The following is a 57671-nucleotide window of genomic DNA, read 5'->3' as shown; positions in this document are numbered from 1 at the left end:
GGACACGAGGACTCCATCCTCGACGGAGTTCCGACCGCCAGCCTCGGCGACTTCGGTTTGATCCCCTCTTCCCTTGGGGGGAGAGGGCTAGGGTGAGGGGTGGGTAACGGCATTGCCTGGTGAATGCCGCCCCACGCCTCAATAGCACGGCTTCGCCGTGCAGGACACGAGGGCGCTGCCCTCGATGGGGTTTCGCCCGCCAGCCTCAGCGACTTCGGTTTGATCCCCTCTCCCCTTGGGGGAGAGGGTCAGGGTGAGGGGTGGGTAACGGCATTGCCTGGCGAATGCTGCCCCACGCCTCAATGGCACGGCTTCGCCGCGCAGGACGCGAGGACTCCGTCCTCTATGGGGTTTCGGCTTTGTCCCCTCTCCCCTTGCGGGAGAGGGCTAGGGTGAGGGGTGGGTAACGGCATTGCCTGGCGAATGCTGCCCCACGCCTCAATGGCACGGCTTCGCCGCGCAGGACACGAGGACTCCGTCCTCGATGGGGTTTCGCCGCCGCTACGCGGCTTGGCGAGTGACTTTTCTTTGCGTGGCCAAAGAAAAGTCACCAAAAGAAAGGCCACCCCCACTTGTTCGCCCTCCTGCGTCGGGTTCCCTCGGTTCGCCCGTTTGTCCCACGGCACGCGCCGATGGGCCATCCATGGCCCAGCGCCGCTCGCTCGGCGTCCTGCCTCGCGGCCTGGACAAACGGGCTCACCTCGGCGAACAACAGGGGGCAAAAACCCGAATCCTCAACTCCGAGGCCAGTTAATAGTTCCTTGTTTATTCGTGGAATAGCCTGACATTAAAGGTTTGATAATAGCTCCAAGCCTTAATTAATATTAATCGCAGAGCATTAAGCAATTCCAATAAAATAATTGAGCTCATATCGCTATATATTTCAACCTGATGGCAAATCATATTTACCTTAAATAAACACTAAGTTTCACACAATCCACCAACATCTCTCCCTAATAAAAAGGAATTATACATGGCCAGTAATAAATACCCTCGTGGTTCTGAGTGGCGAAAATGGGACTTGCATATTCATACGCCCGCATCATTTCATTGGGATGGGAAAAAATTCAATTCAGATGAAAACTCACCTGATAATATTAAACTTATCGACGAAATGATAAATGCCTTAAATTCAGCTGAGCCATCCGTTTTTGCTATCATGGACTATTGGACGTTTGATGGTTGGTTTGCCTTAAAAAAGCGGCTAGCCCAACCTGATGCTCCACGCCTTAATAAGACAGTTTTCCCAGGAATTGAATTACGTTTGGTTGCACCGATGGAGGGGAGATTGAATGCTCATGTTTTATTTTCCAACGAAGTTGACGACCAAGTTTTACTTGACTTTCGCGCAGAACTTAAGATTGCACTAATTAACCGTTCCTTATCAGATCATTCTTTAAAGTATTTAGCTCGTTATGTCGGAGAGGATTTACTTAAAACAAAAGGTTTCAAAAAAAATGATATAGACACAGATGATAAAAAGGCACTTGAAGCCGGTTCAACAATAGCTGAAATAACTTGTGACAGCTACAAAACTGCAATCCGTAAAGTACCTGACAATATGGCATTAGGCTTCATGCCATTTAATACAAATGATGGTTTAGCCAATGTAAAATGGCAAGAGCATTACTCTTATGTCCTAGAGCTATTTGATACATCTCCAATATTCGAGACTCGCTCACCTGATCTTTGGGCTGCATTTGCTGGTGTAGTAACAGACACAAACAAGGGATGGATTCGTGACTTCCAGCGCGCACTAGGAAACGTCCCTAGGCTGGCAGTTTCAGGTAGTGATGCCCATAGATTTACCAGTACATCTGTCAGCAATGATCATAGGGGGTATGGTGACTATCCATCAGGGAAAGCTACATGGATAAAGGCAAATCCAACGTTTGAAGGATTAAGGCAAGCTATCAGGGAACTTGCAAAACGTTCTTTTATAGGAACAACCCCTCCCAAACGACAACTGGTAAGTGATAACAGAAGTTTATTCATTGAAAAACTAGTAGTAAACAAGACACCTTCCTCGCCAAATACAGATAGCTGGCTTGACAATACAGAGCTACACCTCAACCACGACTTGGTCGCAATCATTGGAAATAAAGGAAGTGGTAAGAGTGCACTGGCAGACATTATTGCATTATTAGGCAATTCTAAACAAAGCCACCATTTCTCTTTCTTAAAAGAGAATAGATTTAGAGGAAAAACAGGTGAACCCGCAAGCCACTTCAATGCAAAGGTAATATGGGGGGATGATAAAGAATTAACAAAAAATCTAAATGATAATCCAGCGACCGAAAATGTAGAACTGGTGAAATACATTCCCCAAGGGCATTTTGAAGAGTTGTGTAATGCACACGTCTCAGGCCAATCAAATGCATTCGAGAAAGAATTAAGAGCAGTAATATTCTCACATGCAGATGAATCTATACGTTTAGGTGCTCATGATTTCGAGGATCTCATCGAAAAACAAGAACGTTCTCTTCGTAGCCAACTTGAAAGTTATCGAAGCGAAATGCATAAGCTAAATGAACAAATTGCATTCGTTGAAAGTCAGATGACCGATGAAGCACGAAAAACATTAGATGAATTATTAGCCCAGAAACAAAGATTACTTGATGAGCTCATAAAAGCTAAACCAGAAGAGATTCCTGAGCCAGCAACTGAATTAACATCTGAACAGCAGCAAGTATCTGAACAACTGACAACCATCAACCAAGAACTCGAAGAGTTGCAACGACACCAAGAACTAACTCAAGAGGAATTAATAAGAATAGCAGCCACGAGGAAAGCGTGTGAGAAAATAAAAACTGGTTTTGAAATTATTGAACATGCTGTCAACCAATTCTCTGTTGAGTTTGCCGCAGATGCCAAACTTCTTGGTTTAGATATAGAAACACTACTAAGGTTGGAAATTAATCGCAAGGCGATTTCTGATTTCGAAGTAGTTAATTCTTCCCGTGAGATTGAACTAAAACAAAGTCAAGAGTCACTAAGCACTAGGAAAACATCTCTCATAGAGCAAAAGATTCCGTTGAGCAAACAATTAAATGCACCACAGCAAGCATACCAGTCTTATAAAGAAAATCTTAAACTATGGGAAGAGAAGAAATATACTTTGGTAGGTTCTAAAGATGAGCCAGATAGCCTTGATGGCGTTAAGCATAGAAAAACTAAGCTTGAGCAATTACCATACCAAAGAGACGAACTGCATAATAAACGACTATCTTTAACTAGACATATATTTGGGGTTTTATATAAACAAAAAAATAACCGAGAAGATCTATTTAAACCTGTACAATCGCTTATTCAGAATAATTCATTGATTCGTGATGAGTATAAATTACAATTTAAGGCTGAGTTAAACAGCACGACTGATCTAATTTCCAGCAAGTTATTCTCTATCGTCAAACAAGCATCGGGAGAGTTTAGAGGAGAGATTGAAAGCTTATCCGTCATTAAAGAGCTAATTGATCGACATGATCTTAACATCGAAGAGTCTTTAATCAGCTTTGTTCAAGAATTGCATAAAAAATTAGAGGATTCATCGAAGAACCCAGTTGGTATCACTTCATTATTGCGCAAAGACCGAACCTCCAATGAAGTTTATGATCTTATCTTTGGCTTAGAGTACCTTGAGCCGAGGTATACCTTAATGTTCCAAGATGCTCAAATAGGACAATTATCTCCTGGGCAAAGAGGGGCTCTTTTGTTAATTTTCTATCTGCTTGTAGATAAAGGAAACTCTCCGATTATTCTAGATCAACCAGAGGAAAACTTGGATAACGAAACAATTGTAAGTTTACTTGTTCCTGTGCTGACCGAAGCAAAGCAAAAGCGGCAAATTATTATGGTTACACACAATCCAAACCTTGCTGTCGTTTGTGATGCTGAACAGATTATTCACTGTGAGTTTGATCGCTCAAACGGGCATAAGATTACATACATCCCTGGTGCAATTGAATGCAACATAATAAAGAATAAAGTCGTTAATGTACTTGAAGGGACAATGCCCGCCTTCGATAACCGTCGGATGAAGTACATGTAAATCACCAAGCAGCGCAGCGGCGGCGAAATCCCTTCGAGGGCAAGGCCCTCGTGTCCTGCATGGCGAAGCCATGCCATTCAAGCGTTGGATGGCATTCCGCCAGAGGAATGACATTAGCCCCCCTCACCCTGACCCTCTCCCCCAAGGGGCGAGGGGATCAGACCGAAGGATGCCGAGGCTTAAGAGGTGTCGAGGGAAAAGCCACAAACAAAAACCGCAGCCCAATGGCTGCGGTTTTTTTATTGGCTCAACCTGTTGGCCTAGGCGCCAACAAGGCCACCGGCCTTAGGCACGGCGCCAGCTGGTCTTGCCGGCGCTGTCTTCCAGCACGATGCCCATCTCGGTAAGGCGGTTACGGGCGGCATCCGCCGCAGCCCAGTTCTTGTCGGCGCGGGCCTGATTGCGCTCGGCGATCAGGCGCTCGATCTCGGCAACCTCTTCATCCGCTTCGTCACCCTTCAAGAACGCATCCGGATCCTGTTGCAGGATGCCGAGCACGGCACCGAGCTCGCGCAGACGGGCACCGAGGCCGGCGGCGACAGCGATGTCTTCGGCCTTCTGGCGGTTGATCTCGCGCACCAGGTCGAACAGGGCGGAGTAGGCTTCCGGGGTGTTGAAGTCGTCGTCCATGGCATCAACGAAGCGAGCCACCTGCTCGTCGCCACCGGCAGCGGCCGTCGTCGGCAGATCGCGCAGGGCGGTGTACATGCGCTCCAGGGCGGCGCGGGCTTGCTTCAAGTTATCTTCCGAGTAGTTGAGCTGGCTGCGGTAGTGGCCAGACATCAGGAAGTAGCGCACGGTTTCGGCGTCGTAGTGGGCCAGCACGTCACGGATGGTGAAGAAGTTGCCAAGGGATTTGGACATCTTCTCTTTATCCACCATCACCATGCCGCTGTGCATCCAGGTGTTGACGTAGTCGCCACCGTGGGCGCAGCAGGACTGGGCAATCTCGTTCTCGTGGTGCGGGAACTGCAGATCCGAGCCACCGCCGTGGATGTCGAAATGGTTGCCAAGGTGCTTGGAGTTCATGGCGGAGCACTCGATGTGCCAGCCAGGACGGCCCGGGCCCCAGGGGCTGTCCCAGGTCGGCTCGCCGGGCTTGGACATCTTCCACAGCACGAAGTCGAGCGGATTGCGCTTGGCATCCACCACGTCGACCCGGGCGCCGGCCTGCAGCTGCTCCAGATCCTGGCCGGAGAGCTTGCCGTAGTCGGCGTAGGACTCGACGATGAACATCACATCGCCGTTGTCCGCCACGTAGGCGTGCCCTTTTTCCAGCAGGGTTTCAACCAGGGCGATGATCTCGCCGATGTGCTGGGTGGCGCGGGGTTCGATGTCCGGACGCACCATGCCGAGGGCGTCGAAATCCTGGTGCATGTCGCCGATGAGGCGCTCGGTGAGATCGTCACAGGTCACGTGCGTTTCGGCGGCACGCTTGATGATCTTGTCGTCCACGTCGGTGACGTTGCGCACATAGGTGAGGTCGTACCCTGCATAACGCAGGTAGCGAGCGACGACGTCGAAGGCGACGAAGGTACGGCCATGGCCGATATGACAGTGATCATAGATAGTGACGCCACACACATACATGCCCACCGTGCCCGGGTGGATAGGTTTGAATTCTTCTTTTTGACGAGTGAGTGTGTTGTATATCTTCAGCATCTTATGACCACTGCCTGTGAGTAAAATGGCCTGCCATTCTAACCGCATCCGGTATAGAAAACGAGGCAGAAAAAGCCCCCTCTCCCCCCTGCCATCTATGCCGCAGGGCCTTGATGGGCTAGAATTGCCACCACTTTATGCCATACACCTGCGGGCACCTTGCTGCCCGCGTCAAAATGAAAGGACAACTCATGGTTACTCTGCACACCAACCACGGCGACATCACCCTGACCCTGAACGCGGAAAAAGCCCCGGAGACCGTGGCCAACTTCCTGCAATACTGCCGTGACGGTCACTACGACAACACCATCTTCCACCGCGTCATCGACGGCTTCATGATCCAGGGCGGCGGCTATGCCCCGGGCTTCGAAGAGAAAGAGACCCGCGCTCCCATCAAGAACGAGGCGGCCAACGGTCTGTCCAACAAGGTCGGCACCATCGCCATGGCCCGCACCATGGAGCCGCACTCCGCCAGCGCCCAGTTCTTCATCAACGTGAACAACAACGACTTCCTGGACTTCAAGTCCGCCACCACCCAGGGCTTCGGCTACTGCGTGTTCGGTGAAGTGACCGCCGGCATGGACGTGGTCAACAAGATCAAGGGCGTCAAGACCGGCAACTACGGCCGCATGCACCAGGACGTTCCGACCGAAGACGTCGTCATCACCAAGGTGACCCTTGCCGAGTAATACCTGCCGGCCAGGCTCTGATACCACTGCGGCCCCGGCCGCAGTTTTTCCATCTGCCGCCCCCAACTGGCGCCGCCTCGACTATCTGGCCCAGGGCAACGAACGTCAGCGCTCGGCCCACGCCCTGCTGAGCGGCGGCCTGTGGGATGAGCTTGGCCCCCTGTGCAACGATCTGGCCCTGGTGAGCACGATCGCCATCGGGCTGGATAGGCCCGGCAGCGATCTCGACATCCTCTGCCAGCATCCGGACCCGGCCTTCCTTGCCGCGACACTGGCCGCACAAGGCTGGCAGGTGCGAAGCAAGGGCGAACAGGTCTGGATCGCCGAGCAGCAACGCCACGGGCCAGATGGCCAGTGCTGGCCAGTCGAGCTCTACCTCACCTCTGATCCCCTCGAGACATGTCATGGCTGGCGCCACCTCAGCCTGATGGCCGCCCTGCTTGAGCACTTTGGCGCCCCCTTCCACCGGGAGGTGCTGCGCCTGCGCGTTGATGAAAGGCTCAAGGGGGAAGCGGCCATGTGCCGCCTGCTGGGTCTGTCCGGCGACCCTTACGAGGCGTTGCTGACCCTTGAGGGCGTCAACCTTGCGGGGCTCTGCTGCCCTTCCCTCCCCCACCCGCTCGACGTGCAAGGTCACAGGCCTTGTCCGGCCCCAGGCGGGACTCTCTTACCATGATGCCCAGGAACTCATGAGCACCCTCTTTATCAGTGACATTCACCTCAGCCAAGGCAGGCCCGACATGACGGCGGCCCTGGTGCGCTTTCTGGCAGAAGACGCGCCCGGTGCCGACGCCCTCTATGTGCTGGGGGATCTGTTCGAATTCTGGATTGGGGACGACGACCCCAACCCGCTCCACCGCGAGGTGGCCGATGCCTTTCTCGCCCTGAGCCAGCAGGGGGTGCCCCTCTATTTCATTCACGGCAACCGCGACTTCCTCTTGGGGCGCCAGTTTGCCAAACGGGCCGGCATGACCCTGCTTGGCGACCCCTGTGTCATCGAGCTGTACGGCGAGCGGGTGCTGCTGAGCCACGGGGATCTGCTCTGCACCCGGGACGAGGGCTACCAGAAGTTTCGCCGCATCACACAACTCAAATGGCTACGCTGGCTCTTCCTGCGCCTGCCGCTCTCGCGCCGCCAGGCCATCGCCCACAAGATGCGCGGCCAGAGCCAGATGGAGAATGCCCAGAAGAGCCAGATCATCATGGACGTGACTCCGGAGGCGGTAGACGAGATGCTGCGCCAGCACGGCTGCCGCCTGATGATCCACGGCCACACTCACAGGCCCGCCATCCACGACTTCACCCTGGATGGGCGTGCGGCGCGGCGCATCGTGCTGGGAGACTGGTTCGAGCAGGGGTCGGTGCTGGTGTGCTCCCCCGCCGGGCAGCGCCTCGACACCCGCGCGCTCGGCTGAGGCCCTCTGCCTGCCATGGTCAGGAGCGAGTCTCATATGACCGTTTCTGACTCACGCCGTGCTGTGGCGGGATACAAGCTGGATCCCTGCATATACTCTGGTTCTCTGCACATAACGAGGAGATGACCATGGGATTTCTTACTTGGGTGGTACTGGGGCTGATCGTCGGCATCCTGGCCAAATGGATCATGCCGGGCAAGGATGGCGGCGGTTTCTTCATGACGGTGATCCTGGGGGTGGTCGGCGCCATGGTGGGGGGCTATGTCAGCACCTTGCTTGGGATGGGAACGGTCACCGGCTTCAACCTGCCGAGCATCATCATCGCCACCGTTGGCGCCCTGATCGTGCTGTTTGTCTACAACAAGCTGCGCAGCTGAGACCCAGCCACACATCGATGAGAGGGCGCCACTGGCGCCCTCGCTGTTTTCTGCCCCGCTGGCTCCATCTTGCCAAGACCACCCGCTCTCATCCCCCGTGCCTTAGCCCGGCGCCGGGCTTGCATCATTTCTAGTAGAGGCGTCTAATAACCCCCATGCCAACCAGCGACGCTCTGCCCCGCCGCCCTCGCGGCCGCCCTGCCCAGCACGGGCACACCTATGCCGATACCCGGGAGCTGTTGATCCGCCGGGGCATGGAGCTGCTGACCGAACAAGGCATCGCCGCCACCTCCATCGAGCGGGTGTTGCAGTCGACCGGGATCCCCAAGGGCTCCTTCTATCACTACTTCGCCACCAAGCACGACTTCACTCTGGCGGTCATGGATGCCTATCACCACTACTTCTGCCGCAAGCTGACGCGCTATCTGGAGGATGAGAGCCTGCCCCCCCTGGCCCGTCTTGTTGCCTTCGTCGACAGCGCCTGCCGGGGCATGACCCGGTTTGCGTTCCAGCGGGGCTGTCTCGTGGGTAACCTGGGTCAGGAGGTGGTGCAGCTCTCCCCCGAGCTGCGCCTGCGCCTCGAGCAGATCCTCCTAGACTGGGAGGCGCTGCTCACCCGCTGCCTGAGGGATGCGGTGACGGCGGGGGAGCTGCCCCCTGATTGTGACTGCCCTGCCCTCGCCCATCAGTTCTGGATCGGCTGGGAAGGCGCCGTACTGCGCGCACGCCTGGTGGGCGATACCGAGCCCATGCTCTCTTTTCTCAATTTTTTCATGAAGTTAGCAAAGTGATTTTTTTACGAAGATTAATAGTCAGTCAGTCCAATTAATGGGAGTAGACAAGATGTTCAACGGTATTCTGATCGAGAAAGACGAGGCGGGTTATCGCGCCAGCTACCAGAGCCTCTCCGAGGAGATATTGCCTGCCGGGGATGTGACCGTGGCGGTACAGTGGTCTTCCCTCAACTACAAGGATGGCCTGGCCCTCACCGGTGCCTCCCCTGTGGTACGCCGCTTCCCTCTGATCCCCGGCATCGACTTTGCCGGTACCGTGCTGGAGAGCCAGCATCCCGACTGGCACCCCGGCGACAAGGTGGTGCTCAACGGATGGGGCGTGGGCGAGACCCACAGTGGCGGGCTGGCAGAGCGGGCACGGGTCCGGGGCGACTGGCTGGTCGCCCTGCCTGAGCGCTTCCAGCCCCGGGACGCCATGGCCATCGGCACCGCAGGGTACACCGCCATGCTCTGCGTGATGGCGTTGGAGAAACACGGCATCACCCCCGGTGACGGTGACATTCTGGTGACGGGCGCCAACGGCGGTGTGGGCAGCGTGGCGATCACCCTCCTGGCCAAGCTGGGCTATCGAGTGGTGGCCGCCACCGGGCGGCTGCACGAGGCCGACTATCTGACGTCCCTCGGCGCCGCCGAGGTGATCGATCGCGCCGAACTGGCCGCGCCGGGACGCCCGCTGGGCAAGGAACGCTGGGCCGGCGTCATCGACACCGTCGGCAGCCACACCCTGGCCAATGCCTGCGCCACTACCCGCTACGGCGGCGCCGTGGCTGCCTGCGGTCTCGCGGGAGGGATAGACTTCCCCTCCACCGTCATGCCCTTCATCCTGCGCGGCGTCACCCTCTATGGCATCGACAGCGTGATGGCACCGCGCCCGCTGCGCCAGCAGGCCTGGGCCCGACTGGCCGAGGATCTCGACCTGACCCGCCTCCATCTCCTCACCCGGGAAGTGCCCCTCTCCCAGGTCGTGACCCTGGGGGATACCTTCCTGGCAGGCCAGGTGCGCGGCCGGATCCTGGTTAATGTCCAGGGGTGATGACTGACGCGATATGAGCCGGCNGGTCAGGCGAGCCTCTCCAGGGCATTTCGCAGCCACACGGAACGTCACCCCTCCTTCCCATCGTCCATGACAATGGGCAACAGATGCGTTCAAACACTCAAGTGCAGGTTTCCCGGACAGAGGGACCGAGACACCTCTATATGCCGCACCTTCCCGCTGCGCGCCCTCCCCCATCGATGCAGACGACCGTCACTCCTCACCGACAAGCCCCTGCCCTGGATACCCGTATTCGCCGAAATGAGGCCCTGTTCGCCCACGGCTGCGAACCATTGTCTTGCCCACTGACAGACCCCGTTAAACAATCGATGCATCGAACAAATAATTCAGAATAGGAATACGTTTTATTTATCACCGCATATAAAAAGGGCGCATCATCTTGTATTAAACCTGTTTTTTGTATGGAAAAGCCCGAATCAAATGACAGGGGTGCATTACACTCAAAAACGACCCTTCATACCCAGAAAGTGTGAAGAGTTCGTCAACGAAGAGATGTCGGATGATTCTATTTTCTTGGCTGGAGTGTGCTTATGTTCGACTCGAAACTTAAAAAAGAGCTGGCAGCAGAACGAGAGAGGGCCTTGAAAAGCGAGGCTCTGGATCATGCCATGCACGATCATCTTCCCATGATTGAATTCACCACCGATGGTTATATTCTCGATGCCAGCCCGCTTTTTCTTCATTCCGTCGGCTACTCCCTCAATGAGATCGTGCAGCAGCATCACGCCATGTTCTGCATGAAAGAAGATACCGACTCCCCCTCCTATCGGGAATTCTGGCGAGATCTGGCAAATGGGCACAGCCAGCATGGCACCTTCCACCGGGTTGGCAAACAAGGCAAGGAAATATGGCTGGAAGCCACCTATTTCCCCGTCAGCCAGGGCGGAAAAATAATCAAGATCATCAAAATAGCGTCAGATGTGACAGTGCAACATGATCTGCTCATGACTCAAAAAGCAATATTTGAGGCGCTGGATCGCTCCCTCGCCGTCATCGAGTTTGAACCGACTGGTGTTGTTATTTCCGCCAACCGTAATTTCCTGGATACCATGGGCTATCGACTCGATGAAATTAAAGGCCATCAACATCGCATGTTTTGTGATGAGCTGTTTTATCGGGAACATCCCGATTTCTGGCAGGAGCTGGCTCAGGGGACGTTCAAATCGGGGCGCTTTCAGCGATTTGATAAAAAAGGCCATGAAGTCTGGCTGGAGGCAACCTACAACGCTGTGCGGGGCAGCCATGGCAAGGTGATCAAGGTCATCAAGTTTGCTTCCAATATCACCCCGCAGATCAGCAAAGATCAGGCCGTACAACATGTGGCCAAGGTGGCAAATGAAACATCTGTCACAACCAAATCCTCCGTCATCAAAGGAGAGGAGATGTTGACCACCGTCGTCTCCACTTCGGACAATATTGTCAGGCAGATGGAACATGCCAGCACCTTGATGAGCAAGCTCCACGCTCAATCCCAGAATATCACCGCCATCGTATCCACCATCAGCAGCATTGCAGACCAGACCAACCTGCTCGCGCTCAATGCCGCCATCGAAGCGGCGAGAGCCGGCGAACAAGGCAGAGGCTTTGCCGTCGTGGCCGATGAAGTTCGTCAACTGGCGGCAAGAACCTCCCTATCGACCAACGAAATAGCCAATGTCGTCAGCCAGAATCAGCAGCTCACCAGGCAGGTCAGCGAGCAGATCCAGTCCGCGGCAGACGGCGCCATCCACGGGCAAAAGCAGATCGATGACGTTGCAAAAGTGATGGAGGAGATAAGACACGGAGCAGAAGAGGTATCGACCATCATCTCGGAACTCTAGATAAATCTGGGAAGCACTCAGGAGCCTGCCATCGAGCAGGCTCTTTGATGTTCACACCAGGGGTCGCAGCCTGGCACGTGCAGATTCAAGAGATGAACCGACTCTTCAGGTCGCTGCCATTCTGGCAGTCAATTGACTAGAAACAAAAAGGCCACTATTGCTAGTGGCCTTAGTAACTCTTTGATTTAAATGGTGCCTGAGGCCGGAATCGAACCGGCACGACGCGAACGTCGAGGGATTTTAAATCCCTTGTGTCTACCGATTTCACCACTCAGGCACCGCAATCGGTATCAAGTCCGCGGGCGGGCTTGTCAATATGGAGGCACGTTCCGGAGTCGAACCGGACTAAACGGATTTGCAATCCGCTGCATAACCGCTTTGCTAACGCGCCATGCAAAAGAGAGGAACTCTCTATTGTCTGAATTTGGAGCGGGAAACGAGACTCGAACTCGCGACCCCGACCTTGGCAAGGTCGTGCTCTACCAACTGAGCTATTCCCGCATCGGTCTGGCTGACTGCCTGACTGTGAGAACGCATTCTAGCGATGTTCCCCGCCCAGTCAACCAAAAACATTTAATACGCTGATCGTTCGGGTGTTTTTTACCCTTTTCCCACACTTTTGCAGCTCATGGCCGTTTCTCGGCGCCAGTGGCAGAGAAACGGCCATCTTCCCGTCGGGACTAGAACCGGGAGTGGTAGCTGAGATCGCCCCAGGCAGCCTTCATGTACTGGAACATGGACCAGAAGGTGAGCACGGTGGCCACGTAGAGCAGCACATAGGCGAGCCACACCATCCAGATGTCGTATTGCCAGATGAGGCCGGTGAGCGACACCATCTGGATCATGGTCTTCCATTTGCCAATCCAGCTGACCGCCACCGAGGAGCGCTTGCCAAGCTCGGCCATCCATTCACGCAGGGCGGAGATGATGATCTCCCGGCCAATCATGGTCATGGCGGGGATGGTGACCCAGACGGTGTTGTAGTGCTCGACGATGACCACCAGGGCCGCCGCCACCATGATCTTGTCGGCCACCGGATCGAGGAAGGCGCCAAAGGCGGTGGACTGGTTCAGCTTGCGGGCAAGATAGCCGTCAAACCAGTCGGTTGCGGCCGCCAGGATAAAGACGATGGCCGCCGCCATGTAGGACCACTGATAGGGAAGGTAGAACAGGATGACGAAGACGGGGATGAGCAAAATCCGAAAGAACGTCAGCAGGTTAGGAATATTTGTCATTATTTTCAGCCACTTCTTGTATGCCGCTACATGGTAGCCCCAAGCCGATCGCGGATGCAACCGAACTGGCGCCCGCCTTGGTCCATTAATCCATCAATAACCTCAGGATGCCGGTCATTATGGCATTTGGGAGCCCCCTGCGTCACGGCTCTTGTGCGCAGGCGGCACGCCCTGATGCCCCCTGGCGTGACCTCCTTCACACCAAAGGCAGCGCTAGAGCTAGTGCAATGCGTCGTGGATGGACTGGGCCAGCTCCTGGCTGATGCCGGGCACCTTGGCGAGCTCGTCCACCCCGGCCTTTTTCACCTCCTGCAAACCCCCCAGGTATTTGAGCAGCGCCTGTCGCCGTTTCGGCCCCACCCCGGGAATGTCTTCCAGGGTACTGGTGGTGCGGGCCTTTGCCCGCCTGGCCCGGTGGCCCGTGATGGCAAAGCGGTGGGATTCGTCGCGAATGTGCTGGATGAGGTGCAAGGCGGGCATGTCCGTCGGCAAATGCAGCTCTTCGTGGCTGTCCCCCAGGATCAGGGTCTCCAACCCCGCCTTGCGGGTCACCCCCTTGGCGATGCCCACCAGCAGCGGGTATTTGCCGCCGAGAAACTCCAGCTGGCGCGCCAGGATCTCCTCCGCGCGGCGCAACTGGCCGAGACCGCCGTCGATGAACAGCACATCCGGCACCTTGTCCGGCTCCTGCTGCTTGCCAAAACGGCGCTCAAGCGCCTGCTCCATGGCGGCGTAGTCATCCCCGCCGGTGATACCGTCGATGTTGAAGCGGCGGTATTCCGAGGAGAGCGGCCCCTCCCGGTTGAACACCACGCAGGAGGCCACGGTGCGCTCCCCCATGGTGTGGGAGATATCGAAGCACTCCATGCGGGCGATGGGGGTCTCGAGCTCCAGCAGCTCCTCCAGCTGATCGTAACGGGCGGTGATGGTGCTCTTGTGGGCGAGGCGCGAGCGCAGCGCGGTCTGGGCATTGATGGAGGCGAGCTTGATGAAGCGGGCCCGTTCGCTGCGCGTCCGGCTCACCACCCGCACCTTGTAGCCGGCGGTCTGGCTCAGGGTGTCTGCGATGACGCTCTCATCCTCCAGCGCCACGTCCAGCAGCACCTCGCTCGGGATCTGCCGTCCCCCCTGCCCCGACAGATAGAACTGCAGCAGGAAGGATTGCACCACCTCGTCAAGCGGGGTATCGGCCGGCACTTTCGGGAAGTAGCTGCGCGATCCCAGCACCTTGCCCTGGCGGATGAAGAGCACGTGGATGCAGGCGGTCCCCTGCTCGAAGGCCACCCCCACCACGTCGAGCTCGTCCAGCACGTTGCCGCTCACCGACTGCTGCTCGGTGACCCGGCGCAGGGCCTGGATCTGATCCCGGTAGCGGGCCGCCTCCTCGAAGCGCAGATCGCCGCTGGCGGACTCCATCTTGCCCACCAGTTCGCCGATCACCTGCTGGTTCTTGCCCGCGAGGAACAGCTTGGCCAGCGCCACCTGCTGGGCATACTCGGCCTCGCTCACCAGCCCCGCCACGCAGGGGCCGGCGCAGCGCTTGAGCTGGTAGAGCAGGCAGGGGCGGGTACGGTTGGCATAGACGGCATCCTCGCACTGGCGCACCGGGAAGATCTTCTGCATCAGGTGCAGGCTCTCGCGTACCGCGCCGCCGGAGGGGTAAGGGCCGAAATACTCCCCCTTCACCTTGCGGGCGCCGCGATGGACGCCGATGCGCGGGTGCCGATGGTCGGTGATGATGATCCAGGGGTAGGACTTGTCATCCCGCAGCAGCACGTTGTAGCGGGGCTGGTACTGCTTGATGAGGTTGTGCTCGAGGATCAGCGCCTCGGTCTCGGTGTGGGTGACCGTTACCTGCACATCGGCAATCTGGCGCACCAAGGTGCGGGTCTTGATGCTGTCGACGTTGGCCCGAAAGTAGGAGGCGAGCCGTTTCTTGAGATCCTTGGCCTTGCCCACGTAGATGACGGTGCCGCCGCTGTCGTACATGCGGTAGACACCACTCTGGTGGGTGACGGCGCTCAGAAACGCCTTGCTGTCAAAATGGGGCTCGGGAGAGAGGGTCATCGGCAACTCGACTCAACGGATGAATGCAAAAAGACGGGGAGAGCATACTGCCCACAGCCTGCAAAAAGCAAAAGGCGGCCGGTGCCGCCTTTGGTGTCCACACGCCCCCGTTACAGGGTATCGGCATCCAGCATGCCATAACGAATGGCCAGATGGGTCAGCTCCACGTCGCCGTTGATCCCCAGCTTGCTGAACAGGCGGTAGCGGTAGCTGTTGACCGTCTTCGGGCTCAGGTTGAGCTGCTCGGAGATGTCGGTCACCTTCTGCCCCTTGGTGATCATCATCATGATCTGCAGCTCCCGCTCGGAGAGGGACTTGAAGGGGTTCTCGTCGGCGGAGGCGAACTGGCTCAGGGCCATCTGCTGGGCGATCTCCGGGGAGATGTAGCGCTGACCGGAGTGAACCAGGCGAATCGCGTGGATCATCTCGTCCGGCGCGGCCCCCTTGGTGAGGTACCCGGCGGCGCCCGCCTGCATCACCTTGGTGGGGAACGGATTTTCTGAATGAATGGTCAGCACTATGATGCGTACATCGGGGCGGATCCGCAGGATCTTGCGGGTCGCTTCCAGACCACCGATGCCCGGCATGTTCATGTCCATCAGGATCACATCGGGGTGATGTTGCCGACAGAAGGCCACCGCGGTTTCCCCGCTCTGCGCCTCGCCCACCACCTTGATCCCGCGGACGTCTTCCAAAATGCGTCTTATCCCTGTACGCACCAACTCATGATCATCGACCAGGAATACATTAATCACCCAAACACCCCGTTTTTTATCTCGTTATATGCCAGTTAGGGTTAACACGGCGTCTTGCATCATAACCAAACTCGATGATTTGGCAAACCATGGGCGGGAAAAGTTTGAAATTGCTCGTAAAATCCGTTTTAAATCAAATTATTATACAAAGAATCAATTAAAAAACGGCGCCCTGGGGCGCCGTATCGCATCAAAGCCGTTCCGCCAGCCTCAACCGGCCAGCAGTGCACGTACCTTGTCGAGATCGGCCTGGGTGTCCACCCCCACCGGCGGGGCTTGCAGCGCCTGGGCCACGTGGATCTTCTCCCCGTACCAGAGCACCCGCAGCTGCTCCAGGGCTTCGACCTGCTCGAGCACGCTCGGTGCCCAGTCCACGTAACGCTGGATGAAGCCTGCGCGATAGGCGTAGATGCCGATGTGGCGCTGGTAGTGATCGCCAATCTGCTCGCGGCTTTGGGTAAAGCGGTCCCGATCCCAGGGGATGCTGGCGCGACTGAAATAGAGGGCATACCCCTCCCGGTCGGTCACCACCTTGACGGCATTGGGATTGAACGCCTCTTCGGCATCCCTGATCGGCACCGACAGCGTCGCCATGGGCGCGCTGGCCGCGGCCAGGTTGTCCGCCACCTGGCGGATGATGACGGGGGGAATGAGGGGCTCGTCCCCCTGCACATTGACGATGATGGTGTCGGCGGCAAAGCCGTAGTGACGGCACACCTCGGCCAGACGCTCGGTGCCGGACTGGTGATCCGGTGAGGTCATGCACACCTCGAACCCGGCAGCGGCGGCAAAGGGAGCCAGAGCCTGCTGCACCCGCTCGTCATCGGTGGCGACGATCACCCGATCGGCGCCCGATTGCAGGGCCTTCTCCACCACGTGCTGCACCATGGGCTTGCCGTGAATGTCGGCCAGCGGCTTGCCCGGCAGCCGGGTGGAGGCGTAACGGGCAGGAATGACGACGACGAAACTCATGGCTTCAGCTCTTCCAGCGCCAGGTGACGGGCCCGGTTCTCCAGCAGCACCGGGATCCCCTCCTCCAGGGGATAGGCCAGTCTGTCGAAGCGGCAGATGAGCTCCTGAGGGCCCTCGGCGTGCGCTTGATAGTGCAGTTTCCCCTTGCAGACCGGGCAGGCGATGATGTCGAGCAGTTTAATATCCAGTGCCACAACGAAACTCCTTTAACGATTTCCCACAGGCGATCTTGCCTGGCATGTCAATGTGCAGGGCCAGCCCCCGAGTCCGGGCGCTGGCCGTCTGTTCCAATCCGGTGGCGCCCCGTCAGGGCGCCTGGTGCTTGTCCCCCCCGGGCTGCGGGCCCAGGGTGCGCAGCAGCGCCTCCCCCAGGGCATCGGGCAGCTCGGCGCTGACCGGCAGATACCACCAGTTGTCCGGGGCGAAGGGGCGGCACTTGACCGCATCCTTCTCGGTCATCAGCAAGGGGCGCTGGCCGAAGCGGGCCAGCAACTCGACGGCGTCGAACGCCTGGTGATCCCCGTAGCCGACGCTCTGCACCAGCTCGTAACCAAGGGCGGTCAGGGTGGCGAAGAAACGGGGGGGATGGCCGATGCCCGCCAGGGCATCCACCGGCCCCGAGAGGGGGGCAGTGAGAGGCGCATCGTCGCACACCCGGCGCAGGGTATCCGGCACCAGGCGCATGGCGTACTCGCCACGGGCGGGTTCGCCGCCGTTGCAGATGATGGCGTCCACCCGCTTGAGGCGCGTCGTGGGCTCGCGCAGCGGCCCCATGGGCAGCAGACAGCCATTGCCAAAGCGGCGCACCCCGTCCACCACCACCAGTTCGATGTCACGGGCCAGGGCATAGTGCTGCAGGCCGTCGTCGGTGACGATGATGTCCACCTCACCGCCTTGCTCCAGCAACCGCACCGCATCGGCCCGTCTGGGGGCAACCGCCACGGGGCAGCCGCAGCGCCTTGCGATGAGCACGGGCTCATCCCCGGCCTCGGCCGGGGTGCTGCTCTCATCCAGTCGATAGGGGTAATGGGGCGCCTTGCCGCCATAGCCGCGGCTGACCACGCCGGGGCGCCAGCCCCGGGCCTGGAGTTGTTCCACCAGCCAAACCACCACCGGGGTTTTGCCGTTGCCCCCCACCGAGAGATTGCCCACCACCACCACCGGCAGGGTGGCCCGATAGGCGCTGAACCAGCCTCGGCGATACCCCAGACGGCGGACGCCGCTGATCACGGCAAACAGCAGGGCGAAGGGGGCCAGCCCCCAGCGCCAGAGGCTGTTCCTGTACCAGAGTCTGGCCAGCATCAGCCCTTGTTACCCGTGGCTGTATTACCAAACTGAATGGCCCGCAGCTGGGCATAAGTACCATGCATGTCCATCAGGGTTTGGTGGTTGCCGCGCTCGACGATGTGTCCCTCGTCGATCACCAGGATCTCGTCCGCCTTCTCGATGGTGGAGAGGCGGTGGGCGATCACGAGGGAAGTGCGCGCCTTGCACAGCTCGTCGATGGCCGCCTGGATGTGGCGCTCGGACTCGGTGTCCAGGGCCGAGGTGGCTTCGTCCAGCAGCAACACCGGAGAGTCCCGCAGCAGGGCGCGGGCGATGGCGATGCGCTGGCGCTGGCCGCCGGAGAGGGAGGCGCCGTTCTCGCCGATGACGGTGTCATAGCCTTCCGGCATCTTGCTGACGAAGTCGTCCGCATGGGCGATGCGGGCCGCCTGCTTGATCTCGTCGCGGCTGTACTTCTCTTCCGCCGCGTAGGCGATGTTGTTGGCCACCGAGTCGTTGAAGAGGTGCACGTGCTGGGAGACCAGGGCGTACTGCTTGCGCAGCTCGCTCAGGCGGTATTCGCGGATGTTGACGCCATCCAGCAGAATTTCCCCCTCTTCGATGTCATAGAAGCGGGTCAGGAGGCTCGCGATGGTGCTCTTGCCGGAGCCGGAACGACCCACCAGGGCCACCGATTTGCCCGCCTCCACCTTGAAGCTGATGTTGCGCAGCGCCGGTGTCTCCTTGGTCGGGTAGGTGAAGGTGACGTTGCGAAACTCGATTTCACCTCGGGCACGTTCCAGAGTGCGAGTGCCGGTGTCCTGCTCCGGGGTGGAGTCCAGCAGACCGAACAGGCTCTGGCAGGCGGTGATGCCGCGCTGGAACTGGTTGTTCACGTCGGTCAGGCTTTTCAGCGGCTTGAGCAGCATCATCATGGAGGTGACCATGACGGTGAAGGTGCCCGCGGTCAGAGTCGCCTTGACGCTGTCGATGGTGGCGACATAGAGGAAGACCGCAAGGGCCACGGAGGCCACCATCTGGACGATGGGGCTGCCGATGGCGTCGGCGGCGACCATCTTCATGGTCTGCTGGCGCATCCGGTTGCTCACCTGGTAGAAGCGCTTGTCCTCCACCTCCTGGCCCCCGAACATCAGCACCTCTTTGTGCCCCTTGAGCATCTGCTCGGTGGAGGTGGTGATGTCACCCACCGCCTGCTGGATGTGGCGGCTTATCTTGCGAAAACGTCGGCTGATGATGCTGATGAGGATCCCGACCAGGGGCCCCACCACCAGGAAGATCACCGACAACTGCCAGGAGTGCCAGAACATCAGGCCCAGCAGGCCGATGACGGTGGCCCCTTCCCGCACCAGGGAGACCAGGGTCGAGCTCGCGGCGGACGACACCTGACCGGCATCATAGGTCACCTTGGAGAGCAGGTTGCCGGTGTTCTGGCGGTCGAAGAAGCTCATGGGCATGGCCATCAGGTGGCTGAACACCTGCTGCTGCAGGCGCATCACCACGTGGTTGCCGACCCAGGCCATGCAGTAGTTGGAGAGGAAGGCGGCGCAGCCGCGCAGAGCCACGATGCCGAGGACGAAGAAGGGCATCCACTTGAGCACGCTGCTGTCGTTGCCGTTGAGCCCCTGGTCGATGAGCGGTTTGATGGAGTAGACGAAGGTGGTATCCACGGCCGCGTAACCCAGCATGCCAATGATGCCGCCCACCAGACCCAGCTTGCGATCCCGGACATAACCGAGCAGGCGCTTGAAGACGGTCCAGCTCTCTTGTGAGGTTTCTTGTTGCATGAATAGCCGTTAATAAGGGAAATGACGGGCTATTCTAGCCAAACCTTGGAGCTACACCAAGCGCCGCTGGCGCGATGGCTACAACCCGGGTCACAAATGAAGGCCGCCCCTTGCCGGGCAGGCTCACCGGATCCTCACTCACTTCCCCATACCTGCGGCTGCCACCAGGGGCCGCCACGCCGGTACCAGGGCCCCTGCTCCCGCTCGGCCCGGATCCTGAGCCCCGCGTCCCCCGGCTCGATCAGGATGGCGCCCGCCTCCCCCGTGACCCACTGCCGCGCCCCCTGGTATCGCGCCACCACCTCGGGGCGGGGAAAGCCCCACTGGTTCATGAAGCCTGCGCTGTGCACCACGAAGGCAGGTTTCACCGCAGCCACGAAGGGGGCCGTGGAGGAGGTGCGACTGCCATGATGCGGGCTCACCAGCAGGGTGCTGGCCAGCCCCGCGCCCTCACCCTCCTCCAGCGCCAGTGCCAGCAGGCGGCGCTCTGCCTGCTGCTCGATGTCGCCGCTCAGCAGCAACCGATGACGCCCGTCGTCCAGCTGCACCACGCAACTGTCGTTGTTGCGCCCCGCCCCGGCTGCCAGGGGCCAGAGCACCCGCACATCCAGTCCCTGCCAATGCCACTGCTGACCTCGGCGGCAGGCCTGGGTAGCCGGTGCAAAGGGGAAGGAGGAGAGCTCCCGGCGCACCGCCATGCTCTGCAACAGAGCCTGCCGGTTGCCCGCGTGATCCCTGTCTCTGTGGCTGATGATCAGGGTGTCGATCACCCGGATGCCGAGCCGGTTGAGCAGGGGCAGGATGGCCGCATCCGCCATGTTGTAGCCCCCGGGGTAGCGATCCCCGGTATCAAACAGGATGGCCCGATCCCCCCGGGTGACGAGCACCGAGAGCCCCTGCCCCACGTCCAGCACCCGCACCTGCCAGGAAGCGGGAGCAGGCCAGAGGGCGAGTAGCAGGGCCGCCGCCACCGGCCCCCCCAGAGTGCGCCCTCCCGGCAGGTGCCATCCCGTCCACAGCAGGATCAGCAGGGCGCTGGCGGGCATCAGCCAGCCGGGCACCGGCCACCAGAGCTGCAGGCGATCCGCCAGCTGCGTGAGCCCCCACAGCACCCACTCCAGGCCGAAGGCGGAGACCCAGAGCAGGCCGTGGGCCAGCAACGTGGAGAGGGGCGCCACCAGCACGCCGATGAGCGCCAGGGGAATGATGACAAGGCAGAACAGCGGCAGTGCCAGCAGATTGAGCAGAAACGCCAGGGGCGCCATCCCCTCGAACAGCAGCAGTTGCAGGGGCAGCAATCCGAGTAGCAGCAGAAGTTGCAACCGCACCAGGCCAGGGCGATCGTGCAACAGGCTCGCCAGCAACAGCAGGGCCACCGCCAGAAAAGAGAGCCAGAACCCCGCCGAATAGAGGGCGAGAGGGTCCCACAATGTCAGCACCACAAAGGCCCACAGCCAGATCCGGTGGCTCGGCCAGTCCCGCTTTAGCCAGCGCAGCAGGCTCCACACCAGCACCATGATGAGGGCACGCTCGGTGGCCACCGCAAACCCCGCCAGCCAGCTGTAGGTGGCCGCGAACAGGAGTGACACGCAGATAGCCCCGCGCAGCCCGAACAGCCGCCCGAGCCACCAGCCGAGCACCGCTACCAGAGCGATATGCTGGCCCGAGATGGCGATGATGTGGGTCAGGCCGCTGCCGCGAAAGAGTTCCCACTGGGCATCCGTGATCCCCCCCTGTTCCCCGAAGGTGAGGGCCGCCAGCAGGGGGGCCTGCGCCATCCCCTCCCAGGCGCGACTCGCCGCCGCCAGCCAGCGATCGCGCACACCCGGGGGCACGGCATCCAGGGCGATGACCCGACGCAGGTTGCCGGTGGCGGTGATCCCCTTGCCAAGGAGCAGGCGCCGCCCATCCATCCCCGCTTCGTTGGCCAGGCCATGGGCCGGCTTGAGAGAGGTCACCAGGGTGACGCGGCTGCCGGCAGGCAACGGCGGCAACACCTGATAGGCATTGACCCGCACCAGGGGTGGCACGATGAGGGGGCGATCGTCCAGGGTGTCGAGGCGCAGCAGCAGGCGCGCAAATTTATCCCCCTCTTTCTCTCCCGAAGACTCCGTACTTTGCACGTGTGCGGTTATGATGTGGCTCGTTTTTTTGCCAAGCTGATCCAGCCAGGCAAGCCGGTAGTGCATATTCACCTGCATCCAGAGGATGCCGAGCAGCAGAAACAGCAGCCGCCAGCAACGACCACCGGCGAGGGGGAGCGCGAGCAGCAGCATCAGGCCACCCCATTCCCATGAAGGCAGCCATGGCCAAAGCAGTGAGGAGCTTGCCCCCAGGGCAAACGACAACAGACGCAGATCCATGGAGCAAGTATTTAGCAAGGTTCAGAACATGCCCAAACGAATCATACAGCGCTGGCTACCCGACCCGGCGACCCTCAAGGAACACAAGCACTTGCGACTCTTTGGCAAGCTGCTGCTGGATACCAATCTCTGGCATCTCAACCGGCGCTCCGCCGCCGGTGCCTGTGCGGTCGGCCTCTTCATGGCCTGGGTGCCCCTCCCCTGCCAGATGCTGCTGGCCGCTGGCGGCGCCATCGCCTGCCGGGTCAACCTGCCCCTCTCGGTGGCCCTGGTCTGGCTCTCCAACCCCCTGACCATGCCACCGCTGTTTTATGGCGCCTATCTGGTGGGCTGCCAGTTGCTGGGGCACCCCTCCCAGCACATCGAGATCACCTTCACCTGGGCCTGGCTGGTGTCGGTGTTCGAGACGGTGGCCCCGCCGCTCTTGCTGGGCTCCCTGGTGCTTGCCCTGCTGAGCGCCCTCGTCGGCTATGTCCTGGTTCGCGCGGGCTGGCGCCTGAGCACGGTGCGCCAGTGGCAAAAACGCAAGGTGGCGCGCCCATGCTGAATCGCTGGTTGGCCCGCTTCAAGATTGACCCCGATACCCTGCGCCAACAGAAGTGGTTCGCCCTCTTTGGCGAGCGACTGCTGACCCCCACCCTCTGGCAAGGGGGAACACGGGCCCTCTGTGGCGCCGTGGCGGCCGGGCTGTTCGCCAGCTGGGTCCCCATGCCCATGCACTCCCTGGTGGCCGTCGCCCTGGTGCTGGCCTTCAGCTTCAACCTGCCGCTGGCCCTCTTGGCGGTCTGGTTCAACAACCCGCTGACACTCCCCTTCATGTACCTCTACGCCTATCGTACCGGTTGCCTGGTGCTGAACGAGACGCCAGCCCCCTTCCATCTCACCTGGTCCCTGCACTGGCTGGAGCAGGAGGCAGCCACCCTGGTGCCCCCCTTCCTGCTCGGCAGCCTGCTGCTGGCGGTGCTGAGCGCTGCCGCTGGCGCCTTGCTCACCCTGCTGCTGTTGCAACTGGGCAAACTGGCCCGCCCCCGCTAGGTTGCCAGCACGCCGTCCTTGTCTCGGGCGGCGTGCCTTGCCATCGTCTGCCTCTGCCACCACACTCCTTGTAACCCGTTGTTTTTCGACCCCCATTCGAAACAAGGAGCCCACCATGGCCGAACCGCTCACGCTGGCCCATGCCAATGGCAACCCCCTCTCCCTGCTCCCCGCCATGGCCAATCGCCACGGCCTTATCACCGGGGCCACCGGCACCGGCAAGACAGTCACCCTGCAGGTGCTGGCGGAGGGGTTTTCCCGCCTCGGCGTGCCGGTCTTTCTGGCAGACGTGAAGGGGGATCTGAGCGGCCTGGGCGCCGCCGGCACCCCCTCTGCCAAGCTGGATGCCCGTCTGGCCCAGCTCGGCCTTCAGGCACCCGACTTTGCCGCCAGCCCCACCCTGTTCTGGGATCTCTTCGCCGAAGAGGGCCACCCGGTGCGGGCCACCGTCTCCGACATGGGGCCTCTGCTGCTTGCACGCCTGCTCGGCCTCAACGACACCCAGAGCGGGGTGCTGGAGCTGGTGTTCAAGGTGGCGGACGACGAGGGGTTGCTGCTGCTCGATCTGAAAGACCTGCGGGCCATGGTGCAGTTTGCGGGGGAGCACGCCAAGACCCTCACCACCCGCTACGGCAATGTGTCGACCGCCTCCATCGGCGCCATCCTGCGCAACCTCCTCACCCTGGAGAGCGCGGGCGGCGATCACTTCTTCGGCGAGCCCATGCTGGACATCCAGGATCTGATGCAGACCGACGAGGCGGGCCACGGCCATATCAATGTGCTGGCCGCCGGCAAGCTCACCCAGTCCAGCCGCCTCTATGCCTGCTTCCTGCTCTGGCTGCTCTCCGAGCTGTTCGAACAGTTGCCCGAGGTGGGGGATCCGGAAAAGCCCGTGCTGGTGTTCTTCTTCGACGAGGCCCACCTGCTGTTCAAGGATGCCCCCAGGGCACTGCTGGAGAAAATTGAGCTGGTGGTGCGCCTCATCCGCTCCAAGGGGGTGGGCGTCTATTTCGTGACCCAGAGTCCGGCCGACATCCCCGACAGCGTGCTGGGGCAGCTTGGCAACCGGGTGCAGCACGCCCTGCGCGCCTTCACCCCGAGCGATCAGAAGGCGGTACGCATCGCCGCCAACACCCTGCGAGCCAACCCGGCCTTCGACGCCGCCGGAGCCATCACTGAACTGGGGGTCGGGGAGGCGCTCATCTCCCTGCTCGACGAGAAGGGGCGGCCCAGCGTGGTGGAGCGCGCCTTCATCGCGCCCCCGGCCAGCCGCATCGGCCCCCTGAGCGCGGCCGAGCGCCAGGCGCTTATTCAGGGCTCATTGCTCTACGGCAGATACGACACCCAGGAGGACAGGGAGTCCGCGTTCGAGCGACTTCAAGAGACATCGCCCGCCGCCGGTGACGAGACCGCTTCCCCACAGACCGACCAGGGCGGCGGTCTGCTGGATGCCTTGAATGGCATCCTGTTCGGTCGCACCGGCCCCCGTGGTGGCCAGCATGACGGGGTGGTGCAGACCGCCGCCAAGAGCGTGGCCCGCACCCTCGGCAACGAGGTGGGACGCCAGCTGATGCGCGGGGTGCTCGGCTCCCTGCTGGGAAGCAGCAAGCGGCGCCGCTGATGCCGGAAAATGAAAAAGCCCGCCGATACGGCGGGCTTTTTATGGCTGAAGCAAGGCGCTTGGCGCAGATGCTTCTCTCTTACAACACCTTGGCGATGGCGTCGCAGAGGGGATCAATGTTGGCGCGGGTGATGCCTGCCACGCTGATCCGGCCGGAGCCGACGATATAGATGGCGAATTCGCTCTTGAGGCGCTCCACCTGATCCTTGGAGAGACCGGAGAAGGAGAACATGCCGTTCTGTTCGCGGATGAAACTGAAATCCTGGTTCACCCCCCGCTCGGCCAGCTTCTCCACCAGCAGCTCGCGCATCTCGCGAATGCGCACCCGCATGGCGGCCACTTCTTCCACCCACTCCGCATAGAGGGCCGGGTCGCTCACCACGGTGGTGACAACGGCGGCGCCATGTGACGGCGGGTTGGAGTAGTTGGCACGAATGACGGTCTTCACCTGGGTGAAGGCGACGTCGGCCACCGCCTTGGTCGCGCAGACCAGGGTGAAGGCGCCGACCCGCTCGTTGTAGAGGCCGAAGTTCTTGGAGAAGGAGCTCGCCACCAGCAGCTCGTCGTGGCACTCGGCGAAGATGCGAAGGCCTTCGGCATCCTCTTCGATACCCCGGGCGAAGCCCTGATAGGCGAAGTCAAAGAGCGGCAGCCAGCCGGCGGCGGCACTCTGCCTGGCCAGGGCACGCCACTGCTCGGTGGTGGGGTCGATACCGGTCGGGTTGTGGCAGCAGCCGTGCAGCAGCACCAGATCCCCCGCCTGCGCGTCAGACAGGGAGGCCTGCATGGCGGCGAAGTCGAGTCCCTTGGTGGCGGCGTCGTAGTACTTGTACCACTTGACGGTCAAACCGGCCGCCTGGAACACGCTGACGTGGTTCGCCCAGGTGGGATCGGAGATCCAGATGGTCTTGGCGAGATTGTTGCGTACCACGAACTCGGCGGCGATGCGCAGGGCACCGGTACCGCCCGGCGCCTGCGCCGTCTTGGCGCGGCCGCTGGTCACCAGGGCGGCATCACGGCCGAACAGCAGTTGCTGCACGATGCGGCCGTATTCGATATTGCCTTCGATACCGAGGTAGTTCTTGGTCTTCTCGTCGGTCAAGAGCTTCTGCTCGGCTTGCTTGACGCAGTGAAGGATAGGAGTGGCACCGGTCTCATCCTTGTAGATACCGACCCCCAGATTGATCTTGTGGCTGCGAGTGTCGGCACGGAAGGCTTCGGTCAGGCCCAGGATCGGATCCGCTGGGGCGGCAACAACCTTTTCAAACATGGTATTCCCTGTAGTCCGTTGAGTTCGTTGGCTGGCAAAGTAGGTTGGCAAACAAAAGCGCCCGTCCAGGGAGCGCTTCGTCAGCTCTTTATACCACTGCCTTCCATAGGGGAAAACCGCTTTCTCGGCGCCGCCTCAACCAATCCCGTGCCAATCCGGTGCCAGGGCACACACCTCGACCGACAGACCCCGATTCGACTCCACCAGATCATTGCACTGCGCCAGCAGCGCACGGGGGATACGGCTCGGCTCCCAGGGCCGGCCATCCCCCAGGGGAGCCCCGTAAGCCGCCTTGATGGGCAACAGATCCCGGGGCAACCACCAGCTCGCCGGTCTCCCCAACCGCTGGGCCAATGCCAGTACTCTGTCGACCCCGGCCGGATCCAGGGCAGTGAGGTGGCTCCAGAGGGTCTGGGGCGGCAAGGCGGCGATCAGGGGCTCCAGCGTGCCGGGATCCTCGGCGGGATACCAGATCAGCAGGGCGTCGGCGGGCAGTGGCAACTCGGCGAAGGCGCCGACGGCATCGGTCGTGATCACCCGCTGTATCTCCCCCTCTCCCCAGAGGATCTTGCCAAGCTGCGCCAGGGTGCGGGCTGGCAGCGCCACCTCCCCCAGGGTCTGGAGCCAGGGGGCGGCATCCAGCAGGGTGCCGCCGCTGAGAAACAGGCTGAACGGCCGTGCGGCCCGCAGACGAAGGGGCAGATCACTGCAAAGCCGGATCCCCTTGTCTTCGAAGTCGATCTGCTCGATGGGGCTGAAATGGCCCTCCCCCTTGCGATACAGGGCCGCCAGCACCCGCTCGTTGACCCTCTCCCCCAGTTGCCAGCCGTGGGATTGCAGCCACTCCTCGGGTTCCGGCGGGGCACTGGCCATCTTCGCCAGCATCAGCTCCCGGGTCAGATAGCGGTGCCCGGCAGGGGTGAGCTCATAGTGATGATTGCCAAGGGCCAGCAGCAACTGGTTGTCCCGAAGCATGCCGATGAGCGGCTGCCATTGACGACCGCGAACAGCCTGGGGGCCGCCGCTCAGCAACTGCTGTGCCAGCGCGCGCCACTCGGGGTGGGTGAAATCGATCAAAGGCATCCTTCCCTGTCGGCCAATCTGCTTCAACAAATTGAATAATCTAGCGATTTACCAGAGGAGAACCAAGGGGGCAAGGAAGACAACGTGATATGGCGCAGGGCCAGAGGACGAAAAGTGGTGAAGGGGCCAAAAAACAGAACGGCCAAGCAAGCTTGGCCGTTCATCAACTAAATCAGCGCAGAGGCTAGATTAGAAGTTGTATTGCAGGGCAACAGTGAACTCGTCGTCCTTGTCGTTGATACCCTGGATTTTGTACTCGGTGTACGCCTTGAACTTGGAAGTGAAGTTGTACTGCACGCCCAGCAGGGTTTCGTCGACGATGTCTTCGTAAGAAGAACCGGCGGAGTTGGACAGTACCTTGCCTTCGGCGAAGTTGTAACCGGCCAGGAAGGTCCAGGCGTCAACGTTGTAGGAAGCAGCCAGCTCGTAGCCACGGCCCTTGTCCTTGTTGTTGCCTTGGGTGGTGTTGTCGTAGCTCAGGTCACCCTGGGTGTACATACCGGCGAAGTAGAAACCGTTGATGGCGTAGTGTGCGCCCAGGGCCCACTCTTTCTTGTCGCCAGAAGCGGTGCTGACGGTGCTTTCCAGGTCGGAGTAAGCGTAACCGGCGTTCAGGCCCAGACCGAAGTCGAAGTCGTAGCCAGCAGCAGCGGCGTAGCCGTAGTTGCGCTTGACGTTCGGACCGTAGACGTCGGTTTCCTTGATGCCTTGACCGATGTCAGTAACCTTGACGGCTACGTCATCGTTGGTCTGGTAGGACACTTTGCCCTTGAAGCCACCGAAGGTGTTGGAGTAGATGATCTGGCCTTCTTGACGACCGTCGTAGAAGTTACCTACGTCACCCCATTCGTTGAAGATATCGGTCGGCTCCAGCACGTCGTAGAACGCGGTGTCGGTCTGGCCGAAGATGATCTTGCCGTACTGGGTACCGTCCAGGCCGACATAGATGTGACGGGAGTTGAACTTGTTGTCAGAGTTTTCGGCGGATACTTGCCACTCGGTCTTGGCGATACCGGACCAGGTGTTGTTCAGGCCGACTTTGCCGGACCAGCCCAGACGGGAGGAACCAACCAGTTCAGCGTCGGTGTCGTCGTGGTCTGCGTACATGTTGGCTTGTACACGGCCGTAGATGTCAAAGGAGGTGCCGTCTTTGTCGTAAACGACAGCAGCGTTGGCTGCGGATGCGAACAGAGCCGGGATAGCAATAGCCAGAATTGTCTTTTTCATAGTTTCCAATGCCTACTGTAATTAAACACTAAGTCCTTGTTATTCCCTGTGTTAGCGATGTTCTTTGCATCACTATGGCGCCGAGACTATCACCGGGTTTTCGAATCCGCAATGAAAAAACTTGGAACTTTTTATGAAAACCATAGTCACAGGGAAAAATTTGTGAGCTGAATCTCACAATGTTTGCCCCATCAGGGAAAACGTTTACAGCGATACTCTCTGCCTGAATCCCTCTTTTTTGGTGGTTTATTGCAACCCCCTGTTCCCTCATAACATATGTGCAAAGCCGGGGCTGACCCGACTGCTTCTCCCCTGCCTCGACCCGGGCCGCCTGTTGCGGGTATCCTGTTGCCATCCACACCGACACGGCCACACCTTCTTTATGCTATCGACTCGCCTCAAAGCCACCATCCGCAATACCTATCGCCAGATTGCCGATGGTTTACCCGGTTTTGTGCCGCGCAAGGAGCAGAATTTCCTGGTTGCCGAAATCGCCAAGACCCTGACGGGAGAATATGACAGGAGTCGCCGCATCCTGGTGGCCGAGGCTGGCACCGGCATCGGCAAGTCCCTCTCCTATGCCCAGGGGGCCATACCAGTGGCACGGCTGACCCAGAAGAAGCTGGTGATCTCCACCGCCACCGTGGCCCTGCAGGAGCAGCTCATCCACAAGGATCTCCCCTTTTATCACTGTCACAGCGAGCTGCCGTTTCGTTTCATGCTGGTCAAGGGGCGCCAGCGCTACTGCTGCGAGCACCTGCTGGAGCAGGCGGCAAACGGCAGCGAGATGGCCAATTTCGAACTCGACTTCGGCGCATTGAGCAAACACAAGCCATCGGATGCTGACAAAGCGTGCTACCAGGGGCTGTGGCAGGCCTACACCGAAGGCAAGTGGGACGGGGATCGGGACAACTGGCCCAAACCCATTACGGACCCTTGCTGGGATCGCATCGCAGCCGACCGCCACACCTGCAACAAGGCCCTGAGCCACCATCAGCACTGCCCCTTCCATCGGGCCCGCAACGACATGGACGCAGCAGACGTGCTGGTGGTCAACCACGCCCTGCTGCTCTCCGACCTCACCATGGGAGGCGGCATCATATTGCCGCCGCCGGACGAGTGCATCTATGTGCTGGACGAAGCCCATCACCTGCCCACCATCGCCCGGGATCACGGCGCCGCCAGCGCCAGCATCAAGGGATCCCGCCGCTGGCTGGAAAAGCTGGTGCAAAGCGCGGGCAAGCTGGCAAGGACGCTGAACAAGGAGAGCCTCCTCGACCCCCAGCTCAAACTGCAGGATGCCCTGGCCTCTCTCCAGCCGGATCTCAAGGCCCTCGAACAGTGGCTCGCCAGCAATGATCACCTCTTTGGCGGCGAGCCCCACCACAGATTCGCCGATGGGGTGCTGCCGGATCCCCTGCCCATGCTGGCGGAAAACCTCAAGGAGGCGAGCAAGAAGGCACTGAGGGCGCTGGACAGAATGCAGGGGGCCATCGGCGAGGCGCTCAAGGATGGCGAAATCCGTCGCAAGGAGGCCGAGCCTCTGCTGGCGGAGAGTGGTTTTCACTTGCAACGGCTCGAGAGCTTCTGCGCCCTCTGGGAGATGCTGAGCCGCCATGTTCCCACCGGCAAGACGCCCCTCGCCCGCTGGATGGCCAGAAGCGAAGACGGAGACATCTGGCTGCACGCCTCCCCCATCGAGGTGGGGTATCTGCTGGAGGAGTGGCTCTGGTCCCGCTGTCTCGGGGCCGTGCTGGTGTCGGCGACCCTCACCGCCCTCTCCTCCTTCAGTTATTTTCGCCACCAGGTAGGGCTCAAGGAGCATGACGGCACCCGCTATCTGCGGCTGCGCTCCCCCTTCGACTACCACAAGGCCGAACTCTATCTGCCCAAGATGGCCCATGAGCCCAGTGCCCCCGCCTTCACCCAGGAGTTGATCGATACCCTGCCCCGCCTGCTGGCAGGCAAGGAGGCCAGCCTGGTGCTCTTCTCCTCCTATCGCCAGATGAACGAGGTGGCGGTGGGGCTGCGAGCCAAGGGGATGTCGCTCCTGGTACAGGGGGAAGCGTCCCGCAGCGCCCTGCTCCTCTTGCACAAACAGAAGTGCGACGGCGGCCAGGCCAGCATCCTCTTTGGCACCGGCAGCTTCTCGGAAGGGCTGGATCTGCCTGGCCACTACCTCACCAACCTGGTGATCACCAAGCTCCCCTTCGCGGTGCCCAACTCCCCCGTGGAAGAGGCAACCGCCGAGTGGATAGAGCAGCGCGGCGGCAACCCCTTCCTGCAACTGACGGTGCCGGAGGCGTCGCGCAAGCTCATCCAGGCCTGTGGCCGCCTCATCCGAAAAGAGGCGGATAGGGGGCGGGTCACCATCCTGGACCGGCGCCTGCTGACCAAGCGCTACGGCAAGGGCCTGCTGGACGCCCTCCCCCCCTTCACCCGACGCATCGAGTGACACGGCTGACGCCCGCCATGCGCTCCCCTGACCCTCATGTCAGGAGGGGGCAGGAAGATAGAAGAGCACGCTGCCCGCAGGACTCGGGGCAGCGGGATCCACACCCCGCACACCGGAAGGCGCCATAAACGGCTATTGCCGCTGTGGGGCAAACCTGTAAAAATGACCCCCTATTTTTCAGTGGGCAATTGCCTGACTGTTCAAGGAGATGAAATGAAACTGACTGTTCTGGTACCGGCCCTGGCTGGTCTGTTGTGGGCAGGTAGCGCCCTGGCCGCTAGCCAACTGGAAATTACGAATCCCTATGTCATCCAGCTGCTCGATGGCGAACCCGTCAACCCCCAGCTGCTCGACAAAGCCACCGTCTTCTCCCTGGAGCCCGGCAGGCACCAGGTCGTGGTCGCCTTCGAGGGCAACTACTCCAGCCGCAGTGAAACCAAGCTGGTCACCGCCGAGCCCCTGGTGATCAACTTCACCGCCGCCGACAACCAGCAACTCTTCCTCGACTTCAAGAAGCCCCGCAAGGAAGAAGAAGCCAAGCGTTTCGTCAAGGAACAGAACGTCGTTCTGAAAGACAAATCCACCGGCCAGGTCCTGAAATCCGAGCAGTTCGTCATGCCGACCGTGGGTGGCTTCCAGCTGACCCGTGACTATCAGCAGGAGCTGCTGAAGATGGGCAAGGCCTTCAACCAGCCCAAGACTGTGTCCGTCTCCACCGCCGCCGTGATGGCTGCCGCCAGCGCACCGGTGGAAGTGGCCCCGAGCAAGGCCATGAGCAACCCGGAAGCCCTGACCCAGCTGCAGAGCTGGTACAACAAGGCCGATGCGGAGACCCGCAAAGCCTTCCAGATCTGGGTGATCCAGCAGCAGTAAGGCGCATCGCACGCCTGCATCGAGGGGAGCCTGGCTCCCCTTTTTCATACCCGTTCATGGCCGATGCTTCATGTCACTGCGCATCTTCTATCACCCCCACTACTCCGCCCTGAGGCTGCCCGAGCGTCACCGCTTCCCCCTGGCCAAGTACCAGGCGCTGTTTGAACGCCTCGTCGCCCTCGACTATCCGCTGGCACAGGCCGCCCCTGCCAGCCGTGAGCAGATAGAGAAGGTGCACGATGCGGCCTATGTACAGGCCGCCCTCACCGGTACCCTCGATGAAGGGGCCATTCGCCGGCTCGGCTTTCCCTGGTCTCCCCTGCTGATTGAACGTACCCTGCACTCGGTCGGCGCCACCCTGGCCGCCAGCCGCCACGCCCTTGCGCAGGGCTGCGGACTGCAGATTTCCGGCGGCTACCACCACGCACACCGGGGGTTTGGCAGCGGCTTCTGCCTCTTCAACGATCTGGTGATCGCGGCACGAACCTGCCTGGACGAGGGACTCTGCGAGCGGGTACTGATCGTGGATCTCGATGTCCATCAGGGAGATGGCAGCGCCGCCCTGTGCACGGGCAGCCGTGACATCATCACCCTCTCCCTGCACGGGGAACACAACTTCCCCCACCACAAGCCGGCTTCCCATCTGGACTTTCCCCTGCCAAGCGGCATGGAGGACGACGCCTATCTCGAGACCCTGGACCAGGCCCTCGCCCTGGCTCATCGCCTCTACGCCCCCGACTTCATCCTCTATCAGGCCGGGGTGGATGTGCACCGGGACGACGAGCTGGGCTACCTCTCCCTGAGCGACTCCGGCGTGCGCCAGCGCGATGCCATGGTCTTTGACTCTGCGCTTCGCCACGGGCTGCCCATCACCGCCGTACCGGGAGGGGGTTACCGGCGAGACTGGCAGCAGTTGATCCCGCTGCACCTCTCGCTCTTTGAAGTAGCAAGGCACCGGTTTGGTTGAGCGGCACCACCCGGCCCATGACGAAAAAGAGGCGACCCTTGGGTCGCCTCTTCTATATCCGTGCACAGGGATGATGACGCCGTCTGCCCTCAGGCATGGGCCATCGGCGTCGGGTGCTCGCCCATCTTGCGCAGCAGCATCAGCAGATAGACAAGGGAGACCCCGGCAATCACCATGAACAGCAGATGATCCGAGTAGTGCTGCATCAAGAGCGCGGTCAGGGTCGGCCCGAGCAGGCTGCCGATGGTGTAGCTCAGCAGCAGCGCCTGGTTCATGGCCACCAGTTGATGCTGCTCGACCTTCTCGCAGGCCCAGGCCATGGCCACCGGATAGAGCGTGAAGCCCGCGGCCCCCAGAATGAACAGCGTCGGTCCCATGGCCGCGTTGCCGAGCATCGCCATGGCCCCCAGGATCACCACCAGCACCTGTACCCGCAGCACCGGCAGGCGCCCGAAACGATCCGCCAGACGTCCCACCGGCCATTGCCCCAGGATGCCGGCGCTCACCATCACCGCCATCCAGTAGCCGATGGCCCCGTCGCTCACCCCCTGGTGGTTCAGATAGAGCGGCATCAGACCATAAAGCACCCCCAGCACGATGCCGGAGAGGATGCAGCCGTTCACCCCCAGACGCGCCTGACGCAGGCGCAGCATCGGCCAGACCGGAGTCCTGGCCTGGTGGTTGCCTGACGGACTGGCGATGCGGGTGAACAAGAGCGGCAGCATGGCCGTCAACACCAGGGCGGTCACCCAGGGCAGCACCGCCATCAGCGACGTCGGCACCTTGCTCACCAGCAGTTGCCCAAGCACAGTGCCCACGTAATAGACCATCATGTAGGCGGCCAGCAGGCGACCCCGATTGCGGGCGTTGCCGCTGCACATCAGCGCGCTCTCCACCACCACCCAGATCATGGCGCAGCCGACACCGGCGATGAATCGCCAGGCGAGCCAGCTCCAGAACGCCACGGTAATGCCGAGCCCGACGCAGCCTGCGGCAAAGAGCGCACTGGCCAGGTAGTAACTGCGATTGAAGCCGCAGCGGGCGATGAGTCTGCCCGCCAGCAGGGTTCCCAGCAGGTTGCCGGTGAAATAGGAGGAGCCGACCATGCCGACCTGCCAGGTGGGCAGATGCTCATGGGCGAGCCAGAGCGGCACCAGGGTATTCAATACCGCGATGGCCAGGGTCAGCAACAGCAGGCCACAGAGCAGGAGCAGCACCGGGCGGGAGTATGTGGTCATGGATAGAACCGTGGGGAGAGGCAAAATGCGAGCGCATCATGCCACCGCCTGTGCCTTTGTCAATCGGCACTGAGGCCGGGTCGCAAGGTTTTTCTGCCCACCGTGATGGCAACGCGGCACGGCCCTCCCCTGACGGGAGCCTCATCCCCTTGATTGGCCGGCACCTTGGTCATGATAAGGGGAACCGGGCGGTTGAATATCGACTCTGTGCCTCCCTCACGCCAGAGCACCATGACCAGAAGAGGCGGCCCAGGGCCGCCTCTTCTTTCTATCAAGCACAACCTATCGTGCACAACGCCGGTCAGCGCTGGCGCTTCTTGGCGTACTTGCGACGAGCCCGGGCCTGGCGCTCCTCTTCCCGCTCCGCCTTCTCCCTGGCTTTCTGCTCAGCCTCGGCCTCGGCTTCCACTATCTCGACGCTCACCATCTCTGGTGTCTCCAGGGAGATCCGCCCCAGCATGCCGGACCGGAATTCATTGACCAGGATTTCCGAGGCCTTGTGCAGATCCGCAAGCCCCCCCTTGCGCATGAAGCCGCGCTGACGGGCAATGAGATCCAGCAGCTCGATCTCGGTCTCCGGCAGCTCGCTCAGCTGGTAGCGTGCCTTGATGCGCTCCGGATAGGCCTTGATGAAGTAGTCGGCGGCAAACATGGCGATGTCGGCGTAATCGAAGACGGTATCCTTGATGGCCGCCGTGATCGCCAGTCGATAACCGCAGGAGGGCGGGTTGAGCTTGGGCCACAGGAAGCCAGGGGTGTCCGTCAGGATGACGTGGTTGTCGAGCTTGATCCGCTGCTGGGACTTGGTCACCCCCGCCTCGTTGCCGGTCTTGGCGATGATGCGCCCCGCCAGGGTGTTGATCAGGGTGGACTTGCCCACGTTGGGGATGCCCATGATCATGGCGCGCACCCCGCGCAGCTCGAAGTTGCGCTCCGGCAGCATCTCGTGGCACAGGGTCAGCAGTTGCTTGATCTTCTCCGGCTCCTGCTGGGTCAGGGGCAGAGCCTTGATCCCCTTCTCCTGCTCCATGTGGGCCACCCACAGCTCGGTGATCTCGGGGTCGGCAAGGTCTGCCTTGTTGAGCACCTTGATCACCGGCGTCTCCCCGCGCAGCTCCGGCACCAGGGGGTTCTCGCTGGAGAAGGGGATGCGGGCGTCGAGCATCTCGATGATGACATCGACCTGGGGCATGACCTCTGCAATCTCTTTGCGGGCCTTGTGCATGTGGCCGGGGAACCAGTTGATGGACATATCCGTTACTCTCTCATTGGCATGCGGTCCCCTCTCGGGGCTGCGGGCGCTCGGGGTTGCGGGTGCGTGGTGATGCGCCAGACCGCTGGCACTCATCGCAAGGGGGCGCATTTTACCTGCTGCGGCCCCGATTTGACAGGCTATTCTGGCCGGGTGTTGTCACCCGGGTGGCCGGATGCCCGCCACGCCACCGGGAGGTGAGTGGCAGAACCCAATCAACATAACCCATTGATATAAGATAACATTTACAAAGCGCTTTCACCGCATTGTCATCTCTCTTCACTAAAAGTGTCATCTGCCCCCTCTAGGCTGCGCTCAGGTTTCACAAGGAGCGAACCCCAATGAGAAAGATGGCAGGACTTGCAGTGATGATAGGCGCCGCCCTGACCGCCGGCTGCAACTCCAACAACGACAGCAACACCCCGGAACCCAGCGCCAAGAACGTGATCTTCTTCCTCGGCGACGGCATGGGTCTCAACACCCTCACCGCCTCCCGGATCTATGGCGTCGGCGAAGAGGGCAGCCTCACCATCGACACCCTGCCGGAAACGGCCTTCATCAAGACCTTCTCCCACGATGCTCAGGTGACCGACTCGGCCCCCTCCATGGCGGCCTACATGACCGGGGTCAAGAGCAACAACGGCGTCATCAGCATGGACAGCGACGCAACCCAGGAGAGCGATTGCAGCCAGAGCGGCGGCAAAGCGGTGACCACCCTGCTGGAGCTGGCCAAGGCCGATGGTCGTGGCACCGGCGTGGTCACCACCACCCGGGTCACCCACGCCACCCCGGCCGCCACCTATGCCCATATCTGCAACCGGGACCTGGAGGCTGATATCGCCGTCCAGATGGTGCCGGGGGGCAGCGGTTACAACAGCGCCCTGAAGGAGGGGCTGGACGTGGTGCTCGGGGGCGGCAGCGGCTTCTTCCTGCCCAGCGCCGACAAGGGCAAGCGGACCGATGGTCGCAACCTCATCGACGAGATGAAGGCGAAGGGCTATCAGTTTACCGCCACCCTTGACGAGCTGAACCAGGCCGATGCGAGCAAGCCGCTGCTGGGCCTGTTTGGCTCAAGCCACATGAAATATGACCTGGACCGACCCGCCAGCGAGCCGTCACTGGCCCAGATGACCCTGGCTGCCATCAAGCAGCTCAAGGGCAAAGAGAAGGGCTACTTCCTGATGGTGGAAGGGGGGCGCATCGACCACGCCCTGCACGACACCAACGCCAAGCGCGCCCTGCAGGATACCCTCGCCTTCGACAACGCCATCCAGGCCGCCATCAATGAAGTGAAGAAAACCGATCCCGAGCTGAAAAACACCCTGATCGTGGTCACCGCCGACCATGACCACACGCTTGTGCTCAACGGGTACGCCAAGCGCACCGGCAAGACCACGGCAGGCAATGCGGGCGTGCTCGGACTGGTGAAGAACTACGAGACCGGCGAGCCGAGCAAGGATAGCGATGGCATGCCCTACACCATCATCGGCTTTGGCAACGGCTACAACCGGGTGGACGGCCCGCGCAGCAGCGTGGCGGCCCTCGACGACGCCACCGTCTCCGCCGACGACTATCACCAGGAGGTGGTGGTCAAGGTGGGCGAGATAGGCAACGAGACCCACGGCGGTACCGATGTCTTCCTCGGCGCCATCGGCCAGGGAGCGGAGCGCTTCCACGGCTCTCTCGACAACACCGCCGTGTTCGGCAAGATCAAGGCTGCGGCCAAGCTGTAAGGGATTATCAGGATGAACATCACCATGAAAAAGACGCTGGTCTGCACCGCCCTGCTCGGCACGCTTGGCGGCCTCTCCCAGGCGCACGCCGCCGATGCCAAGAACGTCATCCTCTTTATCGGAGACGGCATGGGCCCCACCGTGCTCACCGCCACCCGCCTGTTCAAGGTGGGGGAAGAGGGGGATCTCGAGATGATGAAACTGCCCCAGAGCGCGCGCATCAAGACCTTCTCCAACGATGCCCAGACCACCGACTCGGCCCCCTCCATGGCGGCCTACACCACCGGGGTCAAGATGAACAACGAGGTGATCGCCATGAGCAGCGACACCAGGGCCGTGGCACCGTCCAAGGATGCCAACGGCAACAAGGGCATCAACAACTGCACCAGCGACAACGGAAGCCCGGTGCCCACCCTTCTCGAGCTGGCCAAGGCAGCCGGCAAGTCGGTGGGAGCCGTCACGACCACTGAGCTCACCCATGCCACCCCGGCGGCGACCTATTCCCATATCTGCCACCGGGATGCGGCCTACGCCATCGCCGAGCAGGCGGTACCAGGCGGAGCCGGCTTCAATCAGGCGCTGGGGGATGGGGTCGATGTGCTGATGGGGGGCGGCGCCAACCACTGGACGCCCTACAGCGCCAGCAACAAGGGCGGCCGGGCCGACGGCCGGGATCTCACCGCCGAGCTGACCGCCCGGGGCTACCGCTATGTCACCACCAAGGATGAGCTCTCTGCCGTCAACTCGGGCAAGGTGCTGGGGCTGTTCAGCACCAAGTCCCACCTCGACTACGAACTGGACCGCGTCGCCAAGGGGGCGGCCAGTACCCAGCCGTCCCTCTCCGAGATGACCGCCAAGGCGATCGATCTGCTCAGCCAGAACAGCCAGGGCTACTTCCTGATGGTGGAGGGGGGGCGTATCGACCACGCCCTGCATGCCACCAACGCCAAGCGATCCCTGACCGATGCGGTGGCGCTGGACGAGGCGGTCAAGACGGCCCTCGGCAAAGTGGATTTGAGCGATACCCTGATCGTGGTTACCGCCGACCACGACCACACCATGACCATCAACGGCTATTCCGCCAAGGGCAACAAGGTGCTGGCTCTTGTCAAGAACGCCGATGGCTCGACCCAGAACGACGCGGACGGCAAGCCGTTCACTACTTTGGTATTCGGCAACGGCCCCAACCGCCAGGACCAGCGCCCCACCCTTACCAGCGATGAGGTGATGGCGGATGACTACCTGCAGGAAACCGGAGTCAAGCTCGGCTCCGAGACTCACGGCGGCGGCGATGTGATGCTGTTCGCGGGCGGCGCAGGCAGCAGCCAGTTCAAGGGCACCCTCGACAACACCCGGGTGTTCGGCAAGCTCAGGGAGGCCCTCGGCCTGTGATAAAGGGGCCCGGCACCGCGCCGGGCCCGTTTTCCGTCGAGCGAGAGACGATGATGAAATATCTGCTTTCTTTATGGCTGCTGGGCAGCGCCCTCTCCTTCCCCCTCCTGGCCGACGAGGTGCCCGATCTGGCCGCCCGCATCCGCTACGTGGACAGGGTGACCGGCAGCGACGGCATCACCCGGGAGAGCCAGTGGCAGGAGAAGTGGCTGCGCGTCGGTGACCAGGTGTGGAGCCAGCGGCTCATTCCCGTTCCCCTGGCCCGTGCCTATCACGCCACCCACGATGCCCGCCCCGGCCACAAGCACTTCACACACCAGATGGCGGCGCGCTGGGTCACCCGCAGCGAGGGAGACGCACTCCAGTTGCGCTACGCCGATGCCTGGCACAACCAGCTGGTGGAGGTGCCGCAGGAGGAGTACGGCCAGGTGGCCTTCAAGCCGGAGTGGGCGCGGATCCGCCACCTCATCAACCCTGCCCTGTTGGAGGGAATGACACCGCTGGATGAGGCCGCCCCCGACCAGGCGAACTGGTATGAGACCCGTGAAGGTCGCCAGCGTACCCGCATCCTCTGGTCGAGCCGCTGGCAGTTGCCCCTGGTGGTGGAGTCGGCAAGCCTCGACGGTTATCGCAGCTACCGGATGGAGGTGACGCTCAAGCCGCTGCCAAAGACCCTCCCCTGGCAACAACTGGCAGGGTACCAGACCCTGGATCTGCGGGATTTCTTCGACTGATCCCCCCAGGCGGCAATCGCCTGGCTGACATGGCGTAACGGGATGTTACACTCTCTGTACTCATCCCGGACCCGAACATCCATGCGCCTTGTTACTCTGCTTCTGCTGCTCTCCCCTCTGATCGTCTGCGCCTTTTCGGCCCGTGCCGTGGTCGTCGTGGCCGCGGACATTCCCCCCTATGTGATCCGCGCCCAGCAGGGTGCGCCGAGCGGCATGGCCATCGAGGTGCTGGAGGAGGCTGCCCGCCGCCTCGGGGAACCGCTCGAGATCGAGTTGATGCCGCTGGCTCGCGCCCTCAGCCAGGCCAGCCACCGCCCGGATGTCCTGTTGTTGCCCCCGGCCCGAAACCCCCAGCGCGAACCACTGTTTCTCTGGATTGCCCCCCTGCTGGAGGAGGCCTTCGTGCTGGTCAGCCATCGCCGTCACCATCCAGCGCCGCTCTCCATGAAGACACTGCCAGGCCTCACCGTTGGCGTGATGCGTGGCTCCCATAGCCAGAGCCTGATCCAGCCGCTGACAGGGGTTACCCGGGAGCTGGTCACCGAGGAGGTCAGCAACGCCAGCAAGCTGGCGCGCGGCCGCATACAGGCCTGGGCGGTGGCCTGGAACACCGCCCGTTACAACCAGCAGCGGGCGGGTCTGCCGCTCCCGGATCTGGTGCGGGGCGAGACCTTGCAGCAGAGCACCCTCTACCTGGCCGCCAGTCCCCGCTTCTCCCGCAGCGAGGCGCTGCGCTGGCGCCGGGTCATTCAGGAAATGAGGGAGGATGGCAGTCTCGCGCGCATCCTGCACCAGTACGATTACCAGGCTCCCTGATGAGACAGTCAGTCCAATTGCCAAACCACCCCAGAATGGTTATGGTATCTCCATGAAAGCAATCATGATTTTTTCCAGTACGCTCACACCCCGCTGAGCCCCCGCCCTCGCCCCGCTGCGCGAGTCGCTCGGGGGCATCGCTTTTGCTGTCTGCTTTTTACCCTTGCACCGTTTTTTGTCGACCAGTCTGCCCGTCATCCTGGTCCCTTCAGTCATTGATAAGGAAATACCCTATGAAACAGCCTCATCTCGTCATCTCCAGCCTGGATCTGGATCGCATCGAACAGCTGCTTGGCAACCACCCCCAGCACCTTGCCCTGCAAGAGGAGCTGGATCGCGCCGAGATCCGCGAACCCGCCGACATGCCGCCGGACGTGGTGACCATGAACAGCACGGTGCGCTTCAAGATGCAAAACAGCGGCAACGACTTCTGCCTGACGCTGGTCTATCCAAAGGATGTACAGGGGGACGAATCGAAGATCTCCGTGCTGGCGCCAGTGGGCAGCGCCCTGCTGGGGCTCAAGGTGGGTGACAGCATCGCCTGGCCGGGGCCGGCCGGTCGCACCATCCAGGTGGAGATCCTGGAAGTGGTCTATCAGCCGGAACGCGCGGGGGAGTTGCACCGCTGACAGGCTGCCAGGCTGCCATTCAGGTCTGATGCGACCAGGTGGCTGACTCGGTATGCCTTTGTCTGGTCGGAGCCAAGGGCCACCGGCCGGGCATGACCTGACGGGGGATCAGGCCCCCTGACAGATCCGGTTCTTGCCCTCCCGCTTGGCCTGATAGAGAGCGCGATCTGCCTGGCTGAACAGGGTGTCAAAGTGCCATTCGCGGGCGCTGGGCGCCCACCCCAGGCTGGCCGTCACCCGGACCCCCTTCAGCCCCAGCGTTTCTATCCCCTGGCGGATCTGCTCGCAGCGCGCCTGCTGGGCCAGGGGGTCCCGCTCGGGCAACAGCAGCACAAACTCCTCCCCGCCGAAGCGGCTGGCCACCAGATCCCGCTGGCCGGCAAGATAGCGACCCACCGCCTCCAGCACCCTGTCCCCGGTCTCGTGACCGTGGCGATCGTTGATCTGCTTGAAGTCGTCGAGATCCAGCACCACCAGCGCCCCCTGCCTTGCCATCGTCACGCAGTGGTCCATGAAGCCGCGCCGGTTCAGGAGGCCGGTCAGGGGATCCTGGCTGGCCTGTCGACGCAGGGCCAGGGCCCGGTACTGGGTACAGAGCAGCAGCACCCCGAAGGTCGACAGATAGTTGCCCATCAGCATGGAGAGGAAGGGGAGCACATTGACCGCATGCTGATCCATCAGGACCCGCACCTCGCCGCCGAGCAGGGCCCCCATGCGCACCAGATTGAAACCGTAGAGCAGGATGTTGACCACGGTGAACACCAGCACAGCAGGCAGATAGTCAGGGTAGCCATGGCGCCAGATGAGCCAGACAATCACCGCCCCCACCATCATGTAGCTCAGGCAGGCCAGCAGCACCCGGGGGGCCATCTTGTCGTTGAAGATGACGCTCCAGCAGAGGATCAGCAGGTAGACCAGCATGAAGAGGGTGAATGCCCGCCAGTTTGGCGGCTCCCCGAAGAAGCGCTGGATGGCGAGTGGCATCAGGGCGAGGCAGAAGGTGATGAGCAGGTTGGCCAGCCAGATCCCCGCGATATGGGGGGCAAATGCCTGCATGAAGAAGAGCGATTGCGCCGCCAGGGCACAGAGGCTGGACCACCACCAGAGCCCGAGACCGGGTATTTCCCTGTGGGTCGACCAGATGATGGAGAGGGTGATGAATCCCAGGCTGTAGCCCCCGAGGGCCATCAACATCAGGGTAAATACGTCCAGATTGAGCAGAATTGAGGCGTCCATTCCCGAACCTTCCAATGGGGATGGCTGAGTATATGGGAAGCCCATGACAAGACACAGAGGGAGCCTATGGGCCGGGCAAAAATATTTGACCGGCTCGCACGCCTCATTCCCCGTGAAGCGTGCCGGACAACGCCCTGTCTGTGCCCGGATTTTCCACCGAGACGGCCGCCGGATATTTTGCACTTGAACCGGCGCCATTAGATAGATATGTTGTTTTCATGTGGTTTTATGAGTCACCACGAGGGATAAAAGTCTCCATAACTTATTGAGTCTTCTGGCACAAACAGGTTTTGGTACATTTTTCATCCAACGAACCATTCATAGAATCTCATATGGGGCTTTTGCCCCGACCAAGACAATAATCCTGTCTTGCCTGCTGCCGGATGCAGCAGTCTCTTGTGCCATGGAGTCGCACGGGAGCAGGTTCAAGGCCGACCACATTTACGACAGAGACGTCATTTATGATCAAAAAACTCATTCTCTCTACCCTGCTGCTGTGCGGGCTGGCCAACGCCGCGCCCACTTCCACCCTGGATGCCGTGCTGGAGCGCGGTGTGCTGCGGGTCGGCTTCGATGCCGGCTATCAACCCTTCGAGATGACCAACAAGCAGGGCCAGTACATCGGCTTTGACGTGGATCTCGCCAAGATGGTCGCCAAGGAGATGGGCGTGAAGGTGGAGTTCGTCAACACCGCCTGGGACGGCATCATCCCCGCGCTCTTGACCGACAAGTTCGACGTCATCATGGGCGGCATGACCGTCACTCCCCAGCGTAACCTGCGCGTGAACTTTGCCGATCCCTACATCGTCGTCGGCCAGACCATCGTGCTTCGCAAAGACAAGGCGGGCGAAATCAAATCCTTCCAGGACCTCAACGATCCCAAATACAAGATCGCGGTCAAACTCGGCACCACCGGCGAGCAAGCGGTCAAGCGCATGATCCCCAAAGCCACCCTGCTGCAGTTTGAAACCCAGGATGACGCCAAGCTGGAAGTGATCAACGGCAAGGTGGATGCCTTCGTCTACGACCTGCCCTACAACGCCATCTTCGCGTCCCAGAACCAGGGCGCCGTGGTACACCTCGACAAGCCGTTCACCTTCGAGCCGCTGGCCTGGGCCATCCGCAAGGGAGATCAGGACACCCTCAACTGGTTCAACAACTACCTGCGCCAGATCAAGGGCGACGGCAGCTACGACCGTCTCTACAAGAAGTGGTTTGAATCCACCGCCTGGCTGAACCAGCTCAAATAACCTCTCAAAGGGGCGGCATGCCGCCCCTTCACGCAGACTCCCCACACGATAACGACAAAAGAGGTTGTGACAGTGATCAACCCCAAACTCACAAGACAGATGGAAAAACAGCCCAATCAGCTGCTCTGGCACGGGATCTTCCTGCTGCTGGTGCTGGCCGCCATTTTCGGCATCTACAAGGCCGTGCAGGCAGTGGATTACACCTGGCGCTGGGAACGCATTCCCCAGTACATCGCCTATCAGGCAGAACAGAAACACTATGCCGAGTTTGACGGCACCGTGGTCGCGGACAAGGGACAGCTCTTCCTGCAAGACGATCTCGACCCCAGCCGCCGTCAGGCCATCGCACCCAAGGGCTCCCAGCTGGCTGAAGGGGATACCGTCTTCCTCGGCGATACCCTGGATGTGCAACTGAGCTGGACCGCCGGCCCCATCGCCTGGGGCGTCTGGGTCACGGTCAAGCTCTCCCTGGTGGCGGGCATTTTCGCCATCCTGCTTGGCACCCTGGCCGGGCTCGCCCGCCTCTCCCCCAATCCGGCCCTGCGCAACCTGGCCGTGACCTATGTGGAACTCATCCGTGGCACCCCGTTGCTGGTGCAGATCTTCATCGTCTATTTCTTTATCGGCACCGTGCTGAACCTCGACCGATTCACCGCTGGTGTGGCGGCGCTCGCGGTCTTCACCGGCGCCTACGTCGCGGAAATCGTGCGCGCCGGCATCAGCTCCATTCACAAGGGGCAGATGGAAGCGGGCAGAAGCCTTGGCATGACCTCGGCCCAGACCATGCGCTACGTCATCCTGCCCCAGGCCTTCAAACGGGTGCTGCCACCGCTCGCGGGTCAGTTCATCAACCTCATCAAGGACTCCTCTCTGGTCTCCGTCATCTCCATCACGGATCTCACCAAGGCGGGGCGCGAAGTGGTCAGCTCCACCTTCAGCCCGTTCGAGGTGTGGTTCACCGTGGCCCTGCTCTATCTGGTGCTGACCGGCACTCTCTCCTTCCTGGTGCGTCGTCTGGAGGTGAAATATGCGCGCAGCAACTGATCCCGTTATCAAGGCGCCATCGGTGTCGAAACGTTCTGCCATCACCGGCACTCCCTGCCCCTTACCGGTGCGTCGTCTGGAGGTGAACTATGCGCGCAGCAACTGATCCCATCATCAAGGCGAGCGGTGTAGAGAAGTTCTACGGCACCGAGGTGCACGCCCTGAAAAACGTCAGCACCCAGGTGGCCGAAGGGGAAGTGGTGGTGATCGTGGGGCCGAGCGGCTCGGGCAAGTCCACCTTCCTGCGCACCCTCAACCAGCTGGAGACCATCAACGATGGCAATATCGTGGTCGACGGCATCAGCCTCACCGAACCCGGGGATGTCAACAAGCTGCGGGAAGAGGTGGGCATGGTGTTCCAGTCCTTCAATCTCTTCCCTCACCTGACGGTGCTGGACAACATCACCCTGGCCCCCCAGAAGGTGAGAGGGCTCTCTCGCCAGGAGGCTGAGGAGCGGGCCAAGGCCCTGCTGCTCAAGGTCGGTCTCTCCAACAAGGCCCAGAGCTACCCCTCCCAGCTCTCCGGCGGCCAGCAGCAGCGGGTGGCCATCGCCCGGGCGCTCGCCATGCAGCCGCGCATCATGCTGTTTGACGAGCCCACCAGCGCCCTCGACCCAGAAATGGTGGGAGAGGTGCTGGACGTCATGAAGGGGTTGGCCCGCGAAGGGATGACCATGGTGGTGGTGACTCACGAGATGGGCTTTGCCCGGGAAGTGGCGGACAGGGTGCTCTTCATGGAGAGCGGCGAGCTGCTGGTGGACGAGAAACCCGCCGACTTCTTCGACAATCCACCCTCCCCGCGCCTGCGCCAGTTCCTGAGCCAGGTGCTATAACCCGCGATGCACCAACACGAAGAGGGAGCCCATGGCTCCCTCTTCTATGCTTGCCTTCCCCCCAGATCATCTCCCTGGCGCATTGCTTGCCGCAGCCTTTTGCCATCGGGTTGTCACCACGCCAACGAGCAAGGATGTTAATGAAATTTTAAATTCATCCGGTATGCTGACATCCAACTGGTCCAACCGGATGGCTCACATGGATGTGCAACTGCTCCTGCTCTACCTCTCGCCTCTCTTTCTGGTCTTCATCGGCTGGGAGATGCTCTACCTGCGAAAACACGGCACCGCCTATCCCACGGCGGGCTACCAGTGGAAGGATCTCTTCGCCAATGCCACCCTGGCACTGATGCATCAGGGGGGCGATGCCCTGGCAGCCATTGCCATCGCCTATCTCTATGACACCCTCTGGGGCTGGCGACTATTCGATATCGAACTGAACCTCTGGAGCCTTTTGCTGCTCTTTCTGTTGCAGGATCTCTGCTACTGGCTGTTCCACTTCGCGAGCCACCATGTGCGCTGGCTCTGGGCCTCCCACGTGGTGCACCACAGCTCGGAGCGGCTCAACCTCTCCACCGCCTTTCGCCAGAGCCTGATGTATCCGGTCTCCGGCATGTGGCTGTTTTGGATCCCCATGATCCTCATCGGCTTCCCCCCCGAGGCGGTGGTGGCCACCGTGCTCTTGAGCCTGGGTTTTCAGTTCTTCGTCCACACCCAGGTGGTGGGCAAGCTGGGCAAACTTGAATGGATCTTCAACACCCCCTCCCACCACAGGGTGCACCACGCCAGCAACGCCAGATACATCGATCGCAACTTCGCCGGCGTGCTCATCATCTGGGATCGGCTGTTTGGCACCTTCGTGGAAGAAGACTTGGGCGAGCCGTGCCGTTTCGGCATCACCAAGCCAATCCACAGCTTCAACCCGCTCACCCTCACCTTCCACGAGTGGCGCGACATGCTGCAAGAGGCCCGTGGCCTCCCCTGGCGGCAAAAGCTCGCCGTGCTGTTTGGCAAACCGGCGGGCCCCACCAGCGGTTGACCCACCGACCAGGATAAAAAAAGAGCGCCCAGGGGCGCTCTTTTTCATGACAGGGACCCCCCCCGGGTCAGACGTGAACGAAGGACCAGACGGCGGGGATCAAGCTCAGCAGCGTCACCCCGGCCAGCAGCCGTTCGCGCCCGCTGAGCCGCTGTTCGGCGCCGAGCTGGCGACGGCTGTAGAGAAACAGCAGCAGACCCGGCCCGTAGAGCAGAAGCGACAGCAGCAGGTACTCCACCCCGGCGGCGTAGAGCAGCCAGAAACCATAACCGCTCGACATCAGCGCCACCACCCGCATCAGGCCGCGGCCCTGCCCCCCCTTGCCACTGAAGACCAGCTTGAGCAAGAAGAGGCCGATGAGCAGGTAGGGCACCAGGATCATGGAGGTGGAGATGAGCAGCAGGTTGGTGTACCCCTTGCCAAGCAGCCACACCAGCAGCAAGCAGCCCTGCACGGTCAGGCTGGTGAGCCAGAGCGAGGCGATGGGGGTGCCGTTGCGGTTCTCGCGCCGGAAGATGGCCGGGAAGGCCCCGTGACGCGCCGCGCTGAACGGCACCTCGGCCGAGAAGAGGGTCCAGCTCACGTAGGAGGCGAGCACCGACACGATGAGGCCGGCGCTGATGAGCAGCTTGCCCCAGGAACCCGTCATCTGGGCCATCAGTCCCGCCATGGAGGGGTTGGGCAGGGCCGCAAGCTCCGGGCGGCTCAATATTCCGAGCGCCAGCACCGAGATGAGCACATAGAGCAGCAGCGCCAGCACCACACCGAGCACGGTGGCGGTGCCCACGTCCCGCTTGTTTCTCGCCCGGGCCGAGAGCACTGCTGCCCCTTCGATGCCGGTGAAGACCCAGAGGGTGATGAGCATGGTGTTGCGCACCTGCTCGGAGACCGGTACCGCCAGGGTGCTGCCCTCCTGATCCGCCGCAAAGGTGACCGGATCGAACCAGTAGCAGGCGAACAGGATGAACAGCAGCAGCGGCAGGCTCTTGGCCAGGGTCGCCACCAGATTGAACAGGGCCGCCTGCTGCACGCCGCGGGCCACCAGCAGGTGCACCGCCCAGAGGATGCAGGACTCGCCGATGAAGGCCGCCAGGGTGTTGCCCTCGCCAAACCAGACCCGCTCCGGCGTATCGACGAAGCTGCCCAGCGCCGCGAAGGCGATCACCAGATAACCCACCACGCCGATGGTGGCACAGAGCCAGTATCCCCAGGCGGAGAAGAACCCCACCAGCTCGCCAAAGCCGGCCCGGGCATAGCTGTAGATGCCGCCGTCGAGCTCGGGTTTGAGCCGCGACAGGTAGAGGAAGCTCATGGCCAGCGCCAGTATGCCGACCCCGGTGACGGCCCAGCCGATCAGCACGGCGCGGGCGCCCGCCACATCGGCCATGTTCTGGGGCAGGCTGAAGATGCCGGCCCCCACCATGGAGCTGAACACCAGCGCAGTGAGGGACCAGAGCCCGATCTTGCTCTCTTTCATGGGCGCTCCTTAACGCAGCCGGCTGGCCAGCGCCTCGATGTGTTCCGGGCCGATGCCGCAGCAGCCGCCGATGAGGTTTGCCCCGGCTCTGCGCCAGCGCTCAGCCCAGCCGAGGTAATCCAGCGGCCCCAGATCGCCACGGATCTCGTCCAGACCGTCATTGGCAGTCGCCTCCTTGGGCTGGGGCGGGAAGGCGTTGGCATAGGCGCCGAGGCGAACGTCGGTGCGCCCCTGAACCTGCAACGCGGCGACGGCCACCTTGAGCGCCCCTTCAATCACCTCGGGCTGGCAGCAGTTGAACAGGATGGCATCCACCCCGGCCGACGCCAACGCGGTCACGGCATCCGCCACCCGCTCGCCGGAGCGCAGGGTGGGCTCGCTGCCCGGCGCCTCGTCTTCCAGAGTAAAGGAGACCCAGAACGGCTTGCCGTCCTGTGGCAACAGGGCCTTGAGGGCCAGGGGCTCGGCGATGAGGCTCATGGTCTCCGCCAGCCAGAGATCCACATGGGGTGACAGGGCCCGGATAAGCGGTGTCGCCAGCTCGCTCACCCGCTCGGCTTGATAGAGGTCCGCACGATAGGAGCCAAAGAGCGGCGGCAATGAGCCGGCCACCTTGACGGCTCCCCCCTGTTCGTCGGCCACGTCTCGGGCCAGTTGCCCGGCCAGAGCCGCAAGTGCCTCCCCTTGGGCGGCAAAGCGCGCCTCGCCGATATGGAAGGGCACCAGGGCATAGCTGTTGGTGGTGATCACCCGGGCACCGCTCGTCGCATAGGCCTGGTGTACCTCGCGCACCGTCTCGGGCGCTTCCATCAACGCCAGCGCCGACCACTCCGGTTGACGGAACGGCGCACCACGCCGCGCCAGTTCACGGCCCATACCGCCATCGAGTACCCACAAATCCTGCTTGTCCATCTCTGTCTCTCTGCGTCTCCCCGCCATGACGGGTGTTTATTGTGTGAAACCACATCAAGCCATCAAAACATCTAGACGGCTAGAAATCCCAAATATCATGACCCAAAGTAGAACAAGAGGCAATCGGGGGCTACGAACAAATCCGGGCAAGCTCAGGATGATAGCGGCAAAGGGAAGTCTCCCCGGCACAGGCATCACCTGGCCAGGCACTGAAACGACAAGAGGCCACCCCGGGGGGTGGCCTCTTGTGAAACAGGGGATCAAGGCGGGCACAGCCGCCGATAACCAGGGGGCTCAGCGCCCGGCCAGCACCCGCTTGGTCTGCTTGACCCAGTCGGAGACCCGGCCCTGATGGGGATAGCCCTGCCAGATCTGCTCCCACTGGGCGGGGCTGAGGGGGCGGCCCAGCCGACGCTGCACCCCGGCATAGAGGTAGTCGTGGGCCGTGGTGCGTGCCTGGGCCGAGGTGAGGAACTTGGCAACAGGGTCAGTGAGACGCACGTCCCGCATGCCGAGCAGCGGATAGTCGCTGTGCACCGCCGCCAGCATGGTCTCGCGCATGGCGGATTCGATGTAACCCCGGGCAAACAGGGCGGTGACCGATTCAAGCGACCCTTGATCCGGGCCGTGATACTCCTCGTCGAACACCGGGCTGGGCTCTGCCACGGCGCTTTGCACCACCGCATCGGGATCCTGCTGTGGGACCACCACGGCAGGCTCGGGGGTAACGGGTTTGGCAGGCGTAACCGGCTTGCGCGGTGCGCTCTGGCTGCAGGCACCCAGTGCCAGGGCGAGCGCCACACAGGCCAGCGCACGGGAATGAGTCTTCATCTTCATGATTGCTAACGAACTCCTTTAGGATTCCTGAGCGGGCTTCTCATTGCTCGCAGGTTCTACCCGGGTGACCAGCAACTGGTCAATCTTGTAACTGTCGATGTCCACCACTTCGAACTTGTAACCGGCATATTTGACCGAGTCGGTGCGCTTGGGGATCTTGCGCAGCATGTACATGATGAAACCGGCGATGGTCTCGTAGTTCTGGTTTTCCGGGAACTCCTCGATGTCGAAGGCGCGCATCACGTCGGAGATGGGGGTCACCCCGTCCACCAGCCAGGAGTTCTCGTCCCGCTGGACGATCTGCTCTTCCACCACGTGGGTGGCCCACTCCCCCATGACGGTGCTCATCAGGTCATTCATGGTGACGATGCCCACCACCAGGGCGTATTCGTTCATCACCACCGCAAAATCGCCGCGATGGTTCTTGAAGTACTCCATTGCCTCGTAGAGGTTGAGGGTGTCGGGAATGATGATGACGTTCTGCACCAGGGAGCCGCTGTTGAGATCGATGCTCTGGCCGCTGATGACGCGGATCAGCAGCTCCTTGGCATCCACGAACCCCTTGATGCTGTCGAGGTTGTGGTCGCACACCAGGAACTTGTTGTGGGGGTGCTCGGCGATCTTCGCCTTGATGCTCTCCTCCCCCTCTTGCAGGGTGAAGTAGATGAGGCTCTCGCGCGCAGTCATGGCGGAAGTGACACCCAGAGACTGGAGCTCGAACACGTTCTCGATGAGCTGGTGCTCCTCGCGCTGGATGACACCGGCTTCGGCACCTGCATCCATCACCGCATAAATATCGTCGGAGGTGATCTCGTCGTTGCGCACCATGGAGATGCGCATCAGCCGGAACAGGCCGTTGGCCATGCCGTTGAACAGCCACACCAACGGCATCAGCAAGGTGACGCACAGCATCATGGGACGCACCACCACCACGGCGATCCGCTCGGGCATGGTCATGGCAAGGCGCTTGGGCATCAGGTCCGCTATCAGGATGAACATGCCAGTGACGAAGACGAACGAGGCCGCGGAGCTAATCTGGCCGAGCCAGGGCCCCTGGTAGAAGCCGGCAATCAGCTCCCTGATGGCGGGATTGAGGGCGGATTCCCCCAGGATACCGCCGAGGATGGCGACGGTATTGAGGCCTATCTGCACCACGGTAAAGAAGTTGCCCGGTTGGGCCTGCAATGCCAGCACCTTCTCGGCGTGGCGGTTGCCCTCGTCGGCCATCACCTGCAACTTGATCTTGCGGGAGGCGGCAAGGGAGATCTCGGAGAGTGAGAAGAACACGCTGCCGGCGACCAGCAGCATCAGAAAGAACAAACTATCGGCAAAACTCATGATTAACCTATTGCTACAGCCGCCTTAGCACAAGACGGCAAACTGGGCCCGGGAAACCGGACCGTGACTCCATCCGGGACTCACACAGGGGCCATATTCTAGCAGAAAAGCGCCCGCTGGGTGGCGTTATCTTGAACTGCCGTGCCATGCAATGAAAAAGGCGCTCAAAGCGCCTTTTTATTCAATCAGAGTTGGATTCCCGTCGTGCAGCCGCGACGGGAGCTCCACCCAAGGCGCCCTATCAGCCCTTGCCCAGCAGATCGCTCAGGTCATCGGCCTTGGTGTGGCGCACATCCTTGCCCTTGACGTAGTAGACGATGTACTCGCAGATGTGCTGGCAGCGATCGCCGACCCGCTCGATGGCCCGTGCCGCCCACAAGACGTTCAGCACCTGGGGGATGGTGCGCGGATCTTCCATCATGTAGGTCATCAGCTCGCGGATGATGGACTCGTACTCCCGGTCCACCTTGTCATCTTCCTTGTAGACCGCCAGGGCGGCATCCAGATCCATGCGGGCGAAAGCGTCGAGCACGTCGTGGAGCATCTTGATGGTGCGACGCCCCATGTTCTCCAGCGACACCAGCGGTGGCTGGGGTTTGTTGGCGTTGTCGGTCAGCATGCGGGCAATCTTGTCCGCCACGTCGCCAATCCGCTCCAGATCCGTGATGGTCTTGATGATGGCCATCACCAGCCGCAGGTCGGACGCGGTGGGCTGACGCTTGGCGATGATGCGGGTGCACTCCTCGTCGATCGCCACTTCCATGGCGTTGACCTTGTGGTCGTTGGCCACGATCTTGCGCGCCGCATCCAGATCCTGGCCATGGATGGCGGCGATGGCGTCAGTGAGTTGCTTCTCCACCAGCCCCCCCATCACCAGTACCTGGTTGCGCACGCTCTCAAGCTCGGCATTGAACTGACCGGAGATGTGTTTGTTGAGGTTCATATTGTCCATACCAGTAATCCTTGTTGCTCCGATTATGCCTTAGCCGTTGAACTGACTGCCAATCTGTTTGTTGATGCCCATCTTGCTCATCTTGCTCATCTCAATCACCGGCATCCCTTAGCCGTAACGACCGGTAATGTAGTCTTCGGTCTTCTTCTTGGCCGGGGTGGTGAAGATAGTGTTGGTATTCGAGTACTCGATGAGTTCCCCCATGTACATGAACGCGGTCTGATCCGAGACCCGCGCCGCCTGCTGCATGTTGTGGGTCACGATCACCACGGTGAACTGGCTCTTGAGCTCGTTGATGAGCTCCTCGATGGTGAGGGTGGAGATGGGGTCCAGCGCCGAGGTCGGTTCATCGAGCAGCAGCACTTCCGGCTCGATGGCAATGGCACGGGCAATCACCAGACGCTGCTGCTGACCGCCGGAGAGACCGAAGGCGTTGTCATGCAGACGATCCTTCACCTCCTCCCACAGGGCGGCACCGCGCAGGGAACGCTCGGCGGCCTCGTCCAGGGTACGGCGGTCATTGATGCCCTGCAGGCGCAGGCCGTAGACCACGTTCTCGTAGATGGACTTGGGGAAGGGGTTGGGGCGCTGGAACACCATGCCCACCTGACGGCGAAGGGCGGAGACATCCACGCTCTTGTCATAGATGTTGTGGCCGTGCAGCTGGATCTCCCCCTCGATGCGGCAGATCTCCACCAGATCGTTCATCCGGTTGATGCAGCGCAGCAAAGTGGACTTGCCGCAACCGGACGGGCCGATAAAGGCGGTGACCTGACCCTTGGGGATCTTCATGTTGACGTTGAACAGCGCCTGCTTGTTGCCGTAGTACAGGTTGAGATCCTTCACCTCCAGCGCAGTCTGCTCCGGGGTCAGGTTGAGCAGGTCGGTGGCGGTGTGCGGGGCCGAACTCGGTGTTACGTTGATCATCTGTTTACCTCAAATTCTCTTGGTGGCAGCGGGCAAACGTCTTGCCCGCTGCCGGAATATCTGGTTGGCAGGGAAGACCCCTGCCCGTCTCTGTAATGGCTGGATTAATGTTCCAGCGACCGGAATTTCTCGCGCAGGTGGTTACGAATACCGATCGCCGTCAGGTTGAGGCCGACGATCACCGTCACCAGCAGGAAGGAGGTGGCGTAGACCAGAGGACGCGCCGCCTCGACGTTCGGGCTCTGGAAGCCCACGTCATAGATGTGGAAGCCCAGGTGCATGAACTTGCGCTCCACGTGCAGGTACGGGAAGTTGCCGTCCATCGGCAACGTGGGAGCAAGCTTCACCACCCCCACCAGCATCAGCGGCGCCACCTCGCCCGCCGCACGGGCGATGGCCAGGATAAGGCCGGTCATGATGGCCGGGCTGGCCATGGGCAGCACGATGCGCCACAGGGTCTCGGCCTGGGTGGCACCCAGCGCCAGCGAACCCTGGCGAATGGTGCTCGGGATCCGGGCCAGCCCCTCTTCGGTGGAGACGATCACCACCGGCAGGGTCAGGATGGCCAGGGTCAGCGCCGACCAGATGACACCAGGGGAGCCGAAGGTCGGGCTCGGCAGCGCTTCCGGGTAGAAGAGGCGGTCGATGCTGCCCCCCAGGGTGTAGACGAAGAAGCCCAGACCAAACACGCCGTAGACGATGGAGGGTACCCCCGCCAGGTTGATCACCGCGATGCGGATGATCTTGGTCAGGCTGTTCTTGCCCGCGTACTCGTGCAGGTAGACCGCCGCCACCACCCCGAGCGGGGTCACGATGATGGCCATCAGGATCACCATGAAGACGGTGCCGAAGATGGCCGGGAAGACGCCACCCTCGGTGTTCGCCTCCCGAGGGTCATCGGAGACGAACTTGCCAATCTGGTGGAACCAGTGACCCACCTTGGCCATCAGGCTCATGTCGTTGGGCCAGACCACATCCAGCACCCGGGACATCGGCATGGTCACCAGCTCGCCGCGCATGTCCTTGACGGTGATGCTGTCTCTGTCCGCCTGGGTACGCAGGGAGAAGAGCTCTTTCTCCAGCACCTGGTAACGGTCGTTGAGGGCCTGACGCTCGCTCGCCAGCTCGGCTTTAAGCTGATCGGTCAGCTTGTCATCCAGCTCGGCCTTGCGCTCTTTCAGGCGCAGGCGCTCCAGCTGATAGTTGATGCTGCCGATGGCCCCTTTTTGCAGGTCGTTGGCTTGGCTTGAGAGGCCGTTGGCACGGGCCAACACCCGCTGCAAGGCGGGATGCAGATCCGTGGTCAGCTCCTGGCCATCTTCCTTCACCGAGGTGATGTAACCATAGAAGTTGCCGTTGGTGGCGCGTTCCACCATGGCGAGCTCCGCCGGCTGGGTGCGCGATTTGATATCGGTCTCCAGCACCCAGCGAAAATCGAGGTCCACGAACTCCCGGTTGCCGGTCTTGACCAGATAACGGGTAATCTCTTCGCGATCCTCCCCTTCCAGCGCCTGGCCTGCGGCGCGCAGGCGCTCCACCGGCACCAGCTCCCGGTCGTTAATCTCGCCAATCAGGACGCTCTTGTTGCCGCTTGCATCTTCAAGTTGCCACTCATAGATGGGATGGGGCCAGAAATAGACCAGACCACGCCAGCCAATCAGCAACAACAGACCCAGTACGGCCACCAGACTCAGGCTGACGGCGCCCCCCGTCATCCAGATCCAGGGGGCCCCCGATTTAAACCACTTACCCATTGTCGATTCCTTAGTCCTTACAGAGAGCTGTACTTTTCACGCAACCGCTGGCGGACGAATTCGGCCAGGGTATTGAACAAGAAGGTGAACACAAACAGCACGAAGGCGGCGAGGAAGAGCACCCGGTAGTGGGAGCTGCCCACTTCCGATTCCGGCATCTCCACCGCGATGTTCGCCGCCAGGGTCCGCAGCCCCTGGAACATGGAAAAGTCCATGATGGGGGTGTTGCCGGTGGCCATCAGCACGATCATGGTCTCGCCCACGGCGCGGCCAAGGCCCATCATCACCGCCGAGAAGATGCCTGGGCTCGCGGTGAGGATCACCACCCGGCTCAGGGTCTGCCACGGGGTCGCCCCCAGCGCAAGCGAGCCCTGGGTCAGGTGCTTGGGCACCGAGAAGACCGCGTCTTCGGCGATGGAGAAGATGGTGGGGATGACCGCAAAGCCCATGGCGATACCGACCACCAGTGAGTTGCGCTGGTCAAACTTGATGCCCATGTCGTGGGTCAGCCAGATGCGCGAATCACCGTGCATGAAGGCGTTCTCGATGATGGGACTCAAGGCGAAGGCGCCCCATCCGATGAACAGCAGCACAGGGATAAGCAGAATGGCGTGCCAGCCTTCCGGCAGCCAGGTGCGGCCGCGCTCCGGCAGATAGTTCCACACCAGGGCGGTGAGCAGCATACCCATGGGCAGCAGGATCAGCAGCAGGATCACCCCGGGCAGGGCCCCTTCGATGATGGGAGCGAGCCACAGACCCGCCAGGAAGCCGAGGATGACGGTCGGCAACGCCGCCATGATCTCCACCGTCGGCTTGACGTATTTGCGCAGCCCCGCCGACATGAAGTAGGCGGTATAGATGGCGCCGGCGACACCCAGGGGCACCGCGAACACCATGGCATAGAAGGAGGCTTTCAAGGTACCGAACACCAGGGGCACCAGGCTCAGCTTGGCTTCGAAGTCGTTGCTGGCGGAGGTGGACTGCCACACGTACTGGGGCTCGGGATAGCCTTCATACCACACCTGTTGCCAGAGGGCAGACCAGGTTACCTCGGGGTGATCGTTCTCGACGTCAAAGACCTTGAAGTCATCCCCCTGCTGGGTCAACAGCAGGTTGTGGCGAGGAGAGATGGCAACGGCAGCCAGGTTGCCCCCGTCAACCTTCTCGCCAAGCAGCTTGGCTTCGCCGGTGGCATGGAAGAAGTTGATGGTGCCGTCGCTGCCTGCGCTGATGAAGCCCTTGCGAAAGTGCTCGGGGGTCAGCAGGGCGACCGGCGCGTCACTCTTGAAGTCACGGATCTGGGTGAACTGGCGCTTGCCATCCTTTGCCACCTCGAACCACTGGGAGATGACGCCGTTGTCGTTGCCCACCAGCAGGGAGGACGCACCGGAGAGCAGGGCCACCTGGGTCACGCTGGCATTGGGGGCGTTGATCTCCATGACATTGCGCAGGGAAATGTCGCTCAGGTTGTGGATGTCATAGACCGACAGGCGGTTACCCTCGCGCACGAACAACAGGCGCAGGTTCGGGGTCAGCAGCATCTGGTCAACATGGCGTGGCAGGGACGGAATGGTGTAGGTCTGGTTGCTCCACTCGATTTCGCCGGAGAGGAAATTCTCCTCGCCGCTCATCACCATCAGCACACCACGACCATCTTCGGTCACGGCCGCGGTCGCCATCTTGTCCTTGGTCGCCTCGAAGACCATGCGCGTCAGCGCCTTGCCCTGGGGATCGATCACCACGGGAGTCTCGCCGAAGGGATATTGCAGGCTGGGCTCGATGACGCGCACGTCATTGGGATAGGAGATCTTGAAATAGGGTTGCACCACCTGGGCCTTGCCGTCGGCAAACCCATAGGCGATGAGTTTCTGGCCCGGCGCAGGCGGCGCGACCGCCGTGATCTCGCCGTTCACCTGCGCCTCGCCAATCACCTGTCCGGTCTTGATCTTGCCATCCGGTTGCACGGCAAAGAACTTGACCTTCCCCAGGTCGCTGAAGCGGTAACCTATCTCGTTTTGCTCCTCGACCCCGAGCCAGGCGGTCTTGCCCTTGATGGGCAGGGTGAAGGAAGCGGTGCTCTCCATGCTGGCGCCATTGAAGATGGGCTTCACCACATAAAGCAGGTAGAAGAAGATAAGCAACAGCGCCACCAGCACCAGGGCTCCCCCTGTGGTGACGCCATATTTGGCCAATTTATCCTTGATCCGGCGTTTTCGACTGCCCGCCATGACCAGATTTAACGATTCCGATGACATGCAAGACCTCAATGTGAGCTAGGCTTGGCGGCATTATATGGCGGATGCATGACAGTTTTGTTACATCAACAGCGGCAAAGAGCGCGGGCTTCATCGCAGGGGTGGCAGTTGATATTCGGTGGGAAGCAGGCCGCCGGTCTGGCAGTGAAATAAAAGCAAACGGGGCCATCAGGCCCCGCAGTCATCTTGAGGAAGCGCCTCTTTCGCGGCGAGTCTGGCCGCCTTCTTCTCGGCGCGGCGCCGTTTGAAGAAATCCGACAGCTGGGCCGAGCAGGCGTCGGCGAGCACCTCCCCCGTCAGTGCCACCTGGTGGTTGTGGCGAGGATCCAGCAGGATGTCGAACACAGACCCTGCCGCCCCCGTCTTCAAATCCCGGGCACCATAGACCACCCGCTTGACCCGGCTGTGGATGAGGGCGCCGGCACACATGCAGCAGGGCTCCAGCGTCACATAGAGGGTGGTGTCGAGCAGGCGATAGTTTTCAAGCTGCTTGCCCGCTTCCCGAAGCGCCATCACCTCGGCATGGGCGCAGGCGTCGTGCTCGCTGATGGAGCGATTCCACCCCTCTGCCACTATCTTGTCCCCCAGCACCAGCACGGCGCCTACCGGGATCTCGCCTATCCCCTCCGCCCTGGCGGCCAGGGCCATGGCATGGCGCATCCAGCGTTCGTCCTGCTCGCGCTGGCTGATCTGTGCTGCAACTTCAGATGGTTTCACGCCCTGATCCTCTCGTCGATATGATGTCGGCTTGCCTGGCCCCTGCACGGCATCGGCCGCGCACTCCCGGATTGCTGCGTCCCGGCCCTGGGCACACCGGGCCCCTTCCCCCTCGCGCTGACCGGTAGCCGGTAGCCCACGGCAGAAGATGCTGTCAATGAAAGAGAGGCCAAAGGCCCCGGCGACATCGGAACGCCCCGAGTTGGGTGTTCGCCACCCTGTGTCCGCCTAAGGGGGCGGCGATTATGCCAAAACTCCGGCCAGGGCCCAAGTTGCATCTTGGCTGAACAATAAAGAAGCAGTCGGCATCTCCCTGATAAAAAAGGAGTTGCGCCCGCCAAATCATCCGATTAGACTTCCTCCCCGTCAGCCGAGCTGACTCCGTCGGTGTGTAGCGCAGCCAGGTAGCGCATCTGCATGGGGTGTAGAGGGTCGGAGGTTCGAATCCTCTCA

48 protein-coding genes and 3 tRNA genes are annotated in these 57671 nt (G+C 61.2%); 24 read left to right on the top strand and 27 right to left on the bottom strand.

Annotated elements, in window-relative coordinates:
- The first annotated feature begins 973 nt into the window (after window positions 1-973).
- Window positions 974-4048, top strand: a complete 3075-nt coding sequence (locus AB5Y89_RS03790; protein WP_368222900.1) for a TrlF family AAA-like ATPase — start codon at window positions 974-976, stop codon at window positions 4046-4048.
- Between the two features lie 285 nt (window positions 4049-4333).
- Here AB5Y89_RS03790 and cysS read toward each other — a convergent pair whose 3' ends face one another.
- Window positions 4334-5710 (bottom strand): cysteine--tRNA ligase, encoded by a 1377-nt coding sequence (gene cysS, locus AB5Y89_RS03785; protein ID WP_368222899.1) that lies wholly within the window; start codon window positions 5708-5710, stop codon window positions 4334-4336.
- Window positions 5711-5901: 191 nt separating this feature from the next.
- On the opposite strand from cysS, the gene AB5Y89_RS03780 reads away from it, so the two are divergent.
- From AB5Y89_RS03780 to AB5Y89_RS03750, 7 genes are all read left to right on the top strand, one after another.
- Window positions 5902-6399, top strand: coding sequence for a peptidylprolyl isomerase (locus AB5Y89_RS03780; RefSeq protein ID WP_010675220.1), 498 nt, complete (start codon window positions 5902-5904; stop codon window positions 6397-6399).
- The gene (locus AB5Y89_RS03775; RefSeq protein ID WP_368222897.1) at window positions 6389-7075 is read left to right on the top strand and encodes a DUF4269 domain-containing protein; all 687 of its coding nucleotides are present in this window, start codon (window positions 6389-6391) and stop codon (window positions 7073-7075) included. Before AB5Y89_RS03780 ends, AB5Y89_RS03775 begins: the two co-directional genes overlap by 11 nt.
- A gap of 13 nt (window positions 7076-7088) precedes the next feature.
- Entirely contained in the window at window positions 7089-7814 is a 726-nt protein-coding gene (lpxH, locus tag AB5Y89_RS03770) for a UDP-2,3-diacylglucosamine diphosphatase (protein WP_201972469.1), read from the top strand.
- 128 nt (window positions 7815-7942) lie between these two features.
- Complete coding sequence (locus AB5Y89_RS03765) at window positions 7943-8191, top strand: GlsB/YeaQ/YmgE family stress response membrane protein (RefSeq protein ID WP_010675223.1); 249 nt, start codon at window positions 7943-7945, stop codon at window positions 8189-8191.
- 155 nt (window positions 8192-8346) lie between these two features.
- A complete protein-coding gene (locus AB5Y89_RS03760) occupies window positions 8347-8982 on the top strand; it encodes a TetR/AcrR family transcriptional regulator (RefSeq protein WP_368222895.1) in 636 nt (211 codons plus the stop codon).
- 52 nt (window positions 8983-9034) lie between these two features.
- Window positions 9035-10018: an MDR family oxidoreductase gene (locus AB5Y89_RS03755; protein WP_286701198.1), complete on the top strand. Its 984-nt coding sequence runs from the start codon at window positions 9035-9037 to the stop codon at window positions 10016-10018.
- A gap of 551 nt (window positions 10019-10569) precedes the next feature.
- Complete coding sequence (locus AB5Y89_RS03750) at window positions 10570-11859, top strand: methyl-accepting chemotaxis protein (RefSeq protein ID WP_323952075.1); 1290 nt, start codon at window positions 10570-10572, stop codon at window positions 11857-11859.
- Window positions 11860-12049: 190 nt separating this feature from the next.
- On the opposite strand, the gene AB5Y89_RS03745 is transcribed toward AB5Y89_RS03750, so the two are convergent.
- From AB5Y89_RS03745 to AB5Y89_RS03695, 11 genes are all read right to left on the bottom strand, one after another.
- Window positions 12050-12136: transfer RNA gene (locus AB5Y89_RS03745), tRNA-Leu, on the bottom strand.
- 40 nt (window positions 12137-12176) lie between these two features.
- A tRNA-Cys gene (locus tag AB5Y89_RS03740) sits at window positions 12177-12250 on the bottom strand.
- Window positions 12251-12284: 34 nt separating this feature from the next.
- Window positions 12285-12360, bottom strand: a tRNA-Gly gene (locus AB5Y89_RS03735).
- A 179-nt stretch (window positions 12361-12539) separates the two neighbouring features.
- On the bottom strand, window positions 12540-13094 hold the full coding sequence (pgsA, locus tag AB5Y89_RS03730; protein WP_010675229.1) for a CDP-diacylglycerol--glycerol-3-phosphate 3-phosphatidyltransferase: 555 nt from the start codon (window positions 13092-13094) through the stop codon (window positions 12540-12542).
- A gap of 219 nt (window positions 13095-13313) precedes the next feature.
- A complete protein-coding gene (uvrC, locus tag AB5Y89_RS03725) occupies window positions 13314-15161 on the bottom strand; it encodes an excinuclease ABC subunit UvrC (protein ID WP_368222893.1) in 1848 nt (615 codons plus the stop codon).
- A gap of 110 nt (window positions 15162-15271) precedes the next feature.
- Window positions 15272-15916: a UvrY/SirA/GacA family response regulator transcription factor gene (uvrY, locus tag AB5Y89_RS03720; RefSeq protein ID WP_010675231.1), complete on the bottom strand. Its 645-nt coding sequence runs from the start codon at window positions 15914-15916 to the stop codon at window positions 15272-15274.
- Between the two features lie 210 nt (window positions 15917-16126).
- Window positions 16127-16888 (bottom strand): 3-deoxy-manno-octulosonate cytidylyltransferase, encoded by a 762-nt coding sequence (gene kdsB, locus AB5Y89_RS03715; protein ID WP_103260399.1) that lies wholly within the window; start codon window positions 16886-16888, stop codon window positions 16127-16129.
- Entirely contained in the window at window positions 16885-17082 is a 198-nt protein-coding gene (locus AB5Y89_RS03710; RefSeq protein ID WP_010675233.1) for a Trm112 family protein, read from the bottom strand. The genes kdsB and AB5Y89_RS03710 overlap by 4 nt, the downstream gene beginning before the upstream one ends.
- A gap of 112 nt (window positions 17083-17194) precedes the next feature.
- On the bottom strand, window positions 17195-18190 hold the full coding sequence (gene lpxK, locus AB5Y89_RS03705; RefSeq protein WP_368222892.1) for a tetraacyldisaccharide 4'-kinase: 996 nt from the start codon (window positions 18188-18190) through the stop codon (window positions 17195-17197).
- On the bottom strand, window positions 18190-19959 hold the full coding sequence (gene msbA / locus AB5Y89_RS03700) for a lipid A ABC transporter ATP-binding protein/permease MsbA (protein WP_010675235.1): 1770 nt from the start codon (window positions 19957-19959) through the stop codon (window positions 18190-18192). Before msbA ends, lpxK begins: the two co-directional genes overlap by 1 nt.
- A 134-nt stretch (window positions 19960-20093) precedes the next feature.
- A complete protein-coding gene (locus tag AB5Y89_RS03695) occupies window positions 20094-22235 on the bottom strand; it encodes a DNA internalization-related competence protein ComEC/Rec2 (RefSeq protein WP_368222891.1) in 2142 nt (713 codons plus the stop codon).
- A gap of 115 nt (window positions 22236-22350) precedes the next feature.
- Here AB5Y89_RS03695 and AB5Y89_RS03690 point away from each other — a divergent pair, with 115 nt between their 5' ends.
- From AB5Y89_RS03690 to AB5Y89_RS03680, 3 genes are all read left to right on the top strand, one after another.
- Window positions 22351-22869 carry a DUF2062 domain-containing protein gene (locus AB5Y89_RS03690; RefSeq protein ID WP_103242902.1) on the top strand — a complete coding sequence of 173 codons (519 nt, stop codon included), beginning with the start codon at window positions 22351-22353 and terminating at the stop codon, window positions 22867-22869.
- A complete protein-coding gene (locus AB5Y89_RS03685) occupies window positions 22863-23357 on the top strand; it encodes a DUF2062 domain-containing protein (RefSeq protein WP_336582426.1) in 495 nt (164 codons plus the stop codon). Before AB5Y89_RS03690 ends, AB5Y89_RS03685 begins: the two co-directional genes overlap by 7 nt.
- A gap of 115 nt (window positions 23358-23472) precedes the next feature.
- Entirely contained in the window at window positions 23473-24978 is a 1506-nt protein-coding gene (locus AB5Y89_RS03680; protein WP_368181273.1) for a helicase HerA-like domain-containing protein, read from the top strand.
- A 79-nt stretch (window positions 24979-25057) separates the two neighbouring features.
- Here AB5Y89_RS03680 and AB5Y89_RS03675 read toward each other — a convergent pair whose 3' ends face one another.
- The 3 genes from AB5Y89_RS03675 to AB5Y89_RS03665 form a co-directional block, all read right to left on the bottom strand.
- Entirely contained in the window at window positions 25058-26248 is a 1191-nt protein-coding gene (locus tag AB5Y89_RS03675) for an amino acid aminotransferase (protein WP_010675240.1), read from the bottom strand.
- A 135-nt stretch (window positions 26249-26383) separates the two neighbouring features.
- The gene (locus tag AB5Y89_RS03670) at window positions 26384-27325 is read right to left on the bottom strand and encodes a hypothetical protein (protein WP_336582424.1); all 942 of its coding nucleotides are present in this window, start codon (window positions 27323-27325) and stop codon (window positions 26384-26386) included.
- A 195-nt stretch (window positions 27326-27520) separates the two neighbouring features.
- Window positions 27521-28558: a porin gene (locus AB5Y89_RS03665; RefSeq protein ID WP_041214891.1), complete on the bottom strand. Its 1038-nt coding sequence runs from the start codon at window positions 28556-28558 to the stop codon at window positions 27521-27523.
- A 382-nt stretch (window positions 28559-28940) separates the two neighbouring features.
- Here AB5Y89_RS03665 and dinG point away from each other — a divergent pair, with 382 nt between their 5' ends.
- The 3 genes from dinG (at window position 28941) to AB5Y89_RS03650 (ending at window position 32853) form a co-directional block, all read left to right on the top strand.
- Complete coding sequence (gene dinG, locus AB5Y89_RS03660) at window positions 28941-31013, top strand: ATP-dependent DNA helicase DinG (RefSeq protein ID WP_336582423.1); 2073 nt, start codon at window positions 28941-28943, stop codon at window positions 31011-31013.
- A gap of 213 nt (window positions 31014-31226) precedes the next feature.
- Window positions 31227-31886 (top strand): DUF2057 domain-containing protein, encoded by a 660-nt coding sequence (locus AB5Y89_RS03655; protein WP_039040268.1) that lies wholly within the window; start codon window positions 31227-31229, stop codon window positions 31884-31886.
- 70 nt (window positions 31887-31956) lie between these two features.
- Window positions 31957-32853, top strand: coding sequence for a histone deacetylase (locus tag AB5Y89_RS03650; protein ID WP_368222889.1), 897 nt, complete (start codon window positions 31957-31959; stop codon window positions 32851-32853).
- Between the two features lie 89 nt (window positions 32854-32942).
- On the opposite strand, the gene AB5Y89_RS03645 is transcribed toward AB5Y89_RS03650, so the two are convergent.
- Window positions 32943-34091 carry an MFS transporter gene (locus tag AB5Y89_RS03645; RefSeq protein ID WP_041214889.1) on the bottom strand — a complete coding sequence of 383 codons (1149 nt, stop codon included), beginning with the start codon at window positions 34089-34091 and terminating at the stop codon, window positions 32943-32945.
- Between the two features lie 301 nt (window positions 34092-34392).
- Entirely contained in the window at window positions 34393-35343 is a 951-nt protein-coding gene (gene ylqF, locus AB5Y89_RS03640) for a ribosome biogenesis GTPase YlqF (RefSeq protein ID WP_111896757.1), read from the bottom strand.
- A 341-nt stretch (window positions 35344-35684) separates the two neighbouring features.
- Here ylqF and AB5Y89_RS03635 point away from each other — a divergent pair, with 341 nt between their 5' ends.
- The 5 genes from AB5Y89_RS03635 (at window position 35685) to rnk (ending at window position 40647) form a co-directional block, all read left to right on the top strand.
- Complete coding sequence (locus AB5Y89_RS03635) at window positions 35685-37076, top strand: alkaline phosphatase (protein WP_368222888.1); 1392 nt, start codon at window positions 35685-35687, stop codon at window positions 37074-37076.
- Between the two features lie 24 nt (window positions 37077-37100).
- Window positions 37101-38468, top strand: a complete 1368-nt coding sequence (locus AB5Y89_RS03630) for an alkaline phosphatase (RefSeq protein ID WP_368222886.1) — start codon at window positions 37101-37103, stop codon at window positions 38466-38468.
- A gap of 50 nt (window positions 38469-38518) precedes the next feature.
- On the top strand, window positions 38519-39202 hold the full coding sequence (locus AB5Y89_RS03625) for a hypothetical protein (RefSeq protein ID WP_048208747.1): 684 nt from the start codon (window positions 38519-38521) through the stop codon (window positions 39200-39202).
- An 81-nt stretch (window positions 39203-39283) separates the two neighbouring features.
- On the top strand, window positions 39284-40018 hold the full coding sequence (locus tag AB5Y89_RS03620) for an ABC transporter substrate-binding protein (protein WP_010675251.1): 735 nt from the start codon (window positions 39284-39286) through the stop codon (window positions 40016-40018).
- Between the two features lie 233 nt (window positions 40019-40251).
- The gene (rnk, locus tag AB5Y89_RS03615) at window positions 40252-40647 is read left to right on the top strand and encodes a nucleoside diphosphate kinase regulator (RefSeq protein ID WP_010675253.1); all 396 of its coding nucleotides are present in this window, start codon (window positions 40252-40254) and stop codon (window positions 40645-40647) included.
- Window positions 40648-40755: 108 nt separating this feature from the next.
- Here the strand turns inward: rnk and AB5Y89_RS03610 are convergent, their stop codons facing one another.
- Window positions 40756-41883: a GGDEF domain-containing protein gene (locus tag AB5Y89_RS03610; RefSeq protein WP_010675254.1), complete on the bottom strand. Its 1128-nt coding sequence runs from the start codon at window positions 41881-41883 to the stop codon at window positions 40756-40758.
- Window positions 41884-42344: 461 nt separating this feature from the next.
- On the opposite strand from AB5Y89_RS03610, the gene AB5Y89_RS03605 reads away from it, so the two are divergent.
- From AB5Y89_RS03605 to AB5Y89_RS03585, 5 genes are all read left to right on the top strand, one after another.
- The gene (locus tag AB5Y89_RS03605; protein WP_010675255.1) at window positions 42345-43133 is read left to right on the top strand and encodes a transporter substrate-binding domain-containing protein; all 789 of its coding nucleotides are present in this window, start codon (window positions 42345-42347) and stop codon (window positions 43131-43133) included.
- 99 nt (window positions 43134-43232) lie between these two features.
- Entirely contained in the window at window positions 43233-44177 is a 945-nt protein-coding gene (locus tag AB5Y89_RS03600; protein WP_041201654.1) for an amino acid ABC transporter permease, read from the top strand.
- The gene (locus AB5Y89_RS03595; protein WP_268841653.1) at window positions 44161-44283 is read left to right on the top strand and encodes a hypothetical protein; all 123 of its coding nucleotides are present in this window, start codon (window positions 44161-44163) and stop codon (window positions 44281-44283) included. Before AB5Y89_RS03600 ends, AB5Y89_RS03595 begins: the two co-directional genes overlap by 17 nt.
- Window positions 44267-45010: an amino acid ABC transporter ATP-binding protein gene (locus AB5Y89_RS03590; RefSeq protein WP_041213147.1), complete on the top strand. Its 744-nt coding sequence runs from the start codon at window positions 44267-44269 to the stop codon at window positions 45008-45010. The genes AB5Y89_RS03595 and AB5Y89_RS03590 overlap by 17 nt, the downstream gene beginning before the upstream one ends.
- A gap of 199 nt (window positions 45011-45209) precedes the next feature.
- Window positions 45210-46049, top strand: coding sequence for a sterol desaturase family protein (locus AB5Y89_RS03585; RefSeq protein ID WP_029314750.1), 840 nt, complete (start codon window positions 45210-45212; stop codon window positions 46047-46049).
- Between the two features lie 67 nt (window positions 46050-46116).
- Here the strand turns inward: AB5Y89_RS03585 and AB5Y89_RS03580 are convergent, their stop codons facing one another.
- The 9 genes from AB5Y89_RS03580 to tadA all read right to left on the bottom strand — a co-directional run bounded on the left by AB5Y89_RS03580 (window position 46117) and on the right by tadA (window position 57218).
- Window positions 46117-47526, bottom strand: coding sequence for a basic amino acid/polyamine antiporter (locus AB5Y89_RS03580; RefSeq protein WP_324028801.1), 1410 nt, complete (start codon window positions 47524-47526; stop codon window positions 46117-46119).
- Between the two features lie 9 nt (window positions 47527-47535).
- The gene (locus AB5Y89_RS03575) at window positions 47536-48438 is read right to left on the bottom strand and encodes a homocysteine S-methyltransferase family protein (protein WP_042879565.1); all 903 of its coding nucleotides are present in this window, start codon (window positions 48436-48438) and stop codon (window positions 47536-47538) included.
- A 294-nt stretch (window positions 48439-48732) separates the two neighbouring features.
- On the bottom strand, window positions 48733-49275 hold the full coding sequence (locus tag AB5Y89_RS03570) for a hypothetical protein (RefSeq protein ID WP_010675261.1): 543 nt from the start codon (window positions 49273-49275) through the stop codon (window positions 48733-48735).
- Window positions 49276-49293: 18 nt separating this feature from the next.
- Window positions 49294-50613 (bottom strand): hemolysin family protein, encoded by a 1320-nt coding sequence (locus tag AB5Y89_RS03565; RefSeq protein WP_041213150.1) that lies wholly within the window; start codon window positions 50611-50613, stop codon window positions 49294-49296.
- 241 nt (window positions 50614-50854) lie between these two features.
- A complete protein-coding gene (gene phoU / locus AB5Y89_RS03560; RefSeq protein WP_029314752.1) occupies window positions 50855-51565 on the bottom strand; it encodes a phosphate signaling complex protein PhoU in 711 nt (236 codons plus the stop codon).
- Between the two features lie 108 nt (window positions 51566-51673).
- Window positions 51674-52492: a phosphate ABC transporter ATP-binding protein PstB gene (pstB, locus tag AB5Y89_RS03555; protein ID WP_010675264.1), complete on the bottom strand. Its 819-nt coding sequence runs from the start codon at window positions 52490-52492 to the stop codon at window positions 51674-51676.
- A 104-nt stretch (window positions 52493-52596) separates the two neighbouring features.
- Window positions 52597-54246, bottom strand: coding sequence for a phosphate ABC transporter permease PstA (pstA, locus tag AB5Y89_RS03550; RefSeq protein ID WP_042017560.1), 1650 nt, complete (start codon window positions 54244-54246; stop codon window positions 52597-52599).
- Window positions 54247-54263: 17 nt separating this feature from the next.
- Window positions 54264-56501 (bottom strand): ABC transporter permease subunit, encoded by a 2238-nt coding sequence (locus AB5Y89_RS03545; RefSeq protein WP_045524162.1) that lies wholly within the window; start codon window positions 56499-56501, stop codon window positions 54264-54266.
- Between the two features lie 168 nt (window positions 56502-56669).
- Window positions 56670-57218, bottom strand: coding sequence for a tRNA adenosine(34) deaminase TadA (gene tadA / locus AB5Y89_RS03540; RefSeq protein ID WP_336582413.1), 549 nt, complete (start codon window positions 57216-57218; stop codon window positions 56670-56672).
- Between the last annotated feature and the right edge of the window lie 453 nt (window positions 57219-57671).

This window comes from Aeromonas sp. s4 (genome assembly GCF_040907855.1).
Lineage (GTDB): Bacteria > Pseudomonadota > Gammaproteobacteria > Enterobacterales > Aeromonadaceae > Aeromonas > Aeromonas caviae.
This window is presented reverse-complemented; position numbering and strand designations above follow the sequence as displayed.

Excerpts from the sequence above, each read along its gene's own strand:
- AB5Y89_RS03750 (WP_323952075.1), top strand. The coding sequence starts at position 10,570 with ATGTTCGACTCGAAACTTAAAAAAGAGCTGGCAGCAGAACGAGAGAGG.
- AB5Y89_RS03790 (WP_368222900.1), top strand. The coding sequence starts at position 974 with ATGGCCAGTAATAAATACCCTCGTGGTTCTGAGTGGCGAAAATGGGAC.
- AB5Y89_RS03760 (WP_368222895.1), top strand. The coding sequence starts at position 8,347 with ATGCCAACCAGCGACGCTCTGCCCCGCCGCCCTCGCGGCCGCCCTGCC.
- msbA (WP_010675235.1), bottom strand. The coding sequence starts at position 19,959 with ATGCAACAAGAAACCTCACAAGAGAGCTGGACCGTCTTCAAGCGCCTG.
- AB5Y89_RS03685 (WP_336582426.1), top strand. The coding sequence starts at position 22,863 with ATGCTGAATCGCTGGTTGGCCCGCTTCAAGATTGACCCCGATACCCTG.
- AB5Y89_RS03570 (WP_010675261.1), bottom strand. The coding sequence starts at position 49,275 with ATGAAGATGAAGACTCATTCCCGTGCGCTGGCCTGTGTGGCGCTCGCC.
- kdsB (WP_103260399.1), bottom strand. The coding sequence starts at position 16,888 with ATGAGTTTCGTCGTCGTCATTCCTGCCCGTTACGCCTCCACCCGGCTG.
- AB5Y89_RS03755 (WP_286701198.1), top strand. The coding sequence starts at position 9,035 with ATGTTCAACGGTATTCTGATCGAGAAAGACGAGGCGGGTTATCGCGCC.
- AB5Y89_RS03765 (WP_010675223.1), top strand. The coding sequence starts at position 7,943 with ATGGGATTTCTTACTTGGGTGGTACTGGGGCTGATCGTCGGCATCCTG.
- pgsA (WP_010675229.1), bottom strand. The coding sequence starts at position 13,094 with ATGACAAATATTCCTAACCTGCTGACGTTCTTTCGGATTTTGCTCATC.
- AB5Y89_RS03575 (WP_042879565.1), bottom strand. The coding sequence starts at position 48,438 with ATGGACAAGCAGGATTTGTGGGTACTCGATGGCGGTATGGGCCGTGAA.
- pstA (WP_042017560.1), bottom strand. The coding sequence starts at position 54,246 with ATGGGTAAGTGGTTTAAATCGGGGGCCCCCTGGATCTGGATGACGGGG.
- AB5Y89_RS03590 (WP_041213147.1), top strand. The coding sequence starts at position 44,267 with ATGCGCGCAGCAACTGATCCCATCATCAAGGCGAGCGGTGTAGAGAAG.
- AB5Y89_RS03565 (WP_041213150.1), bottom strand. The coding sequence starts at position 50,613 with ATGAGTTTTGCCGATAGTTTGTTCTTTCTGATGCTGCTGGTCGCCGGC.
- AB5Y89_RS03630 (WP_368222886.1), top strand. The coding sequence starts at position 37,101 with ATGAAAAAGACGCTGGTCTGCACCGCCCTGCTCGGCACGCTTGGCGGC.
- cysS (WP_368222899.1), bottom strand. The coding sequence starts at position 5,710 with ATGCTGAAGATATACAACACACTCACTCGTCAAAAAGAAGAATTCAAA.
- pstB (WP_010675264.1), bottom strand. The coding sequence starts at position 52,492 with ATGATCAACGTAACACCGAGTTCGGCCCCGCACACCGCCACCGACCTG.
- AB5Y89_RS03585 (WP_029314750.1), top strand. The coding sequence starts at position 45,210 with ATGGATGTGCAACTGCTCCTGCTCTACCTCTCGCCTCTCTTTCTGGTC.
- ylqF (WP_111896757.1), bottom strand. The coding sequence starts at position 35,343 with ATGTCCATCAACTGGTTCCCCGGCCACATGCACAAGGCCCGCAAAGAG.
- AB5Y89_RS03600 (WP_041201654.1), top strand. The coding sequence starts at position 43,233 with ATGGAAAAACAGCCCAATCAGCTGCTCTGGCACGGGATCTTCCTGCTG.
- AB5Y89_RS03635 (WP_368222888.1), top strand. The coding sequence starts at position 35,685 with ATGAGAAAGATGGCAGGACTTGCAGTGATGATAGGCGCCGCCCTGACC.
- lpxK (WP_368222892.1), bottom strand. The coding sequence starts at position 18,190 with ATGCTGGCCAGACTCTGGTACAGGAACAGCCTCTGGCGCTGGGGGCTG.
- uvrC (WP_368222893.1), bottom strand. The coding sequence starts at position 15,161 with ATGACCCTCTCTCCCGAGCCCCATTTTGACAGCAAGGCGTTTCTGAGC.
- phoU (WP_029314752.1), bottom strand. The coding sequence starts at position 51,565 with ATGGACAATATGAACCTCAACAAACACATCTCCGGTCAGTTCAATGCC.
- AB5Y89_RS03605 (WP_010675255.1), top strand. The coding sequence starts at position 42,345 with ATGATCAAAAAACTCATTCTCTCTACCCTGCTGCTGTGCGGGCTGGCC.
- AB5Y89_RS03680 (WP_368181273.1), top strand. The coding sequence starts at position 23,473 with ATGGCCGAACCGCTCACGCTGGCCCATGCCAATGGCAACCCCCTCTCC.
- AB5Y89_RS03580 (WP_324028801.1), bottom strand. The coding sequence starts at position 47,526 with ATGAAAGAGAGCAAGATCGGGCTCTGGTCCCTCACTGCGCTGGTGTTC.
- rnk (WP_010675253.1), top strand. The coding sequence starts at position 40,252 with ATGAAACAGCCTCATCTCGTCATCTCCAGCCTGGATCTGGATCGCATC.
- lpxH (WP_201972469.1), top strand. The coding sequence starts at position 7,089 with ATGAGCACCCTCTTTATCAGTGACATTCACCTCAGCCAAGGCAGGCCC.
- AB5Y89_RS03620 (WP_010675251.1), top strand. The coding sequence starts at position 39,284 with ATGCGCCTTGTTACTCTGCTTCTGCTGCTCTCCCCTCTGATCGTCTGC.
- AB5Y89_RS03655 (WP_039040268.1), top strand. The coding sequence starts at position 31,227 with ATGAAACTGACTGTTCTGGTACCGGCCCTGGCTGGTCTGTTGTGGGCA.
- dinG (WP_336582423.1), top strand. The coding sequence starts at position 28,941 with ATGCTATCGACTCGCCTCAAAGCCACCATCCGCAATACCTATCGCCAG.
- AB5Y89_RS03780 (WP_010675220.1), top strand. The coding sequence starts at position 5,902 with ATGGTTACTCTGCACACCAACCACGGCGACATCACCCTGACCCTGAAC.
- AB5Y89_RS03595 (WP_268841653.1), top strand. The coding sequence starts at position 44,161 with ATGCGCGCAGCAACTGATCCCGTTATCAAGGCGCCATCGGTGTCGAAA.
- AB5Y89_RS03650 (WP_368222889.1), top strand. The coding sequence starts at position 31,957 with ATGTCACTGCGCATCTTCTATCACCCCCACTACTCCGCCCTGAGGCTG.
- AB5Y89_RS03665 (WP_041214891.1), bottom strand. The coding sequence starts at position 28,558 with ATGAAAAAGACAATTCTGGCTATTGCTATCCCGGCTCTGTTCGCATCC.
- AB5Y89_RS03610 (WP_010675254.1), bottom strand. The coding sequence starts at position 41,883 with ATGGACGCCTCAATTCTGCTCAATCTGGACGTATTTACCCTGATGTTG.
- AB5Y89_RS03625 (WP_048208747.1), top strand. The coding sequence starts at position 38,519 with ATGATGAAATATCTGCTTTCTTTATGGCTGCTGGGCAGCGCCCTCTCC.
- AB5Y89_RS03545 (WP_045524162.1), bottom strand. The coding sequence starts at position 56,501 with ATGTCATCGGAATCGTTAAATCTGGTCATGGCGGGCAGTCGAAAACGC.
- AB5Y89_RS03695 (WP_368222891.1), bottom strand. The coding sequence starts at position 22,235 with ATGCTGCTGCTCGCGCTCCCCCTCGCCGGTGGTCGTTGCTGGCGGCTG.
- AB5Y89_RS03645 (WP_041214889.1), bottom strand. The coding sequence starts at position 34,091 with ATGACCACATACTCCCGCCCGGTGCTGCTCCTGCTCTGTGGCCTGCTG.
- AB5Y89_RS03675 (WP_010675240.1), bottom strand. The coding sequence starts at position 26,248 with ATGTTTGAAAAGGTTGTTGCCGCCCCAGCGGATCCGATCCTGGGCCTG.
- AB5Y89_RS03690 (WP_103242902.1), top strand. The coding sequence starts at position 22,351 with ATGCCCAAACGAATCATACAGCGCTGGCTACCCGACCCGGCGACCCTC.